The sequence below is a fragment of the Kribbella sp. NPDC058693 genome (genome assembly GCF_042715335.1).
GTDB lineage: Bacteria > Actinomycetota > Actinomycetes > Propionibacteriales > Kribbellaceae > Kribbella > Kribbella jiaozuonensis.
In genome coordinates this window covers 203,971-261,338 of record NZ_JBHXSQ010000006.1, presented here as the reverse complement: position 1 = coordinate 261,338, position 57,368 = coordinate 203,971, and the positions used below count along the sequence as shown (strand labels likewise).

48 protein-coding genes and 2 pseudogenes (1 of these 50 running past the window's edge) are annotated in these 57,368 nt (G+C 68.6%); 34 read left to right on the top strand and 16 right to left on the bottom strand.

Annotated features, from left to right (window positions below; translation table 11 throughout):
* The 8 genes from ACFWUU_RS38365 to ACFWUU_RS38330 all read left to right on the top strand — a co-directional run.
* Positions 1-1,123: the 3' portion of an ADP-ribosylglycohydrolase family protein gene (locus tag ACFWUU_RS38365; protein WP_380183295.1), read on the top strand. Its footprint begins 176 nt before the window's first position; 1,123 of the gene's 1,299 nt are visible here — the last part of the coding sequence; its start codon lies off the left edge, out of view; it ends in the stop codon at positions 1,121-1,123.
* Entirely contained in the window at positions 1,113-2,012 is a 900-nt protein-coding gene (locus ACFWUU_RS38360; RefSeq protein ID WP_380183294.1) for a ribokinase, read from the top strand. The genes ACFWUU_RS38365 and ACFWUU_RS38360 overlap by 11 nt, the downstream gene beginning before the upstream one ends.
* Entirely contained in the window at positions 2,009-3,997 is a 1,989-nt protein-coding gene (locus tag ACFWUU_RS38355; RefSeq protein ID WP_380183293.1) for an SUMF1/EgtB/PvdO family nonheme iron enzyme, read from the top strand. The genes ACFWUU_RS38360 and ACFWUU_RS38355 overlap by 4 nt, the downstream gene beginning before the upstream one ends.
* On the top strand, positions 3,994-5,181 hold the full coding sequence (locus ACFWUU_RS38350) for a CaiB/BaiF CoA transferase family protein (RefSeq protein WP_380183292.1): 1,188 nt from the start codon (positions 3,994-3,996) through the stop codon (positions 5,179-5,181). Before ACFWUU_RS38355 ends, ACFWUU_RS38350 begins: the two co-directional genes overlap by 4 nt.
* Before the next feature lie 34 nt (positions 5,182-5,215).
* Entirely contained in the window at positions 5,216-6,040 is an 825-nt protein-coding gene (locus tag ACFWUU_RS38345) for an HpcH/HpaI aldolase/citrate lyase family protein (RefSeq protein ID WP_380183291.1), read from the top strand.
* 2 nt (positions 6,041-6,042) lie between these two features.
* Entirely contained in the window at positions 6,043-7,635 is a 1,593-nt protein-coding gene (locus ACFWUU_RS38340) for a phytoene desaturase family protein (protein WP_380183290.1), read from the top strand.
* A 172-nt stretch (positions 7,636-7,807) separates the two neighbouring features.
* Positions 7,808-8,224 (top strand): TIGR03668 family PPOX class F420-dependent oxidoreductase, encoded by a 417-nt coding sequence (locus ACFWUU_RS38335; protein WP_380183289.1) that lies wholly within the window; start codon positions 7,808-7,810, stop codon positions 8,222-8,224.
* Positions 8,221-9,456 carry an RNA polymerase sigma factor gene (locus ACFWUU_RS38330; protein ID WP_137257919.1) on the top strand — a complete coding sequence of 412 codons (1,236 nt, stop codon included), beginning with the start codon at positions 8,221-8,223 and terminating at the stop codon, positions 9,454-9,456. Before ACFWUU_RS38335 ends, ACFWUU_RS38330 begins: the two co-directional genes overlap by 4 nt.
* Here the strand turns inward: ACFWUU_RS38330 and ACFWUU_RS38325 are convergent.
* The 4 genes from ACFWUU_RS38325 to ACFWUU_RS38310 all read right to left on the bottom strand — a co-directional run bounded on the left by ACFWUU_RS38325 (position 9,446) and on the right by ACFWUU_RS38310 (position 13,530).
* Positions 9,446-10,504 (bottom strand): class I SAM-dependent methyltransferase, encoded by a 1,059-nt coding sequence (locus tag ACFWUU_RS38325; protein WP_380183288.1) that lies wholly within the window; start codon positions 10,502-10,504, stop codon positions 9,446-9,448. The genes ACFWUU_RS38330 and ACFWUU_RS38325 overlap by 11 nt on opposite strands.
* A 14-nt stretch (positions 10,505-10,518) precedes the next feature.
* On the bottom strand, positions 10,519-11,481 hold the full coding sequence (locus ACFWUU_RS38320; RefSeq protein WP_380183287.1) for a Gfo/Idh/MocA family protein: 963 nt from the start codon (positions 11,479-11,481) through the stop codon (positions 10,519-10,521).
* Positions 11,478-12,485 carry an alcohol dehydrogenase catalytic domain-containing protein gene (locus tag ACFWUU_RS38315; RefSeq protein ID WP_380183286.1) on the bottom strand — a complete coding sequence of 336 codons (1,008 nt, stop codon included), beginning with the start codon at positions 12,483-12,485 and terminating at the stop codon, positions 11,478-11,480. Before ACFWUU_RS38315 ends, ACFWUU_RS38320 begins: the two co-directional genes overlap by 4 nt.
* Before the next feature lie 61 nt (positions 12,486-12,546).
* Positions 12,547-13,530, bottom strand: a complete 984-nt coding sequence (locus ACFWUU_RS38310; protein WP_380183285.1) for a LacI family DNA-binding transcriptional regulator — start codon at positions 13,528-13,530, stop codon at positions 12,547-12,549.
* A 76-nt stretch (positions 13,531-13,606) separates the two neighbouring features.
* Here ACFWUU_RS38310 and ACFWUU_RS38305 point away from each other — a divergent pair, with 76 nt between their 5' ends.
* Both ACFWUU_RS38305 and ACFWUU_RS38300 read left to right on the top strand, forming a co-directional pair.
* Complete coding sequence (locus tag ACFWUU_RS38305; protein ID WP_380183284.1) at positions 13,607-14,911, top strand: acyl-CoA dehydrogenase family protein; 1,305 nt, start codon at positions 13,607-13,609, stop codon at positions 14,909-14,911.
* Positions 14,911-16,113, top strand: coding sequence for an acyl-CoA dehydrogenase family protein (locus ACFWUU_RS38300; protein WP_380183283.1), 1,203 nt, complete (start codon positions 14,911-14,913; stop codon positions 16,111-16,113). The genes ACFWUU_RS38305 and ACFWUU_RS38300 overlap by 1 nt, the downstream gene beginning before the upstream one ends.
* Positions 16,114-16,152: 39 nt before the next feature.
* Here the strand turns inward: ACFWUU_RS38300 and ACFWUU_RS38295 are convergent, their stop codons facing one another.
* Positions 16,153-16,458, bottom strand: a complete 306-nt coding sequence (locus ACFWUU_RS38295; RefSeq protein WP_380183282.1) for a tyrosine-type recombinase/integrase — start codon at positions 16,456-16,458, stop codon at positions 16,153-16,155.
* Between the two features lie 451 nt (positions 16,459-16,909).
* Between ACFWUU_RS38295 and ACFWUU_RS38290 the strand changes: the two genes are divergently transcribed.
* On the top strand, positions 16,910-17,461 hold the full coding sequence (locus ACFWUU_RS38290) for a hypothetical protein (protein WP_380183281.1): 552 nt from the start codon (positions 16,910-16,912) through the stop codon (positions 17,459-17,461).
* 393 nt (positions 17,462-17,854) lie between these two features.
* On the opposite strand, the gene ACFWUU_RS38285 is transcribed toward ACFWUU_RS38290, so the two are convergent.
* A complete protein-coding gene (locus tag ACFWUU_RS38285) occupies positions 17,855-18,802 on the bottom strand; it encodes an NmrA/HSCARG family protein (RefSeq protein WP_380183280.1) in 948 nt (315 codons plus the stop codon).
* Positions 18,803-18,864: 62 nt separating this feature from the next.
* Here ACFWUU_RS38285 and ACFWUU_RS38280 point away from each other — a divergent pair, with 62 nt between their 5' ends.
* Positions 18,865-19,023: a hypothetical protein gene (locus ACFWUU_RS38280; protein ID WP_380183279.1), complete on the top strand. Its 159-nt coding sequence runs from the start codon at positions 18,865-18,867 to the stop codon at positions 19,021-19,023.
* Here ACFWUU_RS38280 and ACFWUU_RS38275 read toward each other — a convergent pair.
* The 3 genes from ACFWUU_RS38275 to ACFWUU_RS38265 are packed head-to-tail and all read right to left on the bottom strand — an operon-like array spanning position 19,006 to position 21,445.
* A complete protein-coding gene (locus ACFWUU_RS38275; protein ID WP_380183278.1) occupies positions 19,006-19,419 on the bottom strand; it encodes an ester cyclase in 414 nt (137 codons plus the stop codon). The two genes, ACFWUU_RS38280 and ACFWUU_RS38275, sit on opposite strands and share 18 nt — an antisense overlap.
* Entirely contained in the window at positions 19,416-20,645 is a 1,230-nt protein-coding gene (locus tag ACFWUU_RS38270) for an amidohydrolase (RefSeq protein ID WP_380183276.1), read from the bottom strand. Before ACFWUU_RS38270 ends, ACFWUU_RS38275 begins: the two co-directional genes overlap by 4 nt.
* Positions 20,642-21,445: an alpha/beta fold hydrolase gene (locus ACFWUU_RS38265; protein WP_380183274.1), complete on the bottom strand. Its 804-nt coding sequence runs from the start codon at positions 21,443-21,445 to the stop codon at positions 20,642-20,644. Before ACFWUU_RS38265 ends, ACFWUU_RS38270 begins: the two co-directional genes overlap by 4 nt.
* Before the next feature lie 394 nt (positions 21,446-21,839).
* Between ACFWUU_RS38265 and ACFWUU_RS38260 the strand changes: the two genes are divergently transcribed.
* Entirely contained in the window at positions 21,840-23,228 is a 1,389-nt protein-coding gene (locus ACFWUU_RS38260) for an FAD-binding oxidoreductase (protein ID WP_380183271.1), read from the top strand.
* Here ACFWUU_RS38260 and ACFWUU_RS38255 read toward each other — a convergent pair.
* The gene (locus tag ACFWUU_RS38255) at positions 23,149-23,439 is read right to left on the bottom strand and encodes a response regulator transcription factor (protein ID WP_380183269.1); all 291 of its coding nucleotides are present in this window, start codon (positions 23,437-23,439) and stop codon (positions 23,149-23,151) included. The two genes, ACFWUU_RS38260 and ACFWUU_RS38255, sit on opposite strands and share 80 nt — an antisense overlap.
* A gap of 44 nt (positions 23,440-23,483) precedes the next feature.
* On the bottom strand, positions 23,484-24,314 hold the full coding sequence (locus ACFWUU_RS38250; protein WP_380183267.1) for an alpha/beta fold hydrolase: 831 nt from the start codon (positions 24,312-24,314) through the stop codon (positions 23,484-23,486).
* A 195-nt stretch (positions 24,315-24,509) separates the two neighbouring features.
* Here ACFWUU_RS38250 and ACFWUU_RS38245 point away from each other — a divergent pair, with 195 nt between their 5' ends.
* From ACFWUU_RS38245 to ACFWUU_RS38225, 5 genes and pseudogenes are all read left to right on the top strand, one after another.
* On the top strand, positions 24,510-25,238 hold the full coding sequence (locus tag ACFWUU_RS38245; protein WP_380183265.1) for an alpha/beta fold hydrolase: 729 nt from the start codon (positions 24,510-24,512) through the stop codon (positions 25,236-25,238).
* Between the two features lie 91 nt (positions 25,239-25,329).
* Positions 25,330-26,691, top strand: coding sequence for an FAD-binding oxidoreductase (locus tag ACFWUU_RS38240; protein WP_380183263.1), 1,362 nt, complete (start codon positions 25,330-25,332; stop codon positions 26,689-26,691).
* 175 nt (positions 26,692-26,866) lie between these two features.
* Positions 26,867-27,103 (top strand): annotated as a pseudogene (locus tag ACFWUU_RS38235) (hypothetical protein); the annotation flags it as partial.
* Between the two features lie 10 nt (positions 27,104-27,113).
* A pseudogene (locus ACFWUU_RS38230) lies at positions 27,114-27,644 on the top strand (glutaminase); the annotation flags it as partial.
* Positions 27,645-27,693: 49 nt separating this feature from the next.
* Complete coding sequence (locus ACFWUU_RS38225; protein WP_380183261.1) at positions 27,694-28,002, top strand: hypothetical protein; 309 nt, start codon at positions 27,694-27,696, stop codon at positions 28,000-28,002.
* Here the strand turns inward: ACFWUU_RS38225 and ACFWUU_RS38220 are convergent.
* Positions 27,944-29,302, bottom strand: coding sequence for an FAD-dependent oxidoreductase (locus tag ACFWUU_RS38220; RefSeq protein WP_380183259.1), 1,359 nt, complete (start codon positions 29,300-29,302; stop codon positions 27,944-27,946). The two genes, ACFWUU_RS38225 and ACFWUU_RS38220, sit on opposite strands and share 59 nt — an antisense overlap.
* 45 nt (positions 29,303-29,347) lie before the next feature.
* The gene (locus tag ACFWUU_RS38215; protein WP_380183257.1) at positions 29,348-32,116 is read right to left on the bottom strand and encodes an ATP-binding protein; all 2,769 of its coding nucleotides are present in this window, start codon (positions 32,114-32,116) and stop codon (positions 29,348-29,350) included.
* A gap of 197 nt (positions 32,117-32,313) precedes the next feature.
* Between ACFWUU_RS38215 and ACFWUU_RS38210 the strand changes: the two genes are divergently transcribed.
* From ACFWUU_RS38210 to ACFWUU_RS38195, 4 genes are all read left to right on the top strand, one after another.
* Positions 32,314-35,079: a BTAD domain-containing putative transcriptional regulator gene (locus ACFWUU_RS38210; protein WP_380183255.1), complete on the top strand. Its 2,766-nt coding sequence runs from the start codon at positions 32,314-32,316 to the stop codon at positions 35,077-35,079.
* Entirely contained in the window at positions 35,069-37,810 is a 2,742-nt protein-coding gene (locus ACFWUU_RS38205; protein WP_380183253.1) for a BTAD domain-containing putative transcriptional regulator, read from the top strand. The genes ACFWUU_RS38210 and ACFWUU_RS38205 overlap by 11 nt, the downstream gene beginning before the upstream one ends.
* Positions 37,811-37,914: 104 nt before the next feature.
* Positions 37,915-38,928 (top strand): alcohol dehydrogenase catalytic domain-containing protein, encoded by a 1,014-nt coding sequence (locus ACFWUU_RS38200; protein WP_380183251.1) that lies wholly within the window; start codon positions 37,915-37,917, stop codon positions 38,926-38,928.
* A gap of 26 nt (positions 38,929-38,954) precedes the next feature.
* Positions 38,955-39,845: an SDR family oxidoreductase gene (locus tag ACFWUU_RS38195; RefSeq protein WP_380183249.1), complete on the top strand. Its 891-nt coding sequence runs from the start codon at positions 38,955-38,957 to the stop codon at positions 39,843-39,845.
* Positions 39,846-39,871: 26 nt separating this feature from the next.
* Here ACFWUU_RS38195 and ACFWUU_RS38190 read toward each other — a convergent pair whose 3' ends face one another.
* Positions 39,872-40,843 carry an NmrA/HSCARG family protein gene (locus tag ACFWUU_RS38190; RefSeq protein ID WP_380183247.1) on the bottom strand — a complete coding sequence of 324 codons (972 nt, stop codon included), beginning with the start codon at positions 40,841-40,843 and terminating at the stop codon, positions 39,872-39,874.
* A 140-nt stretch (positions 40,844-40,983) separates the two neighbouring features.
* On the opposite strand from ACFWUU_RS38190, the gene ACFWUU_RS38185 reads away from it, so the two are divergent.
* The 3 genes from ACFWUU_RS38185 (at position 40,984) to ACFWUU_RS38175 (ending at position 47,132) form a co-directional block, all read left to right on the top strand.
* On the top strand, positions 40,984-43,794 hold the full coding sequence (locus ACFWUU_RS38185; protein ID WP_380183245.1) for an AAA family ATPase: 2,811 nt from the start codon (positions 40,984-40,986) through the stop codon (positions 43,792-43,794).
* Positions 43,795-43,948: 154 nt separating this feature from the next.
* Positions 43,949-44,374 carry a hypothetical protein gene (locus ACFWUU_RS38180; protein WP_380183243.1) on the top strand — a complete coding sequence of 142 codons (426 nt, stop codon included), beginning with the start codon at positions 43,949-43,951 and terminating at the stop codon, positions 44,372-44,374.
* A 43-nt stretch (positions 44,375-44,417) separates the two neighbouring features.
* Positions 44,418-47,132 (top strand): ATP-binding protein, encoded by a 2,715-nt coding sequence (locus ACFWUU_RS38175; RefSeq protein ID WP_380183241.1) that lies wholly within the window; start codon positions 44,418-44,420, stop codon positions 47,130-47,132.
* On the opposite strand, the gene ACFWUU_RS38170 is transcribed toward ACFWUU_RS38175, so the two are convergent.
* A complete protein-coding gene (locus ACFWUU_RS38170) occupies positions 47,129-48,202 on the bottom strand; it encodes an ABC transporter ATP-binding protein (protein WP_380183239.1) in 1,074 nt (357 codons plus the stop codon). The two genes, ACFWUU_RS38175 and ACFWUU_RS38170, sit on opposite strands and share 4 nt — an antisense overlap.
* A gap of 177 nt (positions 48,203-48,379) precedes the next feature.
* On the opposite strand from ACFWUU_RS38170, the gene ACFWUU_RS38165 reads away from it, so the two are divergent.
* From ACFWUU_RS38165 to ACFWUU_RS38135, 7 genes are all read left to right on the top strand, one after another.
* A complete protein-coding gene (locus ACFWUU_RS38165) occupies positions 48,380-48,868 on the top strand; it encodes a molybdopterin-dependent oxidoreductase (RefSeq protein ID WP_380183237.1) in 489 nt (162 codons plus the stop codon).
* Positions 48,838-49,593: a ferredoxin reductase gene (locus ACFWUU_RS38160; RefSeq protein ID WP_380183235.1), complete on the top strand. Its 756-nt coding sequence runs from the start codon at positions 48,838-48,840 to the stop codon at positions 49,591-49,593. The genes ACFWUU_RS38165 and ACFWUU_RS38160 overlap by 31 nt, the downstream gene beginning before the upstream one ends.
* Entirely contained in the window at positions 49,590-49,853 is a 264-nt protein-coding gene (locus tag ACFWUU_RS38155) for a DUF6510 family protein (protein ID WP_380183233.1), read from the top strand. Before ACFWUU_RS38160 ends, ACFWUU_RS38155 begins: the two co-directional genes overlap by 4 nt.
* Before the next feature lie 169 nt (positions 49,854-50,022).
* Positions 50,023-50,193 (top strand): hypothetical protein, encoded by a 171-nt coding sequence (locus ACFWUU_RS38150; RefSeq protein ID WP_380183231.1) that lies wholly within the window; start codon positions 50,023-50,025, stop codon positions 50,191-50,193.
* Positions 50,194-50,227: 34 nt separating this feature from the next.
* On the top strand, positions 50,228-51,163 hold the full coding sequence (locus tag ACFWUU_RS38145) for a TIGR03619 family F420-dependent LLM class oxidoreductase (protein WP_380183228.1): 936 nt from the start codon (positions 50,228-50,230) through the stop codon (positions 51,161-51,163).
* 16 nt (positions 51,164-51,179) lie between these two features.
* The gene (locus tag ACFWUU_RS38140) at positions 51,180-51,668 is read left to right on the top strand and encodes a redoxin domain-containing protein (protein WP_380183225.1); all 489 of its coding nucleotides are present in this window, start codon (positions 51,180-51,182) and stop codon (positions 51,666-51,668) included.
* A gap of 175 nt (positions 51,669-51,843) precedes the next feature.
* Complete coding sequence (locus ACFWUU_RS38135; protein ID WP_380183223.1) at positions 51,844-52,161, top strand: hypothetical protein; 318 nt, start codon at positions 51,844-51,846, stop codon at positions 52,159-52,161.
* A gap of 24 nt (positions 52,162-52,185) precedes the next feature.
* Here ACFWUU_RS38135 and ACFWUU_RS38130 read toward each other — a convergent pair whose 3' ends face one another.
* Positions 52,186-52,620, bottom strand: coding sequence for a VOC family protein (locus ACFWUU_RS38130; RefSeq protein ID WP_380183221.1), 435 nt, complete (start codon positions 52,618-52,620; stop codon positions 52,186-52,188).
* A gap of 150 nt (positions 52,621-52,770) precedes the next feature.
* Here ACFWUU_RS38130 and ACFWUU_RS38125 point away from each other — a divergent pair, with 150 nt between their 5' ends.
* Entirely contained in the window at positions 52,771-54,009 is a 1,239-nt protein-coding gene (locus tag ACFWUU_RS38125) for an MFS transporter (RefSeq protein ID WP_380183219.1), read from the top strand.
* Between the two features lie 88 nt (positions 54,010-54,097).
* Positions 54,098-57,268, top strand: a complete 3,171-nt coding sequence (locus ACFWUU_RS38120; RefSeq protein ID WP_380183217.1) for an ATP-binding protein — start codon at positions 54,098-54,100, stop codon at positions 57,266-57,268.
* Positions 57,269-57,368: the final 100 nt, after the last annotated feature.

Below are 57,368 nucleotides of genomic sequence, written 5' to 3'. Positions count from 1 at the left end.
GGCCCGTGAGCTGCTCGACGTACTCGACGCACGTACTGCGGAGTGGCACGAGCCGGAGATTCCCGAGCTGCCGTCGCTCGGCGAGCCGGTCGAGCTCGAGGCGCGGACGTTGAACGCGTGGCTCGGCCGGTGTGCGGGCAACCTGCTCGGCAAGCCGGTCGAGAAGATCCCGCGCGAGGGCATTCGCGAGATCCTGGCTAGCTCGGGGCAGTGGCCGCTGACGCAGTACATCACTGCCGTCGGCGTGCCGGAGGATGTGCAGCTGCGGTGGCCGTGGAACCGGCGGTCGAAGGTCAACAGCCTGCGCGAGGTCATCGACGGGATGCCGGAGGACGACGACATCAACTTCGCCATCCTCGCGCTGCTGATGATGGAGCGGTACGGGCCTGGGCTGACCACCGAGGACGTCGCGCAGAGCTGGCTGAACGAGCTGCCGGCCGGACGCGTGTTCACCGCCGAACGTGTTGCCTACCGCAACCTTCTCGAAGGTGTCGACCCGGCCCGCGCGGCCGTCGTCGGGAACCCGTTCCGCGAGTGGATCGGCGCGCAGATCCGCACCGACGCCTACGGCTGGGCACACCCCGGCGACCGTACTGCGGCCGCCCGGCTGGCGCTCGTCGACGCCCGGCTGAGCCACACCGGCGCAGGCGTCGACGGGGCACTCTGGGTGGCGGCGATGTCGGCGGCCGCTCTGGTCCTCGACGACCCGATCAAGGCGGCGGTTGCCGGCCTCGAGGTGGTCAACGGGCAGGGTGCGATCGCTCGCGCCGTCCGCTTCGGTCTCACGCTCGCGGACGCCGAGCTCGACGATGCGCTGGACGCGTTGCACGCGGAGTACGGCGACCTGCATTGGGTGCACGCGGTGAACAACACCGCACTCACGGCGTACGCGCTGACCGCTCCGGATTTCAGCACCGCGATCGGTCGTGCGGTGATGGGCGGCTGGGACACCGACTCGGCCGGCGCCACGGTGGGCGCTGTGTTTGGCGCGACGCGCGGGGTTCCGGCAGAGTGGTCCACACCACTGGACAACCGGGTGACCACAAGTCTCCCGGGAATGAACCAGATCGCGATCGACGAACTGGCGGCTAGGACTGTGGAGGTGTCGCGGGGTGCAGCCTGAGGTTGTCGTAGTGGGCAGTGCGAACGTGGATCTGGTGTTACCGGTCCAGCGCATTCCGCGCCCCGGCGAGACCGTTCTCGCGGGGGTGATGAGCCGTGGTCCGGGCGGTAAGGGAGCCAATCAGGCCGTCGCCGCGGCGCGGGCCGGTGCACGGACGGCGATGGTCGTCGCGCTCGGTGCCGACGACGGCGGCGCACTGCTACGCGATGCGCTCGGCGGCTCCGGGGTAGACCTCTCGCTTGCGACGACGAGCGACGCCCCGACCGGTACGGCGATCATCACCGTCGAGGAGAGCGGCGAGAACTCGATCGTGGTCGCGCCCGGCGCGAACGGCGAGCTGGCTCTGTCCGCGGATGCGCTGGCCGCAATCGGACAAGCGAAAATCGTGCTTTCCCAATTGGAGATCCCGTTCTCCACCGTCCAGGCGGCAGCCGCGGCCTCGACGTACTTCATCCTCAACGCGGCTCCGGCCGCGGACCTCTCCGACGAACTGCTCGCCGAGGTCGACCTGCTGGTGGTGAACGAGACCGAGGCCGAGGTGGTCGGTGGTCAGGACCGGTCCGCGCTGCTGAAGAAGGTGCCGGCCGCGATCGTCACGCTCGGCGGCGACGGCGCGGTCATCCTGACCCGGGACACCGACGAAATTGCGGTTCCCGGCGTACCTGTCGAGGTTGTCGACACGACGGCAGCGGGCGATACCTTCTGCGGTGTGCTGGCCGCAGCATTAGCTGCCGTGTCAGTTAACGACTCGATCACCGGAAGCGACCTGACGAACGCGGTCCGACGCGCTAACGTTGCTGCTTCATTAAGTGTTCAAGCCGCGGGGGCGATCTCCTCGGTGCCTCACGGGGATGCAATCGACGCGCGTTATGCGGAGGTGTACCTGTGAATCCGCTCGAACCGCGGCCCATCGATCTGCCTGCAAGGGTCGACCTGGGTCTCGGGACCGATCTGTCCTTCCTGGACGACGCCAAGATCCTCGGCGCTCCGGAGGACCCGGGTGATCTGCCGCGCTGGCGCGCCAAGCTGGCCGAGTGGCGGTTCGGCGCGATCGAGCGGACGCGGTACGACGGCTCGCACTACGACCAGCCCGGTCGCGAGTGGACCCAGACGGCGTACTCGGTGGCGCTGGTCTGGCTCTGGGACGACCTGCTGTACGACGTACGGACGGGGAAGTTCACGCCGGAGAAGTTCGTCCAGCACGGGCTCGACGAGTTCGGCGGGCACGACGCGATCGTGCTCTGGCACGCGTACCCGGTGATCGGGATCGACGACCGGAACCAGTTCGACTTCTACCGGGACGTGCCGGGGCTGCGGGCGTTGATCGACGACCTGCACCGGCTCGGCCTGAAGGTGTTCTTCGACTACAACCCGTGGGACGTCGGCACCCGCCGCGCCGCGCGCTCCGACGCTGACGAGTTCGCGGCGCTGGTGACCGACTTCGCCGTCGACGGCGTCTTCCTGGACACGTTGAAGGAAGGCGATCCGGCCTTCACCCGCGCGCTCCGGCAGGCGAACCCGGCGATCGCGTTCGAGGGCGAGTCACGGCTGCCGATGGCAAGGATCGCGGACCACGCGCTGTCCTGGGCGCAGTGGTTCGCGGACACGGACGCGCCGGGTGTGCTGCGTGCGCACCTGTTCGAACGCCGGCACATGATGCACCACACCCGCCGGTGGAACCGCGACCACAGCGACGAGCTGCAGTCGGCGTGGGTCAACGGCGTCGGCATGCTGGTCTGGGAGTCGGTGTTCTCGGCGTGGGTCGGCTGGAACGCCCGCGACCGCGCGACACTGCGCCGGATGGTCGCCGCTCAGCGCGCGTTCGCGCCGGTGCTGATCGACGGCGACTGGATCCAGCTGACGCCGGAGATCCCGGAGAAGGCGCGCGACCACGGCGTCTACGGGTCCCGGTTCGACCTGGCAGACATCACCTTCTGGACGCTGATCAACCGCGACGAGGAGGACTTCGACGGCATCGTCCTGCGCTCCGAGGACCAGGTCGGCGACTGGTACGACGTGACGTCGGGCGTCCCGATCACCTCGGACGACGAGGGTGTCCACCTGGTCGTGCCGGGGCGTGGCGTGGCCGGCATCGTCCGGGTCGGCGCGACCGCCGGTGCATCCTGCCGGGCGACCGCGCGCCGGTTGGGCACGATGCCGCGGGCGCATGTGCGTGAGTCGGCATTCCCGATGCGTCCGGCCGAGCTGGTCGCGGTGCCCGCGGTTTCAGGTAGCGCAGACATCGGCGTGACGGTCGACGTACCGGCTGGGGAGCGGACGTTGATCGTTCGGCACCGGCGGCGCGAGACCGGGTTGTACGACACAGCGCCGTACGTGGAGGAGTGGAAGCCGCTGCCGCCACGGCTGCACGACATGCAGAGCGTGAAGCGCGAGGTAGAGCTGTCCGGCATCTCGGTCGCGGTGCGTGAGGTGAGCAACGCGGAGTACTCCGAGTTCCTCAAGGCGACCGGCTATCGGCCGGTGGTCGCGAACCGGTTCCTGAGGCACTGGGTCGAGGGCGCGCCCGTCCCGGGGACCGAGGACCATCCGGTCACGTACGTCGACCTGCCGGACGCGCGGGCGTACGCCGCGTGGCGTGGCGGCCGGCTGCCGACCGAGGACGAGTGGCAGGTCGCGGCAGCTGTCGAAGGCTTCGAGCGCCGCGAGCCACTGGTGTGGAACCTGACCGAGAGCGAGTACCGCGACGGCCGCAGCCGGTTCTGCATTCTCAAGGGCGGTTCGCATTATGTTGCCAAGGGCTCCGATTGGTACGCCGACGGCGGCCCGCAGCGGCCCGAGGTCAGCTTCAAGCTGGTGCTGACCGGAGGTGGTCTCGATCGCTCGGAGACCATCGGCTTCAGGTGTGCGGGATGAGGTCTGCTCCTCTTGACGGTGTGAAGGTGCTCGAGGCGGCGACGCTGTTCGCGGGACCGCTGGCAGCGACCTTCCTCGGTGACTTCGGCGCCGATGTGACGAAGATCGAGCACCCGTCGCGGCCGGACGCCGCGCGGACGCACGGTGCTTCAAAGGACGGCGTCGGGCTGTGGTTCAAGACCCTCGGGCGGAACAAGCGGCTCGCGACCCTCGACCTGTCCCGCGGCCGGGACGTGTTCCTCGACCTGGTCAGGTCCAACGATGTGCTGGTCGAGAACTTCCGGCCAGGGACGTTGGAGCGTTGGGGCCTCGGGCCGGACGTGTTGCTGGAGGCGAATCCGCGGCTGGTGATCGCGCGGGTGACGGCGTTCGGGCAGGTCGGTCCGTGGTCGCGGCGGCCCGGGTTCGGATCGTTGGCCGAGGCAATGAGTGGGTTCGCGGCGGTCACCGGTGAGCCGGACGGTCCGCCGACGCTGCCGCCGTTCGGTCTCGCGGACGGGATCACCGCACTCGCCACGGCGTACGCCGTTCTGGTCGCGTTGCGCGAGCGAGATCGCTCCGGTGCGGGGCAGGTGATCGACATGGCGATCATCGAGCCGATCCTGATGATGCTCGGCGGCGGCATCACGGCGTACCAGCAGACCGGGTACGTGCAGCCGCGGCTGGGGAACCGGTCGTCGAACAACGCGCCGCGGAACGTGTACCGGACCGCGGATGGTCGATGGGTCGCCGTGTCGACAAGTTCGCAGAGCATCGCCGAGCGGGTGGTGACGCTGGTCGGTCGTGCGGATCTTGTCGCGGAGCCGTGGTTCGCGACCGGGCGGGAGCGGGCCGAGCACGCCGACGAGCTCGACGACGCGGTGGGTTCGTGGATCGCGGCGCGGCCGTTGGAGCTCGTGATGGAGGAGTTCGAGAAGGCCGAGGCCGCGGTCGGGCCGGTGCACGACATCCGCGGGATCATGAGCGATCCGCAGTACGCCGCACTCGGGACGATCGTCAGCGTCGACGACGACGAGCTCGGCGGGCCGGTGCAGATGCAGAACGTGCTGTTCCGGTTGTCCGAGTCGCCGGGTTCGATCCGTTGGGCCGGCGGGCCGCACGGCGCGAACACCGACGAGGTGCTCGCGGAGGTCGGCGTCACCCCTGATCAGCTTGCTGCGCTGCGGGCTGCCGGGGTCGTGTAGTCCGTGTGGTAATGGCCTGGAGGGGGCGTTCAGAGTGCTGACGGCACTGTATGTTCCGGCCAACCGGCCGGACCGGTTCGCGAAAGCTGTTGCTGCGGGCCCCGATCTGGTGGTGTTCGACCTGGAGGACGCCGTACCGGTCGACGCCAAGGCGGATGCACGCGGGTGGGCGGTCGCCTGGATCGCCGCGAACGCGCACGGGCCGGTCGAGATCCGGGTGAACGCGCTCGGGACGCCGTGGATCGAGGACGACCTGGCCGCGATCTCCGCCGTGCCGGCGGTCCGGATCCGGCTGCCGAAGGTGGAGAGCGCGGCCGATGTGCGGGCCGTGCTGGAGAAGGTGCCATCGGCAAGGATCACCGCGTTGATCGAGTCGCCGCTGGGGGTCGAGCGCGCGTTCGAGATCGCCACCGCCGATCCGCGGGTGGTCGCGGTCGCACTGGGCGAAGCGGATCTGTCGAGTGCGCTCGGGGTGGACGACGCGGCCGGGCTGGCGTGGTCGCGCGGCCGGCTGGTGTCGGCGTCCCGGGCGGCCGGGCTGGGCGCACCGATGATGTCGGTGTACCCGCGGGTCGACGACTTCGACGGGCTCCGGCGTACGTCGCTGGAGGGGCGGATGCTGGGCTTCGTCGGCCGGACGGCGATCCACCCGCGACAGCTCACCACGATCGTCGAGGCGTTCACCCCTACGGATGCGCAGGTGGCCGAGGCGGAGGCCCTGCTCGCGGCCGTGGAGAAGGCGGATGTCGAGCGCGGCGGTGTGATCGTCCTGCCGGACGGGCGGATGGTCGATCCGGCAATGATCGGGCGCGCCCGGGAGGTCACGGCTCTGATCCGGGAGATCGAGCTAAGGTCGTAGGCATGCTGCCGCGCAGGGTTGATGCCGTGGTGATCGGTTCGGGGCCGAACGGGCTCGTGAGCGCGATCACGCTTGCCGACGCGGGCTGGGACGTCCTGGTGCTGGAGGCCGCCGACACGTTCGGCGGTGCGGTCCGGTCGACCGAGGAGGGCGGCTGGATCAGTGATCGTTTCAGTTCGAACTACCCGCTCGGGGTCGCGTCGCCGGTGATGCGGGCGCTGGAGCTGGAGAAGTTCGGCCTGAAATGGTCGAACGCGCCGCTGCCGCTGGTCCATCTGCTCGACGAGGACGGTGCTGCGGCAGCGATCCACCGGGATCCCGAGGACACCGCGAAGTCGCTCGGCGCCGAGCACCCTGGTGACGGTGACGCTTGGCTGCGGCTGTACCAGCAGTACGTGTCGATCCGCGAGCCGTTGCTGAACGCGTTGCTCACGACCTGGCCGCCTGTCGTGCCGGGGCTGAAGCTGGCGCGGAAGCTGGGTTCGGCGGGGGAGTTGCTGCGGTTCGCGCGGTTCATGGCGATGCCGATGCACCGGATGGGGCAGGAGCTGTTCGACGGGCGGCACGGGCCGGCCATCATCGCGGGGAACTCACTGCATGCCGACGCGCCGTTGTCGGGCAGCGTCAGCGGGACGATGGGCTGGCTGCTCGCGATGCTGGCGCAGGACGTCGGCTACCCGGTCGCGACCGGCGGATCATCGGCGTTCTCCGGCGCCTTGGTACGACGCGCCGAGCGCACCGGAGTGTTGCTCGTCCCGGGTGCGCCGGTGACGCGCGTCGAGGTGTCCGCGGGCCGCGTGACCGCCGTACACACGGCATCCGGTGAGACTGTCTCGGTCACTCGCGCGGTCATCGCGGATACGTCCGCACCGGCGTTGTACGGCGAGTTGTTGCCGGAGGCACTCATTCCGGCGGGGCTGCGACGTGATCTCGACGAGCGGTTCGAGTGGGACTACCCGACGGTCAAGCTGAACTTCCGGCTGAGCGGGCCGATCCCGTGGAAGTCGGCGGAGGCGCGGTCGGCCGGCGTCGTACACCTCGCTGGGACCGCTGACGATCTCGTGCATGTGTCCGCGGATCTCGACACCGGGCGGGTTCCGGCGCAGCCGTTCCTGCTGATCGGGCAGACGACGAAGTCCGATCCGACCCGGTCGCCCGAGGGCACCGAGGCGGTCTGGGCGTACTCTCATCTGCCGCGCGGGATCGCCGAGGACGCGGCCGCGGAGAAGCTGGCCGGCCGGATGGAGCGCGCGATCGAGCGATACGCCCCGGGCTTCGGCGACCGGGTCATCGATCGCGAGCTGCAGCGCCCGTCCGCACTCGAATCTGGCAACGCTGCGCTCGGTTTCGGTGCCCTCGGCGGCGGCACGATGCAGCTGCACCAGCAACTCGTCTTCCGCCCGACCATTGGCCTCGGCAGCGCCCGCACCTTCGTCACCGGCCTGTACCTCGGCAGCTCCGCTATCCACCCCGGCGGCGGAGTCCACGGCGCCTGCGGCCATCTGGCAGCCCGTACTGCGCTCCGCGACGCCTCGCTCCTGGGTCCTGTCACCCGCACGCTCCCGACCGCTGCTCTCCGCCGCCTGCAACGCTGACTCAGGTGTCGCGGTAGCCCGCCCAGCCGGGTTGCGATCTCTTCGTTGGTTCGGCGGGCAGGAGTTGCACGAGACCGTGGGGCTGCCGCCGATGATCCTGTCGGCGCTGTGGGCGATCCTCGGCGGAGTGCTCTGGCGCAAGGAGGCGCCGGTCAGCCGCTAGGGTCGGAGTGTGCGACTCGACGAAGCAGGCTGCAGGGCTCGGGTGGCGGCAGCGCGGGTAGGACGTCTCGCGACCGTCGGCCCGGACCTGCGGCCGCACGTCGTACCGGTGACGTACGTCGTCCATGCGGACGAGCTGTTCATCGGGATCGACCAGAAGCCGAAGTCGACGACGGACCTGAAACGGTTGCGGAACATCTCGTCGAACGAGCGGGTCGCGGTGCTGGTCGACGAGTACGACGAGGACTGGACGCATCTGTGGTGGGTACGGGTCGACGGGGTCGCGCGGGTGGTGGCCTCGGATGCGGCGGCGGTCGAGTTGCTGGCGGCGAAGTACCCGCAGTACGAGGCGGATCCGCCGCGTGGTCCGGTGATCGCGATCCGGGTTGACGGGTGGTCGGGGTGGGCGTATCGAGGGGAGGACTGACCGTGGTGGACGGGTTGTTGCGGGAGTTGGCGCCGCAGGTGCTGGGGTTCTTGGCTCGGCGCCACGGGCAGTTCGACTTGTGCGAGGACGCCGTACAGGAGGCCCTGCTGGCGGCGGCGACGCAGTGGCCGGTCGACGGCGTACCGGCGAATCCTCGGGGGTGGCTGATCACCGTTGCGACGCGACGGTTGACGGATGCGTTTCGGAGCGAGAGTGCGCGGCGGCGGCGTGAGGACAGCGTCGCGGCAATGGCAGGGCCGGAGGAGTTGGTTGCCCCGGGCGCCGACGTTGACGACGCTCCGGACGCCGATGACACGTTGACGTTGCTGTTCCTGTGCTGCCATCCGGCGGTCACGCCGGCGTCGCAGGTCGCGTTGACGTTGCGGGCGGTCGGCGGTCTGACGACGGCGGAGATCGCCCGCGCGTTTATGGTGCCGGAGGCAACGATGGCGCCGCGGATCAGCCGCGCGAAGAAGAGCATCAAGGCGGCGGGGAGCCGGTTCGCGATGCCGCCGGAGTCGGAGCGGGCCGAGCGGCTGCGCGTCGTACTGCAGGTGCTGTACCTGATCTTCAACGAGGGTTACACGGCGAGCTCGGGGGAGGAGCTGCAGCGGGTCGAGCTGACTGCCGAGGCGATCCGGCTGGCGCGGATGCTGCGTACGGCGCTGCCCGACGACGGCGAGACCGCGGGCCTGTTGGCGTTGATGTTGCTGACCGACTCGCGCCGGGCGGCCCGCACGACCGCGGACGGCGGTCTGGTGCCGATCGACGAGCAGGACCGGTCGTTGTGGGATCGCGCGCAGATCACCGAGGGTGCCGACCTGATCCTGCACACGCTGCAGCAGGGCGGGCTCGGGCCGTACCAGCTGCAGGCCGCGATCGCCGCCGTACATGCGGAGGCGCCGAGCGCGGACGAGACCGACTGGCGGCAGATCCTCTCGCTGTACCTGGTGCTGGAGAAGATCGCGCCGAACCCGATGGTCACGCTGAACCGGGCGATCGCGCTCTCGCAGGTCGAGGGTCCGCAGGCGGGGCTCGACCTGCTGGCGACGCTTGAGGACGACAAGAACATCACCGAGACCCATCGGCTTGACGCCGTCCGCGCCCATCTCTACGAGCGCGCGGGTGATCTTGGGCGGGCTCATGACCATTACCTGGCCGCGGCCCGCCGTACGACGAGCCTCCCCGAGCAGCGTTATCTGCAGGCGAAGGCTGACGCGATCACGGGATGAGCCGGTAGAAGCGGAACAGGTCGGTGTGGAAGGGGAGGACCTGCGTCTCGGTGAATCCTGCCTCGGTGGCGTAGCGGCGGAGGGTGTCCGGGCGCATCAGCGCGCCAGTTGCGGCTGAGTCCGGGTCGCCCATTGCGTCGGGCAGGCAGGACATCAGGCTCCAGCCGTAGTGGTACCGCTCGAGATCCGAGGCCGGTGCGGTGAACTGGTCCTCGACCAGCTCGTCGAGGATCAGGACCGAACCGCCGGGGGCCAGCATCTGGCGGGCTGTGCTGAGGGCATCGACCGGGTGGGACATGTCGTGCAGGGCTTCGAGGATGGTGACCAGGTCGAACTGACCTGACTGGTCGGATGCGTTCGCCGCCGAGAAACTCACCCGATCGTCCAGTCCTGTTTCGTGGGCGTGGCGTTGGGCGGCGGCAATGGCGTCCGCGTCGAGGTCAACGCCGTGGACGGTGATGTTGGGGTACGCCTGGGCCATCGCTATCGAGGACCAGCCGGTGCCGCAGGCGAAGTCGGCCACCCGGGCCGGCGGATCGGCGCGCAGGCGCTCGTCGATCTCAGGGATCGCGGGCAGCCACTCCTTGCCGAGCAGGTTCAGGTACGTCGGGCGGTTGAACTCGGCCCGCCCCTCGGGTTCCCACGGCTGGTGCGGCGGGGCGTCGCCGGTGCGGTACGCCTCGACCAGGTCCGGGAGCATCCGGGCCGCTCTCGCGAGCTCGACACCCTTGTAGCCGTGGTAGTCGAGGTCGTCCTCGTCGGCCAGCACCGAGACATGCTCGGGCGGCAGGGTGTAGCGCCGTTCGGTCGGAGCTGCTGTGACGTCGTCGACGTCGAGGAGATCGCTGGCGGCGTGGTGCTCGAGCCACTCGCGGATGTAGCGCTCGTTTGTGCCGGTGCGTTCGGCCAGCTCGACCGAGGTCGCCGGGCCTTGGTCGGCGAGCGCCCGGTACAGGCCCAGGCGCTCGCCGAGGTAGATGGAGTAGAGCTCGAGTGCGGCCCCGGCGTTCCGGAAGATCCGCTCGACGAGTGCGTTGGTCCGGTCCATGGGTTGGATCGTACTTAGGTCAGGACGCGGCGTCCCGTCTCATGGGATTCGATCGCGGCGTGCGCCAACTGCAGGGCGCGGCGGCCGGCGCTCGCGTGGACGGGTGGTTGCTCGCCCTTGCGCAGTGCGGTGAGGAGCGCGTCGACGTGGCGGTCGAAGGTGCCGGCGAAGTTGCGCGACTCGTCGTCGAAGTACGTCGAGTGCCAGCGTTGCTCGACCGGGTCGCCGGCCTTCTGGAACGTCAGCGCGCGGACGGTGTCGTGGATGACGAGTCGGCCGGCGGTGCCGTTGATCTCGATCCGCTGCGTGTCGGGATAGGCGTACGACGAGTCGTACGTGCCGAGCATCGTGCCGACCGCGCGGTTCTCGAAGTCGAGCGCGAGCGCGACCGTGCTCAAGGCGCCGTACGTCTTGTCGGTCATCTGCGCGGCTACTGAGGCTACTGGTCCGACCAGTTGCTCGAGCATGTCGAACCCGTGGCACTGGGTCTCGATCAGGTTCGCGTGCGGGGAGTTCCCGTGGTTCGCATCGCCGCCGAAACGCCAGGTCGCGAAGACGAGGTCGCCGAGCTCGCCGGCGTCGATGAGTGCCTTCGCGCGCTGCACGGGTTCGGCGTACCGGTGGTTGAAGTTGATCGCGAAGAAGTTGTCGCCGGCTTCCGCGAGCAGGCTGTCCGCCTCGGCGAGGTCGAACACGAGCGGCTTCTCGACCAGCAGCGGTACGCCGGTGCGTACCAGCTTCAGCGTGATGTCGTAGTGGTCCTCGTTCGGCAGGCAGACTGTGACGAGCTCGGGCTGCGCGTTGCGCAGCATCTCGTCGAGATCGGTGTACGGCGTGGTGCCGTACCGCTCGGCTCGCGCCCGCGTGCGATCCGGCGTACGGCCGAAGATGCCGATCAGCTCGGTGTCCTCGCGGCGGGAGAAGATGCGCGCGTGGTGCTCGCCCCAACCGCCGGCGCCGACCACCGCGACTCTCATGCGGCGCCGTCCTGCGTGACGACCACCTTGCCGGTCTCGCCGGCCATGAACAGCTCGAACGCGTCGGCGATCTCCGAGACCGGGAAGCGGTGGCTGATCACCTTTCCGATGAGCTCCTGGTGGTCCGACAACAGCGCGAGGTTGCCGGGCATCTCGTCGTACCGGAAGTACTCGCTGCCGAGGATGGCGTGCTCGGGGGCGATCAGGTCGCTGGACACGTCGATGGTGAGCGATTCGCCGTGGCCGACGCAGATCAGCGCGCCGCGCTGGCTGACGATGTCGAGCGCGGCGCGCCGGGCGGACTCCTTGCCGGACGCATCGAACGCGACGTCCGGGTTGCCCGCCGCCGAGATGTCGTCGGCGAGCAGCGGGATCGCTCCGAACGACTCCGCGAAGTCGAGCCGCCAGCGGGAGAAGTCGGAGATGTAGACCGGTACGTCGGCGCCGTACTTGAGCTTGCTCATCACCGTCAGGCCGAGACCGATCGGGCCGGCACCGGCGATGTACACGCTCTCGACGTCTGGTCTGACCAGTGCCGCCCGGCTGATCGCGTGGCTGCTCGTCCCCATCACGTCGAGCAGCATCGTCGCGTTGCCGATCTCGACGTCGTCGGTGACCGGGAAGAAGTTCGACTCGTGCACCAGCTCGTACGGGCCGTAGCCGCCGTCGTGGGTGAACCCCATGTCGGCGCGCTTGGCCAGGCACTGGTTGGTGGCGTTCAGTTGGCAGCTGCGGCACTCGCCGCAGAAGTCCATCAGGAACACGGCTCCGCGGGTGCCGACGGCCGTGCTGGTTCCTTCGCCGGCTTGCAGGACGGTGCCGGCGGCTTCGTGTCCGGGTACGACGGAGGAGCCGTCGTAGTACTGGTGTCGGTCGGTGCCGCAGAGGGCGTTCGCCTGGACGGCGAGGAGGAGTTGGCCGAGGGCGGGGTCCGGGTACTCGTGGTCCGCGAACTCGATCTTTCCGGCGCCGGTGAACCTGGGGGCGAGGGCGGTACGCGTCATGCTGCCGGAATTTACTACGTAGCAAATCCTGCCCACAAGGGGTTGTCCGGCGCGGGTTCGGTTAGCGGGTGGTGCTCTCCCGGACGCGGAGTTCGTAGCCGGCCATCCGGTGTTGCGGGACGTGATCGTCGTCCAGCTGCTCGTCGAGGAGGTCGAGCGCGGTGCTCGCGATGTCGTCGAGCAGCGGTGCGATCGTGCTGAGCGTCGGGGTCGACAGGCTGGACTCGACGATGTCGTCGAAGCCGATGACCGACACGTCGCCCGGTACGTCGATGGTGTTGCGCTGCAGCGCTCGGAGGGCGCCGAGGGCGGCGGAGTCGTTCATCGCGAAGATTCCGTCGGGGCGCAGTCGGTCGTAGGTGCGGGCGATCGCGTCGGTGGCCGCGGCGGTGGTCCAGTCGCAGTCCACGATCAGCGCCGGGTCGAGGTCGACGCCGTGTTTCTTGAGCGCGGCCTGGTATCCCTGGCGACGCAGTTGGTACGAGCGCCGCGGGCCGTGGTTCGCGCCGAGCAGGAGGATCCGCCGCCGGTCGGTGTCGAGCAGATGCGTCACGGCCGCCTGCGCTGCCTCGCGATTCTTGATACCGACGTGGTCGATCGCGCTGCCGGGCTCACGGTCGCCGACCAGGACGACCGGGTGCGTACTGCGCTGGTCCGTGCGGCTGAGCGAGACCGCGCTCATGATCACGCCGTCGGTCAGGACGTCGCCGCCACCGCGAAGCAGCTCGACCTCGAGGTCGTGGCGGCCGCCGGTGGTCTCGACGAGGATCGTCGTACCGCGGTCGCGGGCGGCGGCGATGACGGCTTCGGCGAGGTCGGCGAAGTACCGCTCGCGGAAGGTGGGGACGGCCAGGGTGACGGTGCCGGTGCGGCCGGTGCGCAGGCGGCGGGCGGCGGTGTTCGGGCGGTAGCCGAGGGCGTCGAGGCTGGCCTGGACGCGGGCGCGGGTCGCGGGGGAGACGTGGACGTAGTTGTTCACCACGTTCGACACGGTGCGCTGCGACACGCCCGCGTGGCGGGCCACGTCGGACATGCTGACCGCCACTGCTGCGCTCCTTCGGACCGGTCGGGTCAGGCTACCAGCGTGACCTGGGTTGTAACTTCGGTTTACAGTTGGCGGTATGAGCCTTCAGCAGAAGACCCGTGGGCGCCGGGACGCGATCGGGGTCGGCGTGGCCCTGCTCAACAAGCTGGCGCGGTCGCGGGCGATCGACCGGTTCGGCTTGCGGAAGCCGGCCGAGCGGGCGGTGTTCGAGGCGACCAAGACCGGATTCCGGACGGCTGGTGCGGTGTCTCGGCGGTTCTCGGCTGTCTCGAAACTGGCCGCGCCGTCGCGGCTGCCTGCGGCTCAGGGGACCGGTCGGTTCGACCTGACGCCGACCGAGGACCAGCAGATGATGGTCGACGTCGTGCGGGACTTTGCCGCCGACGTGTTGCGGCCGGCTGCTGGTGCGGCCGACACGGCGTGCGCGACGGAGGCCAAGGTGCTGGAGTCGTCGGCCGAGCTCGGGCTGAGTCTGATCGAGGTACCAGAGGAGCTCGGCGGGATCGTCACCGAGCGGTCCGCGATGACCGGCGTACTCGTCGCCGAGGCTCTCGCGCATGGCGATATGGGGCAGGCGGTCGCGTGTCTGGCGCCGTCGGCGGTGAGTACGGCGATCTCGTTGTGGGGCGATGAGACGCAGCAGGCGACGTATCTGCCGGCGTTCACTGGTCAGACCGTGCCGGCGGCGGCGATGGCGCTGCTGGAGCCGCGGCCGGTGTTCGATCCGTTCGCCTTGCGTACGCGGTACACGGGCGGGCTGCTCGACGGCGTGAAGTCGCTCGTACCGCGCGGCGCCGAGGCGGAGTTGTTCGTGATCGGGGCGCAGACGGACGCCGGGCCCGGGTTGTTCGTGGTGGAGGCGGATCATCCGGGCGTGGTGATCGAGGCGGAGCCGTCGATGGGGTTGCGGGCTGCGTCGTTGAGCCGGGTGATCCTGACGGACGTGCCTGCGGTGCCGTTGGGGTCGCTTGACGATTACGCGGAGTGCGTGCGGTTGTCGCGGCTCGGGTGGTGTGCGTTGGCCCTCGGTACGGCGCGGGCGGTGCTCGACTACGTCACGCCGTACGTGAACTCGCGGGAGGCCTTCGGCGAACCGATCAGTCATCGGCAGTCGGTGGCGTTCATGGTGGCGAACATCGGGATCGAGCTCGAGGGCATGAAGCTGGTGACGTACCGGGCCGGATCGCGTGCTACGCAAGGGCTTCCGTTCGCCCGCGAGGTGGCGCTGGCGCGGCGGTTGTGCACGGAGAAGGGCATGCAGATCGGGACGGACGGCGTACAACTGCTCGGTGGACATGGCTTCGTGAAGGAGCATCCGGTGGAGCGCTGGTACCGCGATCTGCGAGCGATCGGCGTGATGGAAGGGGCGGTGCTGGTCTGATGATCAACCTCGAGACTCCGCGCAAGTTCCGGGCCTTCGTCAACCAGGCGCACCAGGTCGCGGCGGAGATGCTGCGGCCGAACTCACGCCGGTACGACCTGGCTGAGCACGAGTACCCGGTCGAGCTGGACATGCTCGCGGCGATGGTCGACGGATTAGGTGCCTCAGGCACCGGTTCGGGCGCGGGTGCTTCCGGCGTACGACGTAGCGGGGCCGACGCGGACGGGGTCGTCAACGGGTCGAACCTGTCGTCGGTGCTGTCGATCATGGAGATGTGCTGGGGTGACGTCGGACTGCTGCTGTCGATGCCGCGGCAGGGACTCGGCAACTCTGCGATCGCGTCGGTCGCATCGGACGAGCAACTGCAGCGGTTCGACGGCGTGTGGGCCGCGATGGCGATCACCGAACCGGACTGCGGGTCCGACTCCGCGAACATCCAGACGACCGCGCGGCTGGATGGCGATGATTATGTGCTGAACGGCGAGAAGATCTTCGTCACCGCCGGCGGTCGCTGCGACGCCGTCGTGGTGTGGGCGACGCTCGACAAGACGCTCGGCCGCGCCGCGATCAAGTCGTTCGTGGTCATGAAGGACACGCCCGGCATGACGGTCGAACGGCTCGAACACAAGCTCGGCATCCGCGCGTCCGACACCGCGACCATCCGCTTCGACAACTGCCGCGTACCACGCGAGAACCTGCTCGGCACGGCCGACATCGACAAGGGTTTCGCCGGCGTCATGCAAACCTTCGACAACACCCGCCCACTGGTCGCCGCGATGGCCGTCGGCTGCGCCCGCGCCTCCCTCGAGCTCACGCGCGACCTGTTGGCCGAGGCCGGCGTAGAGGTCGACTACGACCGCCCCGTCCATCTACAGCCCGCCGCAGCCGCGACGTACCTCTCAATGGAAGCCGACTGGGAAGCCGCCTATCTCCTCACCCTCCAGGCCGCCTGGATGGCCGACAACGCCCAACCCAACTCCCTCCAAGCCTCCATAGCCAAAGCCAAAGCCGGCCGCACCGCCAACGACGTCACCCTCCGCTGCGTAGAACTAACCGGCACCCTCGGCTACTCCGAACACCACCTCCTCGAAAAATGGTCCCGAGACAGCAAAATCCTCGACATCTTCGAAGGCACCCAACAAATCCAACAACTAATCGTCGCCCGCCGCCTCCTCGGCAAAACCTCCGCCGAGCTGAAATAGCCTTGTTCTAAGGGATGACCGGTCCGCCCTGACCTTCGATCAGAGCAGACCGGGGCCTCGGTCGAGGTCCTCGAGATCTCGGCTGTGATCGGCCCTACTCCGTGACTGCTCCGTCAGCCGCCGAGCAAGTCGCTCCAGCCGTCGGTCGACAGCCTGGCGGGCGCGGTCGTACGACGACGGCAGCATATGGGTGTACATCTGAAGCGTGAACCCCGGATCGTAGTGCCCGAGATACTCGGACAGCTCCTTGATGTTGACCCCGTCAGCCAGGGTGATGCTGGCAAAGTAGTGGCGCAGGGCATGCATTCCTGCAGTGCCGTCGCTCTTGAATCGTCGACGGCCCATAGGCGCCGATGATGTCGGTCAGCCAGACAGCGAGCTCTGACGGCAGGATGCTCTTGACCATCCGCCGCCCGAACACAGGCTGCACATGAAGCCGCCACTTGGACTCGTACTGGATCTCACTGGCCGGGTCCACCGCCCACGACTTCGTCTCGAACGCTCGCGACCGCTCCTTCCCAAGCGGATCCGTCCAAACCCCCAGCCACCGCTTCCCCTTCCCCCACCGCTTCTCGTCCCGCTCCCGCTTGACCTTCCCGTCAGGCTGTTTGACCGCCTTCGTCCACTGATCCTTCGCAACGCCACCCACGGCCTCCTCAACTGGAGCAGTCGATTTGAGAGTTGCTGATCTCCAGATGCTCCAGCGCTGTGACGTGCCTCGCCTACGTCGATTCTGCGGAGGGCAGATTTCGTGGATGCCTAGGCGGCTGGAGCTGAAAGGTGGAACTATCCGGTTATGAGCGAGTCTGAGGACGTAGTGAGTGCGCGGCTGGTGGCAGTGTTCGACGAGGCTGACGCGACGCTGGATTGGGTCGAGTTGTCGGAGGGGCCGGCTGTGGTGCGACTGGCCAGGTTGCGTCAGGCACTGGTAGCCGCGGGCTTCGGCAGTTTGGCGATCGCGGCGATGACTCTCACGGTCGAGGGCGGGCCGGCAGTGCCGGTAGTTGTGAGCCGGAGCTGCCGAGAGGCTACAGACCTGCTCGACGATGCGATCGGTCCGCAGCTGGCTGCGCGGTGGCGAATCGACGCTGTCGCGGATCAGCTCAGTCCGGAAGGGCTGGGAATCGGTTCGGAGCCGGTCAGCGTTGCGGTGATGGAACAGGCCCTGGCCAGGATCGAGTCGATCATCGACCGAGCGGTCGGCGCGCTCGAGCTGATCGCTGAAGACGATTCCGTTCTGCCGGAGTTGCGTGACGCCGCCGCAGATGCCGTTGTTGTGTTCGACGATCTCGAGGATCTCGACGACGTCGCCACCACCCCTGGTCCAGTACCGTCCCAACAGGACTGAACTCGGCCCAGCTCGGGAAGCTACTTGTAGATCGTCGAGCGGCAGACCCCGAGCAGTTTGGTGATCGAGGTGATGTGGCGCGCCGTGGTCGTGACTTCAGCTGGCCGGGCTGTGACAAGGGGCTCTGGGCACACATGCTTAAGCGCCTCGTGCCAGCTGGGACCAGGAGCTAGCTGGCCGCCCCGCGTTGCGGCCGCCGCCTCTCCGGCAACTCATCCCTGCGCCTGGATCGGGGTGTATCGCCTGGACACACAATGGGGTCCGCCTCCTGACACGTCAATGAGGCGGGCAACATGGCCACGATCCTGGCGCCCCGGCTGCGCGGCCCTCATCTGCACCGTCGGTCATTCCGCAGTTGTCGGGCGTCATTCACATGCCTCGGACCTGATCGGCTCAGTGCACTGGGATCCGGTCTTTGTTGGTGGCGAGCCAAGTGCTGAAGCTCTGTAGGGCTGGGTTGAGCGTGCGGGTCTGCTCGATCGAGAAGTCGCGGGCGAACATGTCCGTCTGCTCGCTGAAGTACTGGAACATGTTGGCAAGGTCGTCGGCGCCGGGGAAGCCGAACGCCGCGAACTGTGCGTACGTCGGCGACTCGTACAGCACGGTCTCGCCGAATGCGTCCTGCATCGCCCGCGCGACCTCGTCGCCGGTGAGCTGGTCGCCCATGATGCGCACGGTCTGCCCGACCATTTCCTGGCCCTGCTCGAAGATCGCCAGGGTGCACCGGCCGATGTCCTCGGCGGCGATGAACGGCAGCTTCCCGCGGCTCAGAGGCAGACCGAGGGTGAGCACGCCGGCGCCGTTGCGCTTCGGCTCCAGCCCGAAGTAGATGAAGTTCTCGTAGTAGAAGACCGTCTGCAGGAAGGTCGTCGGTACGCGGCGCTCGCGGAAGAACTCGTCCGCCTCAGCCTTGCCGTCGAAGTGTGGGACCTTGAAGCGCCCGATGCTCGGCATCCGGTCGTCGTCGAGTGGGTACTGCGGCCTCGTGTCCGGCAATGTCGACCAGATCACGTGCTCGACGCCCGCGGCCTTGGTCGCCTCGGCGAGAATCTCGGCCTGTTCCAGTTCCTTGTCCGCGGACAGGTAGTCCCAGTAGAAGGTGACGCAGTACGCGCCGTATGCGCCCTTGAAGGCCTGGACCACGGATTCCTCGTCGTCGAAGTCGACCGCAACGACGTCCGCCCCGAGATCGGCCAGCGCCCGCGCCTTCTCCGAGTCGACGTTCCGGGTCAGCGCCCGGACGGCGAACTGGCTGTCCGGGTCGGCCAGGATTGCGCGGGCCAACCCGCCACCCTGCGCCCCGGTCGATCCAACGATGGCGATGATCTTCTTGTCCGGCATCAGAAATTCCCTTTCCTAGAGCTGATAATGGTGTGGTTGACCCGGGACAGGTTGTCCGGGTCGTGTGCTTTCTTGACGGCGAGAACCCGCTCGAAGCGCTCCCCGCTGAAGATCTCGGCGAGCCGAATACGGCGAACCACGTCGCGCCTCAGCGGTACGACGTCGTCGTACTCGAGGGCGGGAACAAGTTGAGAGTCATGGGGTCACGCCGATTCCTGTGAGAGTTGTCGCCGCACGGATTCGCGGTCGGAGAGGAACCACACTTCGGTGAACCTGCCGTCGGTGATTCGGTAGTGGGCGAACTCGGACGCAGTGACGGTTCGGTGCGTCGGGGCGAATTCGTCGTACGGGCCCTCGTGGGTGCCGGTGGTGGTGAGCCGGGCCGCGATTCGGGTGCCGTCGGTCAGCAGATCGTCGAGGCGCCAGTGCCAGTCGGGGAAGGCCGAGAGCAGGCGCTTGATGTCCAGCAGGTGGGCGTGCCGGTCGCAGTGGATCCCGTTGACCAGCAGGGATTCGGGGTAGAAGTGGACGAGGTGCTCGAACCGGCGTTCGTTGAGCGCCGCGAGGTACCTGGTGTAGCGGGCCCGGAGATATGCGGCGGTCGGCGGCGGCATCATCGGAGATCCCGTGGTGCCGCCGGTGGCGGGCCCAGCCGGTGGAACGCGGCGACGGTGAGAGCCTCGACGGCGGTGGTCAGGGTCGGCTCGATGACCGGTGCGAAACCGGGGGAGTGCGGCACGAGGCCGGCGGACTGCGGTCCGAGCGCACCGAGGAACCAGAACACTGTCGGGATTCCGAGGGCTGCCCCGAAGGCGCCGACATCCTCACTCGCAGTGCGGAGTCCGGCGGGCACTACTTGGTCCGCGTCGAAGAAGTCCGCGAAGGCGGCGGCGAGGTCCGCGGCGGCTTCGGGGTCGTTGGTCAGGACGGGAGATCCTGGGTGCCAGGTGATGGCGGGTTCCAGCTCGGCTCCGGCGGCCGCTGCTTCCGCGCGGACGATCCGCTCGACGGCGTTCTTGACGAGGGTCTGCACCTCGTCGGTGTAGGTACGGATGCTGATCCCCAGTTCCGCGCTCGTGGGGATGATGCTGTCCTTCGCGCCGGCGACGATCCGTCCGACCGTGACGACGGCGATTTCGGTCGGCGGCACTTCCCGCGCCACGATGCTCTGCAGCCGGACGACGACGTTCGCGGCCATCAATACCGGATCGATCGCGTCGTGCGGGCGAGCGCCGTGACCGCCGCGCCCGAGCAGCGTCACGGTGGCGGAGTCGGCCGCCGCCATCTGCGGACCGCCGCCGATCTGGAGCTGACCGGCCGGAGCCGACGTGACGTGCTGGCCGAGGACGATCTCCGGAACCGGGAACCGCTCGAGCAACCCGTCGGCGATCATGTCCTTCGCTCCCCGAGCCAATTCCTCGGCCGGCTGGAAGATCGCGACGACGGTCCCTGACCAGGAGTCCAGGCAGCTGCTCAGGACCGCGAGTGCACCGACCAAAGCGGTCGCGTGCAGATCGTGGCCGCAGGCATGCATCACCGGTACGTCCCGACCGGACGAGTCGACGCCACGCTCCCTACTGGCGTACGGCAGCCCCGTGTTCTCCTCGATCGGCAGTGCATCGAAGTCCGCTCGTATCATCACTACCGGGCCGGGTCCGTTACGCAGTACGGCGACGACACCCGTGCCGCCAACGCCCTTGGTGATCTCGACCTTCAGCGGTTCCAGGGCGGACGCGATCCGGTCCGCCGTACGGAACTCCTGCAGGGAGAGCTCGGGGTGTTCATGCAGCTCGCGATAGAACCCGGCGAGCTCCTCGGCCAGGCCTGGTGGCAGCAGGGTCATGGCCGGCCGGACAGGATCTTGGCGACCTCGGTCGGGTGAGCCAGGTGCGGGAAGTGGCCGCTGCCGCGCACCACGGTGACGGTCAGCTGGGGCAGCAGGCTCTCCAGCCAGGTGCGGTAGTGCGGACTGAGCTCGTCCCCGCTGATGTGGTGGTACGGCGTTCCGTTGGCACGGATCGTCTCGAGGTCACGGATCCGCCGGGCCGCGAGCTCGTCCGGGGGGAGCATCATGATCTCGTTCCAGTAGCCGAGGAGCAGGTCCTGCCGCGGTGTCGTTGCCGTCCGCAACAGTTCTTGCGCGGCCGCCGGCAGCATGTCGATCTTCAGCTGGGACAGCAGCGACTCCCACACATCCCGGTAGGCGGTGCCGCGCAGCTCCACGTCGACGCCACGCAGGAAGTCGCCGAAGCCGCCGACCAGCAGTGGCTGGTCGATGTTCACGACACCGCGGACCGGGTACTGCCCGGCGTACGTCGTGGCCAGCGCGCCGCCGAGCGAGTGCCCGACGACGATCGGCGCGGTGATCCCGGCATCCTCCACGGCCTGATGGATCGCGGTGCTGACCTCGTTCGCGCCGTACGACGCGAGCGGTCCCGAGTCGCCGTGTCCGGGCAGGTCGACGGCGAGCACGCGGCGACGGTCGTCGATCGTCCGGAGCTCCTCGAGCACCGGGTTCCATTGCTGCCGGTCGTAGGTGAGCCCGTGCAGCAGCACGAGTGGCGCCCGCTCGTCGTCGACGCCGTAGCTGTCGCCGGCAAGTCGGCCGTAGCGGGTGGGGTCCGACATCTGTCGCTCTGTCATGCCACCAGGTTCTCGACGTCGCGTATACGTCCGATGGACACGCCTGCGACAGGCTGCCCAGTGCGAGCAGTTGTATATCGGCCCGGGCGAATCTTCACGACGCAGACCCCGGGAGCCGTCACGATGAACGGCGGTGCAATCGCATCGACAGGACCGTCAGTCGTGACGAGCGGATTCGGCAACGATGACACCACCGTGGCGATTCGGGGATTGCAGAACGACCAGGGCAACAGCGTCATGTGGTACACGCGCCTACCAGAGCGGCATCTACGGCAAGTTCACCAACAACCTGAACTAGTTGCACCGAGGCTTTTGCCAAACAGGCCGCGCCCGGGCTCGGCGCATCTGATCGGCTGTCTATCAGCTGTAGATCGGCCCGCGGTCTGCTGTCCCCATGGAATCCAACAACACTCGAGAAATTGAAGCCGTCCTCCGGGCGCTGTCGCTGGACGGAACGCTGGTACTGCCCGGTGATCCGGACTGGGATGCGGCCCGGCAGGCCTGGCACGTGAACCTCGATCAGCGGCCCACCGCGGTGGTCCGCGCCGGATCGGAGTACGACGTCATCGCTGTGGTCGATGCTGCCCGTCAGCTCGGCCTCCGGGTTGCTCCGCAGACCACCGGCCACAACGCCGACCCGTTGGGGTCGCTGGCCGGCACAATCCTGCTGAAGACCTCGGCTCTGCGCGAGGTGAACATCGATCCGGAGGTGCAGGTCGCGCGGGTCGAGGCGGGCGCGCTCTGGCAGGACGTGACCGAGGCAGCTGAGCGCCACGGTCTGGCGGGTCTGTCCGGCACGGCGCGTGACGTCGGCGTAGTCGGGTACCTGCTCGGCGGCGGACTCAGCTGGTTCGTCCGCTCGCACGGTCTCGCGACGAACTACATCACGGCCGTGGAGTTGGTCACCGCCGACGGCAAGCTGCGCCGCGTGGACCACTCCCACGAGCCGGATCTGTTCTGGGCCGTGCGCGGTGGCGGCGGCAGCTTCGGAATCGTGACCGCGGTCGAGTTCCGGCTGTTCCCGATCGAGCAGGTGTACGCCGGCGTGCTGTGGTGGCCACGTGAGTCTGCCGAAGAGGTTCTGCAGGCGTGGAGGCAATGGACCGCGAGCGTGCCGCAGGAGATCACCTCGATCGCGCGGCTGCTGTCGATGCCGCCGCTGCCACAGATCCCCGAGCCGTTGCGTGGCAAGCAGTTCGTGATGGTCGAGGTGAACAGCGAGCTGTCCAAGGACGAGACCGACGAATGGCTGGCGCCGTTGCGGGAGTTGAAGCCGAACATGGACACCTTCGAGCCGATGAAGCCCAGCGACCTGTGGATGCTGCACATGGATCCTGAGCAGCCGGTGCCCGGTGCCGGTGAGGGTGCGCTGCTGAGCGAGCTGCCGGCGGCCGCGATCGACGCGATCCTGGCGAACGCCGGGCCTGCGCTCGCGACCGTCGAACTGCGCCACCTGGGCGGTGCAGCCGCCGTCCCCGCCGTCAACGGCGGCGCGGTCTCGGCCTTCGAGGCTGGGTACTCGCTTCTGACCGGCGGGGCCGCCTTCGACGAGGAGAGCACCGCGGCCACCAACAGCGCGGTCGATCTGCTGCTCGAGTCGCTCACAGCGTGGCTGTCCGAAGTCGGCTACCAGAACTTCGTCACTTCTCCGGTCCCGGGCGACGTCATGTTCGGCGCCGAGGTCTACCAGCGGTTGCAGGACATCAAGGACGAGTACGATCCGGCGAACCTGATCCGCGCCAACCACTCCATCGAGCCGGGCTCGGGTCTGCGTCCGGCGTGAAGTCGAGCAGGCCGAGGCGGGCCACCGCCATACCGGCCTGGAAGCGGCTGGTGACGCCGAGCAGGTCGTAGATCTGACTGATGCGCCGTCCGACCGTCCGGCGGCCGAGGTTCAGCCGCCGGGCGATCGACGCGTCGGACAGGCCGGTCGCGAGCAGGCCGATGACCTCCAGTTGCTCGGCGGTCAGCACCGGCGATGTGGTGGTCCCCATGCCATCCAGGTGACGTGGTCCGGATATACGGGCGATGAATGCGTTCAAGTCAGGAAGGCCAGGAGAGCGCGGTTGACCTCGTCAGCATGGGTCCAGGTGATGCTGTGCGGGCCGCCCTCGACGGTCACCAGCCGGAGGTCGTCGAGCACCGTCCCGAGCCGGTGCGCGGTGGCCTGGATCGGAAGGATGCGGTCGTCCGCACCGTGGAGTGCCAGCACGGGTACGTCGATCGTGCGCAGGTCGTTGCGGAAATCGGTGCTCCAACTGTCGACGCATCCGAGCATCGCGAGCGGTGACGCGTCGGCGGCCAGGATGAACGCGGCCTGCCAGGCCTGGTCGCTGATGCGGGTGCCGCCGAGGAGGTCGACGTTGTAGAAGTCGTTGAGGAGATCCTCGAGATACGCGTACCGGTCGTCGGTGATCGCAGTCCTGATCTCGTCGAATCTCTCCCCGTCGAAACCCTGCGCGTTCTCGTCGCTGCGCAGCAGGCACGGCGGCAGCGAACCGATCAGCACCGCTTTCGCGACCCGCGCCGAGCCGTAGGTGCCGAGGTACCGAACGATCTCGCCGGTGCCCATCGAGAACCCGACGAGAACGGCGTTCTCGAGTTCGAGCCGCTCGAGCAGCGCGTGCAGGTCGGCCGCCAGGGTGTCGTAGTCGTAGCCGATCGCCGGCCGGTCGGATCGGCCGAAGCCACGCCGGTCGTAGGTGACCACCCGGAAACCGGCCTCGAGCAGCACCAGCTCCTGTCGCTCCCACGACCTGCCGTCGAGCGGATATCCGGGCACCAGTACGACAGGCTGCCCGGCACCGTGGTCTTCGTAGTACAGCTCGATGCCGGCGTTGTTCTCGGTGCCGACGATCAGTCGTCCCATCGCTCAGGCCCTCCTCGAAGGGTGTGCTCAGGAGAACTGTTCCGCTCGCGTGCGCGACGCCGCTAGCGTCGAATGACTGACCCCGCCCGGGGCGCCGCAAGAGTCGTCATCTGACGCAAGCGCGGCCCCGCGTGGCGCTCGTACCGTCGTTCCGACAACCCGGCGCGACCGCGCGCCACAGTCCGAGGAGTCCCCATGGAGAATCAGCAACCGAAGCCGACGATCGTGCTGGTCCACGGTGCGTTCGCCGACGCGTCCGGCTGGAGTGCCGTCGCCGAACGCTTGCGCGCGGCCGACTACCCGGTCCTTGCCCCCGCCAACCCGCTGCGCAGTTTGAGCGGCGACGCCGATTACATCGCCAGCGTACTCACCTCGATCGCCGGCCCGATTATCCTGGTCGGCCACTCGTACGGCGGAGCTGTGATCACAAATGCCGCCCGCGGCATTGCGAACGTCAAGGCCCTGGTCTACATCTCGGCTTTCGCGCCGGACGAGGGCGAGGACATCTTCGCGCTCACTGGCAAGTTCCCGGGCAGCCTGCTGCCGGTGAACACACTCACCCGCCCCTACCCGAACGGTTCGACGGAACCAGGCGTGGACGTCTACCTGAGTCTGGAGCACTTCCACGAGGTCTTCGCCGCCGACGTCCCGGCCGGCATCACCGAGCTGATGGCGGTGGAGCAGCGGCCGCTTGCGCTTGCCGCCGGCAACGAAGCGTCCGGCGCGTCGCCGGCCTGGTCGACGATCCCGTCCTGGTATCTGGCCGGGCGTGACGACATGGCCATCCCGTTCGCGGCCCAGCAGTTCATGGCCAAGCGCGCGCAGTCGCATCTGACCGAGGTGGCCGCCTCGCACGTGCCGATGATCTCCCAGCCCGCCGAGGTCACCGGCGTGATCGTCGACGCTGCGCGCGCGACCGCCTGAGGGACACGTTCATCCGGCATATATCGCCGGTGGCTGAGATGAGATCTGGAGCCCACGCCACCGAGGCGCGAGGCCGGAAGAGGAGTACAGGATGAACACCAAGAGTCCCGTGGCCGCGGTCGCGGACCTGCTTGCCGCGCAACTCGGCGCCGAGCGGGTCCTGCTGCCCGGGCCTGCGTACGACGACGCGCTGCCGATCTGGAACGGCGCAGTCACGTCCCGCCCCGCACTACTGGTGCGTTGCCGTTGGGTGAGCGACGTACAGGCCGTGGTCCGGGCCGCACGCGAGCACGGACTCCCGTTGTCGGTGCGCGGCGGCGGTCACGACTGGGCCGGCCGGGCTCTGCGTGACGGCGGTGTGGTCGTCGACTTGTCGGAGATGCGCTCCGTGGAGGTCGACGCCGCTGCGCGGATCGCCACCGTCGGTGGCGGTGCCGTGGGAGCCGATGTCACCGCCGCGGTCGAACCGCACGGCCTGCTCGCCGCGACGGGGACCGTCGGTGCGGTCGGTCTGACCGGCCTCACGCTGGGCGGGGGCTACGGCCCGCTGATGGCGAACGTCGGTCTGGCGCTCGACAACCTCATCGGCGCGGACGTCGTGCTGGCCGACGGCCGGTTGGTGAGCACCGACGCGAACAACGAGCCGGATCTGTTCTGGGCGTTGCGCGGCGGCGGCGGGAACTTCGGTGTGGTCACCTCGCTGCGGATCAAACTGCACCCGATCAGCCAGGTGATCGCCGGTCTGATCTTCTTCCCGTGGTCGCAGACCGAGGACATCTGGGACGGGTACGTCGACCTCATCGCCGAGGCGCCGGACGACCTCACGGTGCAGACCGGTGTACTCACGGGGCCCGACGGGAACCCGACCCTGTACATGGCGCCGGTCTGGAGCGGGCAGGACCTGGCCTACGGACAGAAATGGATCGACCGGTTCCAGCAGCTCGGTACACCGCTGATGGCGCAGGTTGCCCCGATGCCGTACAGCGCGTTGCTCGGCCTGTTCGACGCACAGATCGCGAACGGTCGCCACTACGAGATCAAGACTCGGCCGCTCGGCCACCTCACCACCGGAGCCGTTGCCGCTCTGATCAAGGCCGGTGAGGCGAAGACCTCTCCGACATCGGGAATCGTGCTGCATCACTTCCGTGGTGCGGGGACCCGCGTGCCGCTGGGCGAGACTGCCTTCGGTCTGCGGCGGGAGCACTTCACGGTCGAGATCGTCGCGGCGTGGGAGCCCGACGAGGACGCCGAGCTGCACCGCGGCTGGGCTGCCGAGACCTCGGCGGACCTCGAGCCGTTCGCGTTGCCGGGTGGCTACCCGAACCTGCTCGGGCCGGACGAGACCGCGCAGATCGCGGAGGCGTACGGCGAGAATGCCGAGCGTCTGCTGGCCGTCAAGAAGCAGTTCGACTCCGATGGAGTCTTCACCGCGACACCGTTGCCGCCCCAGTGAAAACCCACTGACCGCCGCGCGCGGTTTGGTTCTCAGATCCTCTCGGAGCCGCGCGCGGCGACTCGCGTGGGCACAGTTCCCGGTGCCCACGCGAGGCCCACCCACTGTCACGACCATCTGGACCATCAGGAGAAAGGCCGACTCATGAGCGCCGCCGGCCTCACCGGGACCGATCGTGTCTACCGGAAACCTGTACGACTCGTTCGACCGGGACGACCACGACCGGGTGTCTCACTGGGCGATCCTCGCCCGGCTGCAACAGGCGGGGTTGTGTGCCGACGACGTACGCATCCAGGAAGCGCTGACCGGTCTGGACCTGGCCGACCCGACGGCGAAGAAGGTCGACTTCGCACAGTTCGTGGAGCTGGCCCGGCACAACAGCAGCCTGATTCAGCGCGCCGTCGAAGGCGACCTCGCGGTCCCGGACTTCTCCGAGCTGTGCCGTGTACCTGTCCGAGCGGCAGACCGCCGACCGGAACTTCGCTCTCGGCTATTCGATGCGCGAGAGCGGCGCGTTCCCGGCCGGCACCGATCTGCAGGAGACACTCGAGTTCTACTTCCAGTCGTGCTCCGCCGGCACGGTTCAGCACTGTCTGTCGTTGATGTCGTCCTGCGGCATGTACGACTTCTCCGGCGAGTTCGCCTTCACCATCGGGCTGCCGGCCAAGAGCGGCGTCTCCGGCGCGTTGATGGTGGTCATCCCGGGGCTGATGGGGATCTGCATCTGGTCTCCGCGGCTCGACCAGCACGGCAACTCGGTCCGCGGGATCGAGTTCTGCCGCAAACTCGTCGCGGAGTACAACGTGCACGTGTTCGACTCGTTGGCCGGCAACGGTACGACGGCCAAGCGCGACCCGCGCCGGAAGAAGAACCAGAGCCGCATCGAAGGTGTGGTTGGGCTGACCTGGGCAGCGAACCCCGCTCCATCTCGCTGCGGCCGCACACCGAGGTAGTCGAGTTGCTCAGCTCGGCTCCCGAGACGATCGAAACGTTGGTGGCGGGATGAACAACATCCAGCGCCTGCCGGTCGACGCGCGCCGGGTGATCGCCGTACTGCTGCCGGACGGCTGGCACCACGTCGTTCCGGGGTCGTTCACGGTCGGACCGCTGGGCTTCGGGGTCGACGACGATCGGCTCGGTTTCCGCTTCGACGAGGACAATTCGGCCGCGGACGAGCCGACGTCTCTGACCGGTTCATTGGACACGCTGCTGGCGGTCCGGCAGTCGCGAGCACGGAGCAGCTTGTCGAGTATCAGCCGGAGCGCTTGCGCAGTCGTGCCAGCAGAACCCGCGCGATCAGCGCGGGCATGAGCAGGCTGGCCGGCTCTGCTATCAGGTTCGTGACCCGCAAGAACGCCCCGGAGAGCACGGGATCGATTGCTGCCGCGGCCTTGTACCGGTTGAGGTACCAGCCGAGCAGGGTGGCGCGCGCCGTACGACGGCCGGCCACGGTGCCGAATCGGAGATCGTTCGACGCAGCGATACCCCACGGTGTGTCCAGCATCGTCGCCGCCTCGCGGAAGAAGCGAGCAGCCAAGGGCGTTGCGCCGTCGTCCAGCATCTGGGCCAGGATCCGCGCCTCCAGCGCGGCAACCGTCATCCCTTGCCCGTAGAACGGGTTGAAGCTGCACAATGCGTCCCCGAACACCAGATACCCGGCAGGGAAACGCTCCAGCGATTCGTACCGGCGCCTGATACTCCCCGGATACTTCATCTTCGCGGGCGGCCCGAGGGGCGCCTTCGTGCGGATCAGCTCGGCGATGTCCGGCGCGCGCAGTTTGTCGGCGAACGCGGCCATACCGTACTGATCCATCGGCGGCAGACTGCCGAACCAGCCACTGAGCCCGACCAGGAAGCGGTCACCCTCCTGTGCGAGCACGAAGCCGCCGAGTGGATGCCCGGGATAAGCGCCGTACGCCGATCCGAGCCGACCGTCGAGATCGCCAGGGGATCGCTCGTATTCACAGGAGACGTAGGTCAGGTCGACCTTCAGCACCTCTTCCTCGGCAGGCTGATAGGCAAGACGCTCCAGCCAGACGGGACTCCGGGTACCGCGGCCCCCGGCGTCGACGACGAGGTCCGCCTCGAGCGTGAACTCGACTCCGTCGGCCTGCGCGGTCACGCCGGTCACCCGGCTCCGATCGTCGGTGGTCAGCGGACCCATGACGGCGCATCTGCCGAAGACGGCCACGCCCCCGAGCGCGCCGACCCGCTGCCGCAGGACGTATTCGAGGAGAGCTCGACTGACGCCGAAGCCGATCAGCCCGGACCGGCCCGGACGCAGCAGCCGTCCATCGATGTGCCAGTGCATCTCCGCCTGCAGGTCGGCGGACGGCACACCGGCTGCCTCCAACTCGTCGGACAGGCCCGGGAACAGCTCCGTCATGATTTCCATGCCTTTGGCAAGCAACCCGTGCACCTGACGTCCCTGGGGCACGCCACGCCGGACTGCCGGTCCGGCCGGCAACTCGTCCCGATCGAGCACGGTGACGAACCGGTAGCGGTCACTGAGCACCCGGGCGGCGAGCAGACCGCCGATGCCGGCGCCGATGACGATCGCATGGTCAGCCGGGTCGATCTCCCGGCGCTCTGGATATCGCGGACTTTGCATAGTGCCCACGACGTTCGCAGCGGGCGCTACACGATCCATATACGGCTAGGTGTCGTCCGAGCCGAGCAGTGCATCGCGCAGGGCGCCGCGGGTGGCGATACCCAACTTCGGGAAGATCCGGTAGAGATGCGTCGAGACCGTCCGGTGGGACAGGAACAGCCGCTCGCCGATCTGCTTGTTGGTCAAGCCCTCGGCGGCCAGTGCGGCGATCTCCTGCTCCTGCGGCGTGAGGGCCTCAGCCCCGCAGGCGGACCTGGCGCGACCGGTGGCTCTCAACTCGTTCGCGGCCCGGTCGATCCAGGGCAGCGCCCGCAGCTTCTCGAAGGTTGCGAGCGCCGTGGCCAGCTGACCTCGGGCCCGCTCCGCCGCGTGGACCCGCCGCAGTCGTTCACCGAACGCAAGCTGGACGCGGGCGAGCTCGAACGGCCACCGGTCAGCGCCCGGCAGCCCGACCGCCTGCTCGAAGAGACAGATAGCGCTGGCGTCCTCCTCGGCGGCCAGCGCGGCCGCGCCGTGAGCGAGCAGGCTCAACCGGTTCGACAAGCCGGCGATGTCGGCAGCGAAGATCGCGGACACGTGGGCCTCGGCCTCCGCTCGCCGCCCGGTTCGGACAGCTGCCTCCACCAGGTCAAGGCAGAGACCAGGTGCCTCGTGGCAGTACGGCGGGAGCGTTCCGGGCGGGCTCACCGCGATCGCGTGCCGATAGGCGTCCTCGAAGTCGAGGCGCCCGATCGCGCAGAGCGCGAGGGCGTGATGGGCGTAGTCCAGAATGACCTCCGCCCGGCGAGGCACCGCCCATCTGGTCATCACCTGGGCAAGCTCCTTGACCGCGTTCTCGTCGCCGCGGGCGGCCGCTAGCATGGCCCTGCGATGCTGGAAGACCGGTACGTACAGCCCGAGCCCTCTCGTCTCGCAGAGCAGGAGGCACTCGTTGGTGAGTTCGTCCAGTTCGTCCCAGCGTCCGCTGTGGATGTCGTCCAGGCAGATGTGCAGCAGCAGCGCCACGACGACGGTGACGGCCCCGCGGCTGCGGGCCTCCTCGACGAACCGCCAGAACAGCGGGCGGTGCTCGCTGAGTCGATCGGTGAAAGCCGCTGCCATAGCGAGCTTGCGGAAGCGCCACGACGGCGCCTCGTCGGTCAGCTCCGCGAGGGCGGCCTCGAGTTGCGGGAGCACGGCCGCCGCCGTGCGCACCGGGTCGGGCACGATGCGCGACAACAGGTAGAGATCGTCCGGGGCCTCGGGAACCATCCGGTCGAGTACGCGGAACAGGCCGTCGTACAACTCCGCCCGCCGGCCGAATCCGCACATGAGCGAGAGGAGGTAGATCGCCGCGACGAGGCTGTCGTCGGTCGCGTCGAGGCTGGTGCCGCAGCTGTCGATCGCGGTCTGCAACAGGCGGACCGCGGTGTCGACGTCGCCGTCGGTCATCAGCAGCAGAAAGGCGGCGGTGGTCGCAGCCTGGAGCATCTGCTGCCGCCCGGCCCCGGCCTGCGTGGCCTCGACCAACAGGCGGGATACGTCATCGAGACCGCCGGCCAGGTTCGCGCTCACGAAGGCGGCCTCGGTCAGCCGACGGCTGCGGTCGGCAGGTCCGGGACTGAGCTCGGCAGCCCGGCTCAGGCGCTGTACGGCCAGGACGGGATCGCCGCGGCCGAGGATGCGCCGGGCGCTCTGCTCGAGCAGGGCCGCGACCTCCTCATCAGGGCCGGTGGCCGCCTCCGCGAGATGCCACGCCCGGCGTTCCGGATGGTCCGACAGTACTTCGGCCAGCCGTTGGTGGGCCCGGCGTCGCTGGCCCCGGGTCGAGACTCCGACGATCGCCGATCGGGCGAGTGGATGACGGAACACAAGCTGCTGAGGATTCTCGCCGATCCGCACCAGACCGGCAGACTCGGCGCAATCCAGGCCACCGAGATCAGAATCGCCTGTGGCGTGCTGCAGTACGTCGAGTGTGCGCGCACCCTCCAGTACGGCCAGCAGCAGCAACTCGCGGGCTGCATCGGTCAATCCGCTGACTCGGGTCTCGAACACCGCCTGCAATCGTTCGCCGAGCGCGAGGACCGGCGGCAGGGACTGGGTGGCGATCCGCTGCCGTCCACTGAGGGCCGCCGGCAGCTCGAGGAGCGCCAGCGGATTGCCCTGCGCCTCGTCCAGCATCCGCCGCCGTGCGCCGGCGGCCAGCATCGGGAACCGCATCCGCAACAGGTCGTTCGCCGCATCCGGCGACAGCGGGTCCAGGTGCAACAACGGGAGCCCGTCGAAGATGTTCCCGGGTCCCGGTCGTGATGCCGCGAGCAGCCCGACCCGGCCGCCGGTGAGCCGTCGGGCGACGAAGCCGAGGATGTCCGCGCTCGACCGGTCCAACCACGGCACGTCGTCGATCACCACCAGGACCGGGCGGTCCTCGGCGGCGTGCTGGAGCAGGCTGAGTACGGCGTTCGACACCACCAGCCGGTCCGGTACCGGGCCGGAGGCAAGCCCTAGAACGGACGACAAGGCGTCCCGGTGAAGCCGATCGAGCCGGCTGAAGTCCTTCAGCAGGGGCAGCAGGGCCTGGTTGAGCCCCGAGAAGCTGACGTCTGCCTCGAACTCCACGCCTTCGGCGCGAAGGATCAAGGCGCCGCTCGATGCCGCGGCGTCCGCGGCTGTGTTCAGCAGGGCAGTCTTGCCGACGCCTGCCTCGGCGAGGACGAGGAGCGCGCGCTCGGTCACGGAGTTGGCGTTGGAGGTGGTCCAGCCGTCGAACACCGACGCGACGATCTGCAGCTCCGCGTCGCGACCCACCAGCCGCTCAGGTGCCCGATAGCTCACATGTCCATCCGCCTCGCCTCACACTGCACCATAGGCATCGCCGCCGTCAGTACGTCGCGGCGATGTCCGATCTGACCACTAGTTGCCATCCGTGACAGGAGCCGCGGTGCAGAGGCCGTTGACGGTCGGCCGGACTGCGGATCGCGAGTACGATCGCCGTACCAGGAAGCACGGCTGGTGCGGGAGTGCGATCGAGGATGGACGAAGAGCTGCGGTTCACCGTGCTCGGGCCGGTTCGGGCCTGGCGGGGCGAGCGGGAGGTCGAGCTCGGCTCGCGGCAACCGCGTGCCGTCTTGGCCGCGCTGCTCCTGCACGAAGGCACCGACACCTCGATCGCCGAGCTCGTCGACGTGGTCTGGGGCGGTGGCGACATCCCGCCCACCGGCACCCAGGTGATTCGAACCTACGTCCACAGACTGCGCCGCGCCCTCGAGCCGGGCCAGTCGGCGGCCGACTCGATCATCACCTCGACCACAATCGGTTACCGGTTGCGCACCGACCCCGCCAGTGTGGATCTCGGTTGCTTCCAGCAACTTCTTGCCGTCGCTGAGGCTGCGGCGCCGGTGGACGCCCTCGACCAATTGCGCCGCGCGATCGCGCTGTGGACCGGGCCCGTGCTGGCCGGCATCCCCGGCGACTACGCCGAATCGCAGCGGGTGCGGCTGAATCAGCTCCGGCTGACCGCGCTCGAGCGACAGGCAAGGCTTCAGCTCGAGCTGGGCGCCGTACCCGAAGCGCTGGCCGGACTGACGGGACTGGTCGACGATCATCCGTTCGACGAACGGTTCGCGGAGCTGCTGATGCTTGCCCTCTACGCATCCGGGCGGCAGGCGGAGGCGCTGGCCGTCTACCGGCGGCTGCGGTCGCGGCTCGCCGAGGAGCTCGGCACGAATCCTGGCCAAGAGCTGCGGACCTTGCAGGACCGGATCATCCGCGCCGATCCAGACTTGTTGCCCTCGGCAAGTACGACTCTTGTTGCGGGGCCGGCACAACTGCCTGCTGACCACTACGGGTTCGCCGGCCGGCAGCCCGAGCTTGCTGCCGCGACGGCGATCCTGGAGCGACCCGACCGGGAGCCTACCGTCCTGGTCACCGGGATGGCCGGCGTCGGCAAGACGACGTTCGCGGTGCACTGGGCGCACGCGATCGCCGACCGCTTCCCCGACGGACAGCTCTATCTCAACCTCCGCGGCTTCGACCCGGCGCGCCCGGCGATGCCGACCGAGGAAGCCTTCTTCCTGGTGCTCGAGGCACTCGGGGTGCCACCGCAGGAGATGCCGAAAGATCTCGACGGCCGGGCAGCGACGTACGAAAGGCTGCTCGCCAACCGCCGGATCCTCGTCCTGCTCGACAACGCGCGCGACGCCGAACAGGTGGCTCCGTTGCTCGTCGGCACAACTGGTGGGCTGTTCGTCGTCACCAGTAGGCACCAGTTCGGCGGATCTGTGCGCGGGGCGGTGATCGCTCTGGACGTTCTGCCTCCGGTCGAGGCGATCGAGTTCCTGGGCGGTCGGTTGGGTGACCAGCGGGTGCGCCAGGAACAGAGCGCCGCAGCAGCCATCGCCGAGCGGTGTGGCCGGCTGCCGTTGGCCCTGGCTGTGGTCGCTGCCCGCGCGGCGCTGAACCCGGCCTTCCGTCTCACGGACATCCTGGCCGAGCTCGACGAGAGCCTGGGTCGTCTCGACGCCTTCGCGGACGCCGACGTCGCGGTGGATGTTCGAGCCGTCTTCTCGTGGTCGTACCGGGCTCTGCCCCCGCCCGCAGCGGCTGTCTTCCGGTTGATGTCGGAGCTGCCCTGGACGACCAGCAACCTGGTGACCATCTCCAGTCTGGCCGGCGGCGCGATCCCGGTCACCGAGGTTCTCGTTGCCGAACTCACCGCGGCGCATTTGCTGCTGGAGCCAGTACCAGGGCGCTTCGGGTACCACGACCTCGTCCGCGCCTACGCCATGGAGCAGTTGGAGGCGGTGGATTCCGTCGATGTACGGCGAGCGGCCTTGGTGCACGTGCTCGACCATTTCGTCCAGACCGCGAAGGTCGCCGAGGCCCTGGTCAATCCGCACCGTCCCGCCGTGGACATCATGCCGCGACGACCGGAGACCCTGGTGGACGACATCGCGGACCGCCCGTCCGCCTGGGCGTGGTTCATCGCGGAGTACACCGCGCTGGTGAGCGCAGTACGGGACGCGGCGCGCAACGGGTACGACGAGCACGCGTGGCAGCTGGCCTGGGCGCTGGACACGTTCCAGTATCGCGGCGGGCACTGGCGCGAGGCTGTCGACGTACAGCGGACCGGGCTTGCTGCCGCGGAGCGGATGGGGGACATGCACCTCAAGGCGGTGGCGCAGTACACGCTGGGGAAGACGTACATCGATGTCGGTGAGAGGGATGCGGCGCGCGATCTGCTGGAGAAGGCCGTCGCGGGCTTCCGGCAGGCCGGTTCGGAGGAGGCGGAGTCCAGCGCGTACGTTGCTCTCGGCAACATGTACAGCGACGAGGGTCGATCGGCCGAGGCGGTGCAGAACTACCAGGAGGCGCTGCGGCACGGATCCGAACCGATCGCCCGCGCAACGGCAATGAACAACCTGGCCAACGAATACTCCACGCTCGGCGACCACGAGCTGGCCGTCACGATGCTGCTGCAGGCCATCGAACTGTGGCAGGCCGCCGGCGACCGTCATGGCGAGGCCAACAGCTGGGACAGCCTGGGGCACGCGCAGCAGATGCTCGGGGATCTGCCCGCTGCCGCCACGTGGTACCTGCGGGCCATTGACGCTTTCCGGGAGCTCGGGGACCGGTACAACGAGGCGATGTCACTCGCGAATTACGGCGACAACCGCGTCTCACTCCATGACCTGGCTGCCGCCCGCGAAGCCTGGCAGCGGGCGCTGGAGCTGTTCGCCGAGCTGCGCCACCCGATGGCCGGCAAGCTCGAGCAGAAGTTGAGCAGCCTTGCCGGGTAACGACTTGTGGGTCTCGGTCCTCGGTCCGGTCCGCGCCTGGCGGGGAACGGCGGAGGTTCGCCTGGGCGGACCTCAGCAGCGGAAGACCCTGGCGGCCCTGCTGCTCAGCGACAGCGAACTGGTGTCGGTCGACGAGTTGATCGACGCCCTGTGGCCGATCGATCCGCCACCGGCCGCGGTCCAGGTGATCCGGACATACGTGTACCGGCTGCGCCGCGAGCTCGGCGCCGACGAGTCGCTGATATCGCCGCGGGACAGCGGCTACGCGATCCGCAGTACGCCGGAGACCCTTGACCTGGCCGCGTTCCGGGATGAGGTGCGTCAGGCCGACATTGCCCGCCGGGCAGGGAACCTCCGCAATGTAGCGACGTACCTGGACGCCGCACTCGCGCGGTGGACCGGTCAGCCACTGACCGGGTTGTCGGGGGAGTACGTCGACCGGGAGCGCGCGGGCCTGGAGCGCGAGCGGCTGGCCGCCGTCGAAGCTCAGCTGACCAACGAGATCGAGCTCGGCGCATACGACGACGCGGCGGCCCGGCTCGCCCGACTGGTTGCCCAGCATCCACTGGACGAGCGCTTCCGCGAGTTGCTGATGGCAGCCTTCCACCGGTCCGGCCGGACCGCGGAGGCGCTGGCGGTTTTCGCCGACGCGGAACAGGTGCTGTCCGATGAGCTTGCGCTCGACCCGGGGCCGGGCCTGCAGGCGCTCCGTGAGGAGATCGTGCGCGACAGTTCGAGACCGGCCCAGCTGCCGGCCGATCTCCCCGGCTTCGTAGGCCGCGCCAACGAACTCCGGGCTGCGAGCGGACTGCTGCCGCCTGCCGGCGCACCTCCCACGACCGTCGTGATCGTCGGTACGGCGGGCATCGGCAAGTCCAGTCTGGCCATCCACTGGGCGCACGAGATCGCCCACCGGTACCCGGACGGTCAGCTCTACCTGAACCTGCGCGGGTTCGATCCGGGCGAGACCGTGATGGACGCGACGGAGGCGATCCACGGTCTGCTGCTCGGACTTGGTGTACCGGGTGCCAAGATCCCGGCGGATGTGGACGCGCAGGCGGCCTTCTACCGCAGCAGGCTGGCCAACCGGCGTGTCCTGATCCTGCTCGACAACGCCCGCGACGCCGAGCAGGTCCGGCCACTGCTGCCAGGGACGTCGGGCTGCTTGGTGATTGTGACGAGCCGCGACGGACTGTCCAGCCTGGTCGTGCGCGACGGCGCCCGTCCGCTGCCACTCGACCTGCTCTCGCCGGAGGAGTCACGGCAGTTCCTGGCCGCGCAACTCAGCCCGGTCCGGCTCGCCGCCGAGCCGGACGCCGTACAGCGGCTGATCGACTGCAGCGCCGGCCTCCCGTTGGCGCTCGGCATCGTCGCAGCTCGTGCCGCCGCCAACTCCGATCTGCCGCTGTCCACGATCGCCGCCGAGTTGTTCGACGGCAGCAGCAGACTGGATGCGCTCTCGGCCGCAGAGCTCGACAGCCGCAGCGTGTTCTCCTGGTCGTACCGCGCGTTGACGCTCGAGGCGGCTCGCCTGTTCCGATTGCTCACGCTGCATCCCACCGGTGACATCGCACTTGACGCTGCGGCGAGCCTCGCCGGTCAGGACGTCCGCCGTACGCGATCGTTGCTCGCGGAGCTCACCCGGGCACACTTGCTGGTCGAGCGCGCGCCTGGCCGCTTCTGGACTCACGACCTGCTCCACACGTACGCCGATGAGCTCTCGCGCGCCATCGATGCGGACGCTGACCGGCGTACGGCATTCCTCCGGCTGATGGACTACTACCTGCATGCGACGTACGCCGCGAACCACATGCTGTACCCGCGCGACTCCACGGTCACTCTGCCTCCGCCGACTGACGGGACGGTCGGCACCGAGTTCGCCGATCGCGATGCGGCGCTGACCTGGCTTATGGCGGAGTACCGCACTGTGATCGCCGTGGCAGCGGAGGGCGCCGCTGTGACTCCGGCTCAGGTATGGCGGCTTGCGTGGGCGGTCTCCGACTTCTTGCAACGCCGGGGTCATTGGCAGGACCAAGTAACTGTGCAGCGGTTGGCCCTTGCGGCAGCGTCCGGCCTGGGCGATGTCGAAGGGCAGGCTCATGCGCATCGAGGTCTGGGTGCGGCCATGGGCCGACTCGGTGACCTGGCGTCGGCGGCCGACGAGCTGGAGCGGGCCCGGTTGCTGTTCCAGCAGCTCGGGGACGAGTCCAACGAGGCCAGGAGCCGCCGGGCGCTGGCCTTCGTCCGCGGTGCCCAGGACGACTACGCAGCTGCTCTGGCCGACAGTGAGGCGGCGCTTGTGCTGTACCGGCGAGCCGCAGACCTGCCCGGTCAGGCCAGCGCTCTGAACGACGTCGGCTGGTGTCTGGCTCGTCTCGGCCGCTACTCCGAGGCGCTCGACCACTGCCGACGGGCCTACGCCATCTTCGAGGAACTCGAGATCCGTGACGGCCAGGCGTCCACCTGGGACAGTCTGGGCTACATCCACCTGCAGCGCCGCGACTTCGGGCAGGCCGTCGACAGCTATCAGCGGGCCGTCCGGATGTTCCGGCTGCTCGGCAACCGCTACGACGAGTCAGCCTCGCTGCTGCACCTCGCCGAGAGCCAGGAGGGGAGCGGAGACCTTGCTGCAGCCCGGGTCACCTGGGACCAGGCGCTCGGTCTGCTGGACGATCTCGGTCGGTCGGAAGCGGCCGACGTACGACGTCATCTCGCCACCTTGGGGCCGTGACGTACGGCGAATCCCGTGCCGGGAGATCGTCGTTTGACTGATGCTGCGGCGGCGCGGAGGCGGCAAGACTGCGAGGTGTCAACCCACTGCCGGAGGAGCCTCCCATGCGTGCTGCCGTCGCTGAGGGCGTGAACGCGCCACTGTCCCTGATCGAACGTGATGTGCCCGACCCCGGAGCCGGAGAGGTTCTGGTCAAGGTCACCGCCTGCGGTGTCTGCTACTCCGACCTCAACCTGCTGCAAGGCAAGTACGCCTTCGCCAGGTTCCCGGTGATTCCCGGCCACGAGGTGACCGGTGTAGTCACTGCCGTGGGTGACGGCGTCACCTTCCCGGAGGTCGGCACCACGGTCGGCGCGCAGTTCCTCTACGACTCATGTGGGCACTGCAATTACTGCGTCCGCGGCGAGCAGATCCTGTGCCCCCGCAAGCGGATCACCGGCGTGGTGACCGATGGCGGCTATGCGGAGTATGCCGTGTTCAAGGCGGGCTTCGTGACCCCGCTTCCGTCGGGGCTGGATCCGGTCCAGGCTGCACCGTTGATGTGCGCCGGAATCACGGCGTACAACGGTTTGCGTCATGCCGGGGCCACGCCCAACTCCCGCGTGGCCGTCATCGGTGCCGGCGGTATCGGCACTCTCGCCATCAGGTACGCCGTGGCGATGGGTGCCCGTGTTGCGGTGGTCGGACGCTCCCGGCGCGGTGAGGACGCCGCCAAGGCGATGGGCGCGGAACTGTACGTCTCGACCGACGAATCGCCCGCGGCCGAGACCTTGAAAACCTGGGACGGCGGGGCGGACGTGATCCTCAACGCCGCGCCGTCGAGCACTGCTGCTGCGGAGACGCTCGGTGGTCTGGCGCCGGACGGCACCTTGATCCTGTGCGGCTACAGCGCCTACCCGCTGAGTCTTCCGGTCCAGCCGATGGTGCTGAACCGGCTTCGGGTGATGGCGTCGCCGTCCGGATCGCCCCACGACCTGCGGGACACGCTGGCGTTCTCGGCCCAGCACCAGATCCTGCCCGCCATTACCGCGATCACCCTCGACGAAGCACCCGAGACGCTCGACGCGATGGCCGCCGGCAGAGCCCGCGGCGGCCGCGGCGTGATCACCTTCGCCTGAATCCCTGCTGTCACAAGGAGAACGTCATGCCGAAAACCATCATCATCACCGGCGCTTCCAGCGGTTTCGGCGCACTCACGGCCCGCGCGCTGGCCGACGCCGGCCATGTCGTGTACGCCGGGGTGCGGGACACGATCGGTCACAATGCGGAAGCGGTAGCGGACGCGGCGGCGTACGCCAAGGAGCATTCGGTTGACCTGCGCAGCGTGGAGCTCGACGTCACCGACCAGGCCTCGGTCGACCTCGCGATCGACTCGGTGACGGCTGCGACCGGCGCGATCGACGTGGTGATCCACAACGCCGGCCATCTCTCGAACGGTCCGACCGAGTCGTTCACCGTGGAGCAGCTGCAGCAGCTCTATGACACCAATGTCCTGTCCACGCAGCGGGTCAATCGTGCCGTGCTGCCGCAGATGCGTCAGCGCCGCGACGGTCTGCTGCTGTGGATCGGCTCGTCCAGTACGTTCGGCGGCACTCCGCCGTACCTGTCCGCCTACTTCGCGACCAAGTCCGCCGAGGACCAGCTGGCCAAGGGGTACGCGGTCGAGCTCGCCCGCTTCGGCATCGACAGTGCGATCGTCGTGCCCGGATCGTTCACGTCCGGCACCAATCACTTCGCGCATGCCATGCACCCCACGGACACGAAGACCGCCGCGGCATACGAGCAGCTGTACGCGGGTCTCACGGAGCAGGTCGGCCGGCGACTCGCGAAGCTCTCGCCGCCGGATGCAGACGTCGCCGAGGTGGCGCGAGAGATCGTGCGGGTGGTCGACCTGCCGAAGGGCGGTCGCCCGTTCCGGACCACGATCGACCCGGCCGACGACGGTTCGGAGCGGGTCAGCGATCTGGCCGAGGCGAACCAGGCGGAGTTCTACGAACGCCTCGGACTCAGCGATCTGCTCGAGGTCTCGCCCTGACGACATCGAGCGCGTCCCGGGTCGGCTCAGCTGACCGTGACCTGACCTGGGTGGGCGGCCAGCCAGTCGTCGAACGACTGCAGGTCCGGGTTGATCCGGCGGATCGCGTCGGGAGAGCGCTCACCGGTGTATTGCTCGTGGTTGCGGGCGTAGTACTCGAACATGTTGCCCGCCTCGACCGCGACCACCCACGGCTGGGCGCGGTACTCGTCCCACGTCGGCGGTCGGTAGCTGACCTCTTCGCCCATCGCCACGGACAGCGCCCGCGCGTACTGCTCACCGGTCAGGTGGTCGCCGGCCAGGCCGACCGTCTTGCCGATGAAGGCGGCGCTGTCACGGAAGATCGCGTAGGCGGTCTTGCCGATGTCCTCCGCCGCCACGCCGGCCAGCGGCGCGTCGGCCATCGGCAGGATGACGATTGCCTTGCCGTCCTTGTCCCGGCTCAGGGCCAGACCGGACATGAACCCCTCGAAGTAGAAGGTCGTGTTCAGCAAGGTGGTCGGTACGCCGTACTTCACGAACAGTTCGTTGGCGTCGGCCTTGGCATCGAAGTGCGGGACCTTGTACTTGCCGAGCGACGGCACCGACGTGTCGTCGCCGAAGAACTTTCGGGTGTCGTCCAGGGTCGACCAGACGACGTGCTTCAGGCCGGCCTCGGCCGCAGCCCGTGCCGCTGTGTCGGCCTGTGCGAACTCCTTGTCGCCACGTGCTTCCGGAGTGTCCTCCTCGCCGATGGCGCGCTCTTCCCAGAAGTTCGTCACCACGAACGCGCCGTAGGCGCCGGTGAACGCGGAGACAACGCTCTCGGCGTCGTCCAGGTCCGCCTGCACGACCTCGGCGCCGGCCGCGGCCAGCGCTCGCGCCTTGTCCGATCCGGGGTTCCTGGTCAGTGCGCGCACCGCGAACGGGCTGTCGGCGTCGGCCAGGATCGCGCGGACCAGGCCGCCACCCTGGGCGCCGGTTGCACCGACCACGGCGATGATCTTCTTGTCAGTCACAGCGATACTCCAAACTTGAATTATTGGGTTTGAGCCCAGGGTGATGACCGCGGATATACGGCCCATAGCTCGATGCGGCGGTGCTAGCTTGAGCAGGTACGGCGGAACTGTGCGGCGACGTACGCCGGCCGGGAGGGGACGTGAATCGCGAGAGCCCAGAGACGCTGATCGGTCGGGAGACCGAGCTGGTTCTCGTCGGGGCGCTGCTCGACGACGACCCCGGTGCCGATCGCGCTTTGCTGGTGTCCGCCGAGGCCGGGCTCGGGAAGACTGCGTTGCTGAATACGGCCGCGGCGGATGCGGCCGCGAGCGGTGCCCGGATCCTGCGGGCCGAGGGCGTCGAGTTCGAGGCAGAGGTCAGCTTCGCCGGCCTCAATCAGGCGCTGATTCCGCTGATCGAAGAGTTCGGGCAACTGGGGGAACTTCATCGGGCGGCGCTACAGGCAGCCCTTGGTCTGGCCGAAGGTCCACCGCCGGACCGGCTGGTCGTCTCGAATGCGACGCTCGCGCTGCTGCGCCAGGCCGCTGAGCACGATCCGCTGCTCCTGGTAGTCGACGACCTTCCGTGGCTGGACCGCTCGAGCGCCGCCGTGCTGGGGTTCGTCGCGCGGCGGTTGACCGGCAGTCGGGTTGGACTGCTGGCGGCCGCCAGATCGGATGCGAAGACGTTCTTCGACGGAACGGCATTGCCGGTGCTCCGGATGCATCCGCTCACCCCGGATGCAGCGAGTGCCCTGCTGCGGCGCCGATACCCGATGCTGGCGCCCGGAGTGCGCAAACGGTTGCTGGACGTTGCCCGAGGCAACCCGTTGGCCCTGCTGGAGCTGCCCGCTGCCCTGACCGGGAGGCAGCGGGAGGCACTGCAGTCGTTGCCCACAGTGCTGCCGCTGAGCGGACGGCTGCGAGCCCTGTTCGAGGCACGGGTCGAGGGCCTGACCGACGCGGCCAGGAACCTGCTGCTGCTGGCCGCGCTCGACGGCACCGGCGAGCTGGCGATCCTGCAGCGAGCGTCGGACGACGTGGAGCTATCAGGCCTGGGGCCGGCAGAGCGTGCCGGCCTCGTTCAGATCGAGGAGGACACCCACCGGCTCACGTTCCGCCATCCGCTGGTGCGGTCGGCCATCGTCGAGGTGTCGACACGCAACGAGCGATACCGGGCGCATCGGCTGCTCGCCGGTGTGCTCGACGCGCAGCCGGACCGACGGGCCTGGCATCTCGCGGAATCGACGACCGGAACCGACGAGACGGTGGCCGGTCTGCTGGAGCAGACAGCGCGGCGGGTGCTCGGGCGCGGCGATCCGAACGGCGCCGTCGTCCGGCTGACCCGTGCGGCCGAGCTCAGCCCGTCGGCGATGGACCACCGTCGCAGGCTGGTCGAGGCCGCCTACATCGCCGCGAACATGGGCAGCGGCCTGGAGGATGTCGCGCGTTGGCTCGGCGAACCGACCCAGGGCGAGCTCGATCCGCTCCAGTCGTTGCAGGAGGCAACGACTGGCGTACTCCTGCTGCTCAACCACGAAGGCCATGTCGCCGCCGCGCATCGGCTGATGACGGCGGCCATCGACGGCTGCGGGACGACCCTCGACGCCGAGGACGACAGGGTGCTGGCGGCGGTCTTCGTCCTGCTACTGATCTGCGGGTACAGCGGACGGGCCGATCATGCGGAGCAGTTGTACCGCGTCCTCGACCGGCTGGGTCCGGCACCGCCGGAAGATCTGGACCTGGTGGCACGGGTCTTTCTCGACCCGGTCCGGACCGCACCCGCGATCCTGGACCGGTTCGACGCCGCCCTGCGCAGCCTCGACCACGAACCTGATCCGTGGCGTATCCGCAGGCTCGCGCTGGCCGCCGGTGTCCTCGACCGGCTGACCCCTTACAGGACCGCGTTGCTTCGCGTCGTCGACCAAAGTCGCGAGGCCGGCGCCGTGACGAACTTCGTGGCGCTGCTGATGCACATCTGCGGGGACGATGTGCAAACCGGACGATGGGACGAGCTGGACAAACTGCTCGACGAGTGCCTGCAACTCTGCGACGCGCGGGGGCTCGGGTTGTATGTGCCGATCTTCCAGTTCCGCAAGGGACTCCTCACGGCCGCGCGCGGTGAGGAGCCTGCCGTCCACCTCGCGAACGAGATGATGCGCTGGGCTGTGGCTCGGGGAGCAGACCGGATCGCCGCCTACGCTCATCACGTGCTGGCGCTCAGCGCCATCGGACGTGGCGATTTCGAGACCGCGTTCTACCATGCCGCCGCGATCAGTCCGCCTGGCACGATGGCGCCGTACGTCCACGAAGCACCCAACGTCTGCCTGGATCTGGTGGAGTCGGCGGTCCGGACCCACCGTCACACGGAGGCCGCGTCGCACGTGGCCGTCCTCCTTGATCTCGAAGTGGATCGCCTGTCGCCGCGCATCGCGATGCTCGTGCACGCGTCGGCGGGACTCGCCGCCGACAGCGACGAGGTCGCACTCGAGCAGTTCCGCCAGGCGCTGGACGTCGCAGATTCGGCCCGCTGGCCGTTCGACCGGGCTCGCGTGCGACTCGTCTACGGCGAGCGGCTGCGCCGGGCCCATGCGACCGGCGAGGCGCGCGCGGAACTGACCGCGGCGCTCGACACCTTCAGCCGGCTACGGGCCGAACCCTGGGTCACCCGGGCCACCAACGAGATCCGAGCGACAGGCCGGACCGTCCCGGCCGGACCGGCGACCGATCGCCCCGTGCTGACCGCGCAAGAGCACGAGATCGCCGTACTGGCAGCGGCCGGCCTGACGAACAAGCAAATCGGAGAGCAGCTGTTCCTGTCCCATCGAACGGTGTCCACCCACCTCTACCGCATCTTCCCCAAGCTCGGCGTCGCCACCCGCGGCGCCCTGCGGGATGCGCTGGCTGAGGCCGACCCGTCGCCCGATCCTTCGGGGCAGCCACCACCAGCCGCGCCAAAGCAGCAGCCCTGACCTGCTTCGGGAAGGTGTTTTGGGCCTACGGTTGCTTGTACGCCACGACGTTGTGCCCAGAAAGTCCCGGGATCGAGGCTCAGGCGATCGAGTGGCGCACCAGGATCCCGATGCGGTCGGCAACGTCGTACACTCCCGCGAATTCGATGTGATCGTGATTGGTTCCGGACCGGTCAATCACCGGGCGTTGCTGACGCACCAGGGCAAGTACCAGGCTCGCATCGCCGCCCAGGTGATCCTCGACCAGGCAGCGGGGGAGTCGGTGGACGAAGCCACACCATGGAGTGCGCACCTGGAGAGCGCGGATCGATCAGCCGTCCCGCACGTTCACCTCGCTAGGGGCGGCGGCGCGAATCTCTACGCGGACGGCTATCGCGGCCGGGCCCGGATGGTCGTGGACGAGGACACCCGGTGCCTGCTCGGGGTGACGTTCGTCGGCCCCGGTGTCACCGAGCTGCCGCACTCGGCGACGATCGCGATCGTCGGTCAGGTCCCGATCGAGCGGCTGTGGCACGCCGTGCCGTCGTTCCCGACGATCAGCGAGACCTGGCTCCGCCTGTTCCAGGGGTACCAGAACTGACGATCCTGTCCTCCCTCGTGAGCTCCGGGGGTAGCGTGATGGCGTGGGTCCCGTGGAGCTGACCGGTCGGCGGGCCGAATGCGGTGTGCTCGACCAGTTGATCGGCGCTGTCCGCGCCGGCGAGAGCCGTGCGCTGGTCCTGCACGGCGAGGCCGGCGTCGGCAAGACCGCGCTGCTCGAGTACGTCGCTGCCCGCGCGGACGGGTGCCGGCTGGCCCGGGCGTCCGGGGTCCAGTCGGAGATGGAGCTGCCGTTCGCGGGGTTGCATCAGCTGTGTGCTCCGGTCCTGGACGGCGTCGACAGGCTGCCACCACCCCAACAGGACGCGCTCCGGGTCGTCTTCGGCCTGAGCCAGGGCTCGCCACCCGACCTGTTCCTGATCGGATTGGCGGTCCTGAGCCTGCTGTCCGAGGCGGCGGCCCGCCGGCCGCTCGTGTGTCTGATCGACGACCAGCAGTGGCTCGACCGCAGTTCGGCGCAGATCCTCGCATTCGTCGCGCGCCGGATCGGGGCCGAATCCGTGGCCGTGATCTTCGCCACGCGGAAGATCGGTGATCTGCTCGACGGCGTACCGGAGTTCGCGATCGGTGGTTTGAACGACGCCGACGCGCGGACCTTGCTGAACGCCGTGCTCTCCGGGCCGATCGATCAGCAGGTGCGCGACCAGATCGTGGCCGACGCCCACGGGAACCCGCTGGCCCTGCTCGAACTGCCGCGCGGCCTGACTCCGGCGCAGCTGGCCGGCGGGTTCGGGTTGCCGGGCGCCGGCACCGTCGAGGAGACATTCGTCCGCCGGATCGCCGCCGTACCACCGGAGACGCGACGGTTGTTGCTGCTCGCCGCTGCTGATCCGTCCGGCGACGAGATCCTGGTACGACGTGCCGCGGCTCAGCTCGGGATCAATCTGGATGCGGTCGTGGCGGCGCGCGAGGCGGGGCTGACCGAGGGCGTGCCGAGACGACGGTTCCGGCATCCGCTCGTCCGGTCCGCGGTGTACCGGTCGGCCTCCGAGGAAGACCGCCGGCAGGTCCACGCGGCGCTTGCGGACGCCACGGACCCGCGGACCGATCCCGATCGGCGGGCCTGGCATCGCGCGCAGGCGGCGGCCGGGCCGGATCCGGAGATCGCCGACGAGCTCGAACGGTCGGCTGGCCGGGCCCGGGCGCGTGGTGGACTGTCGGCTGCGGCGGCGTTCCTGCATCGGGCCGTGACCTTGACGGTAGACCCGGCGCAACGGGCGGAGCGTGCGCTGGCCGCCGCGCAGATCGAACTGCAGTCGGGCGGGTTCCCCGCGACCGCCGAGCTGCTGGAGCTCGCGGACCGGCAGCCGCTCACGGAGCGTCAGCGCGCCCGGGCGGATCTGATTCGCGCCCAGCTCGCGTTCGCCACCAGCCGTGGCAGTGACGCTCCTCAGCTGATGCTGCAGGCCGCGAAACGGCTCGAGCCGATCGACGTCGACCTGGCGCGGGCGACGTATCTGGATGCCATCTCCGCGGCGACCTTCGCGACTCGACTCGCAACGCCCGCCGGCGATCTGGCCGCGGTCGCCCGCGCCGCCGCGGCCGCGCCCCGGCCGAGCGGACCACGGCCCGGTGATCTGTTGCTGGACGGTACGGCGGCCGCGTTCACCGACGGCTACGCCGCGGGCGTGCCGACGCTGCGCAAGGCGCTCGCGGAGTTCGGCGCCGGCATGTCGATGGAGCAGGAGCTGCAACTGTTGTGGATGGCAACTACCACGGCGATGCGGCTCTGGGACGTCGAGCGCTGGCAGTGGTTGTCGGACCGGCACATCCAGTTGGCCCGCGAGGTCGGTGTCGTCAACGATCTCGCGCTCGCGCTGGCCGGTCGCGCCTACGTGGCCCTCTTCACCGGTGACCTGGTCACGGCAGCGGCGCTGACGGCGGAGGCGGAGTCGGTCAACGAGGTGACTGGCGGCACCGTGACGCCGTACGGACTGCTCGGTGTCGCGGCGTTCAGCGGCAACCGGTTCGAGACCGAACGGCTGGTCGCGGCGACGGCACGGGATGCGATCGAGCGCGGTGAAGGCATCGGGCTGACCATCGCCGGCTGGGCCGCCGCGGTGCTCGACAACAGCCTCGGGCGCTACCAGGAGGCGGCCGTGACGGCGGCCCGCGGCTTCGAGCACCCGGGCGACCACGCCGTCTATGTCTGGACACCGGCCGAGCTCGCTGAAGGCGGTGCCCGCAGCGGACAGATCGAGGCCGCCGAGCAGGCCTGCCGCAGGCTGGACGAGATGGCCGACGCGGGCGGCACGGACTGGATCCTCAGCGTCCGGGCCAGGAGCCGCGCGTTGCTGACCGGAGCCGGCGAGGCGGAAGCGTTGTACCGCGAAGCAATCCGCCGCCTCGACGGTACGGCGCTCCGCGTCGATCTCGCGCGGGCACAACTGGTCTACGGCGAATGGCTCCGTCGCGAACGCCGTCGCCTCGAGGCACGCGAACAGCTGCGGGCCGCGCACACGAGCTTCGAGTCGATGGGCATGACCGCCTTCGCCGAGCGCGCCCGGCGTGAGCTGAAAGCAGCCGGTGGGACCGCTCGCAAACGGGTCGTCCCGGCGCAGAGCGAACTCACCGCGCAGGAGGCCCAGATCGCCCGGATGGCTCGCGACGGGCTGTCCAATCCCGAGATCGCCACCCGCCTGTTCATCAGCGCGCGGACTGTCCAGTACCACCTTCGCAAGGTCTTCACGAAGCTGGGCATCACTTCGCGAAGCCAACTGACCCAGGTTCTTCCCTAGCCGAGCCTCTTCTCCGTGGAGGTGGAGAAGAGGTGCAGCTTCTCGGGGTCCGGTGCGAGGTAGACCTCAGTGCCCTTGTCGTTGTGCAGGCGGGTGCCGATGCGGGCGATGATCTGCTGGTTCTCGGCGTGGTCCGCGGTCCCGTACAGGAACGCGTCCGAGCCGAGCTCCTCGATCACGGCGACCTTCACCGGCAGACCGGCGTCGGCGATGTGCAGCGCCTCCGGGCGGATGCCGAGTGTCAGGGTCTTGTCGTCGCCGGCCTTGGCCAGCAGGTCACGGGCGACGGGTACGACGTAGTCGCCGATTTTCGCGCCGCCGTCGACGATCTCGGCGGTGATCAGGTTCATCGCGGGGGATCCGATGAAGCCGGCTACGAACTTGTTCTTCGGCCGGTCGTACAGGTTCAGTGGGGTGTCGACCTGCTGCAGGACGCCGTCCTTCAGTACGGCGACGCGGTCGCCCATGGTCATGGCCTCGACCTGGTCGTGGGTGACGTAGACGGTGGTGACGCCGAGGCGGTGCTGGAGTTCGGCGATCTGGGTGCGGGTCTGGACTCGGAGCTTGGCGTCGAGGTTCGACAGCGGCTCGTCCATCAGGAAGACCTTCGGGCTGCGCACGATCGCGCGCCCCATCGCCACCCGCTGACGCTGGCCGCCGGACAGTGCCTTCGGCTTGCGTTCGAGGTACTCCTCGAGGCCGAGCAGCTTGGCGGCCTCCATGACGCGCTTGGCGCGCTCTTCCTTGTGGATGCCCTGCATCTTCAGGGCGAAGCCCATGTTGTCGGCGACCGACATGTGCGGGTAGAGCGCGTAGTTCTGGAACACCATCGCGATGTCGCGTTCCTTCGGCGGTGCGTTGGTGACGTCGCGGTCGCCGATGAAGATCGACCCCTCGTTCACCTCTTCGAGCCCCGCCAGCATCCGCAGCGCCGTCGACTTACCCGAGCCCGACGGTCCGACGAGCACCATGAACTCACGATCCTCGATCTCCAGGTCGAGACTGTCGACCGCCGGAACGTCGGTGCCGGGATAGACCCGGGTGGCTCCCTTGAACGAGACAGTTGCCATGTCGCACTTTCCTCCGTTGGGCGCGAGCGTCCTGACGTTGCGAGCCTCCTCCGGAACCGGCCGCGCTCGCATCTGTGAGTGTCCCGGGGGTGCCCCGGGGTACTCACAGATGCGCCGCAATGCCCGTCCGTAGCACGCTCGGAGTACCCGAGACCGATGATGTGGAGGACGAGCCCGATGGCGGTGACCCGAGGATTTCAGGGGCGGCGTGCCACGGCGGATTCGTCGCGGCCGGTCACGTGGTCGTGGGAGGAGTTCCGGTCGCTGCCGGCCGAGACCTTCACCGTCGACATCCACTGCGTGACCAAGTGGTCGAAGCTCGACATCAACTGGCGCGGTGTTTCGGTCGACACGTTGCTGGATGCGACCTCGCTCCGGGCGGAGTACGTCACCGCGTACTGCGACGGCGGGTACACCACGAATCTCCCGGTCGCGGATCTGCGCGGCGGACAGGCCTGGGTGGTCTTCGAGTACGACGGGAGCCCGCTGCCGCCCGTGCACGGAGGACCGGCGCGGCTGCTGGTTCCGCATCTGTACTTCTGGAAGAGCGCGAAGTGGATCCGCGGACTCGAGATCCGCGAGCACGACGAACCCGGCTTCTGGGAGATGTACGGCTACCACAACTACGGAGATCCATGGCGAGAACAGCGATACCAGGGCGACTGAGCTGGCAGCAGGCCACCGTGGTGGAGACGATGTCCGAGACCCCGCAAGTGAAGAACATCGCCTTGACGGTGCCCGGGTGGCCCGGACATATGGCCGGCCAGCACGTCGACGTACGGCTGACGGCACCGGACGGATATCAGGCGGAGCGGAGCTACTCGATCGCGTCGGCGCCGGAGGACGGGCACGTCGTACTCAGCGTCGAGCGACTCGACGACGGCGAGGTCTCGCCGTTCCTCGTGGACGAGCTCCGGGCCGGGGACGTACTCGAGCTCCGCGGTCCGGTCGGTGGGTACTTCGTCTGGGACGAGCCGCTCGGCGGACCGCTCTTCCTGGTCGCCGGTGGCTCCGGCCTGGCGCCGCTGCGAGCGATGATGAGGCACCATCGGGCGACCCGCAGCGAGGTTCCGGTCCGGGCGCTGTGCTCGGCCCGCTCGCTCGAAGCGCTGCTCTATCGGGAGGAACTGATGGACCTTGCGGCGTGCGACCCGTTCGACATCTCGATCACGCTGACCCGGGAACAACCGAGCGCCTGGCGGGGGTATCGCCGCCGGATCGACAGCGAACTGCTGGCCGAGGTCGCCTGGTCGCCGGCGGATCGCTCATTGGCCTTCATCTGCGGGCCGACCGCATTCGTCGAGACCGCGGCAGCCGGGCTCGTCGACCTGGGCCACGACCCGGCCCGGATCAGAACGGAACGCTTCGGCGGAACGGGAGTGCTGCCATGACGAGGTACGACGGGAACGCGATCGCCGGCACGCTGGAGGCCATCTTCGGCGCCGACATGACGACCGCGGGCTGCACGTGCGGCGGCTGCGGGCGGTCGGGTGTCGTTGCGGAGGTGGCGGTCTACCTCGATGGCCCGGGGTTGGTCGCCCGGTGCCCGTCCTGCGACCACGTCCTGCTGGTCGTCACCCAGCGCCGAGGCATGTACTGCGTCGACCGGGCAGGCTTTGCCCAGTTGTCCACTCCGTCGGCTCTTGCGTAGGTCTGGCGCTGGGCAGTCGACAAGCAACCGGCGAGCGCAGTCCCAGGTGCGACGGAACATCTCCTGAACCCGTTCGCTGCTGCGGCCGAGCAGCCGTACCGCGACACCACACGAGTTCGGGAGTTCGGTAGCGCCCAGAACGGTGTCAGGCTCTTCGACGAGGGCAGTCGTGGCCGGGGCTGCCGTCCCCCGGGGGACGGCTAGGGATGGTTACCGAGGCGAAGCCGTCGTCCGCTCGTCCAGGCTGGAGCCGACCGAGAACGATCCCGAGTCCGAGGAGTCGCTGAAGGACATGGCGATGAAGCCCGATGAAGAGGTCATGGGCGGCGGTTCGGAGTAGTACCGGTAAACCTGATCACAGTGAGGACGATCTGATGGCATTGAAGCTCGGCACGTTGCTGCCGCAGAACTGGCAGTACGTCCCAGGCACGGATCTGATCTCGGCAGCGAAGGCGGCCGAAGAGATCGGGTACGACAGCGTGTGGGTGTTCGAGCGGGTGCTGTACGCCCAGGATCAGACCGGGATCCACAAGCTCACGGAGTACGGCGACGGGACCTGGCCGGAGCTGTACCGCCAGGTGATGGATCCACTGGTCGCTCTCTCCATGGCAGCTGCCGTCACCAGCCGAGTCGAGGTCGGTACTGCGATCGTGGTCCCGCCGCTGCACATGCCGTTCCGGCTGGCTCGGTCGTTCGCCTCGATCGCGGCGTCCAGCGGCGGCCGTGTCGTCGCCGGTCTGGGTAGCGGCTGGTCCGTCGACGAGTTCAGCGCGACGGCCCCGCGGCCGATCGCGGAACGCGGCGCAGCATTGGACGAGTTCCTGGACGTGGCGGCCGCGATGTGGGCCCCTGACCCGGTCTCGTTCAAGAACGAGCGGTACACGGTGTATCCGGCCGAGGTCGGGCCGAAGCCTGCCGAGCAGATCCCGGTGTTCCTGGGCGGCCCGAGCCGGCGGGCGCGAAGCCGAGTGGCTCGACGGGCGTCCGGCTGGATGCCGAGCCTCTTGCCTCCGGCCGACGTGACGTCGAAGTATCGCGAGCTCTTGAAGATGGCCGACGAGTACGGCCGGGATCCCGGCGAGCTCAGCTGCCGGTCCCTGGTCGGACTCAGTCCGTTCGGCGAGGTGCCTGCGGCCGGAAGAGCGCCGTACACAGGCAGCGTCGACCAGGTCCTGGACGACCTCGCCGAACTCGCCGCCGGAGGGGTCGACGAGGTCATTCTCACCCTCCCGTTCATTGCCAACGGCATCAATGAGCTGAACGACCTGGCGGCCGAGTTCCACGCCAAGTTCCGGCTCGCCGGGATCTGACCAAGGAGTTCGGCCTGTGTCTTTGCTGCAACCTGGCGACGCTTTTCCAGAGCTTTCGCTGACCGTGCCCGGCGGGGGAGTAGTCAATGTCCCTGAGGCGTTCGACGGCGAGTACGGCGTGATGCTGTTCTACCGGGGATCGTGGTGTAACTACTGCAACCACCAACTGCGTGCATTCCAGCGTGCCCGCGCCAGCCTGGCCGACGTCGGGATCAGAGTCGCAGCGTTGTCCGTCGACGACGAAGCAACAACCGCCGGCCTGATGGAGAGACACCGCGTGACCTTCCCGGTCGGGTACGGCGCCGACGCCTGCGCAATCTCCGACCTCACCGGCGCTTTCGTCCACCACGACCCGCTGTACCTGGAGTCCACCGGCTTCGTCCTGAACCCCGACGGCAAGGTCATGGTCAGCGTCTACTCCAGCGGAGCCATCGGCCGCCTCATCCCCGAGGACGTCGCGGGCTACATCCGCCATGTCCAGGAGCACACACCCTCACCGGTCTGATGGCCAGCAGTCGTAGCACGCGGTGAGTTCGTGGAGCGAGGCGCTAAAGCGCGACTACGCGAGATGGCATAGTCACAATTCGTGCAGAGCAGTCGTTAGTTGCTTGCCATTCGCCGGAACGGTCTGATGATGTTGCCGCCTCGCAGTTGAGCATGCCGAGGGGCGGAGGCGGCGGATGTCACACAGCGTTGAGGACGCGCTGCAGCAGGCGGGTGAGGCGTTGCGGCGGGCGGTCGACGTACTGCGTCGTCGTCCGGCCGATGAAGTCGCGGCGAAGTCGCTGGTGGGGGAGTTCCACGAACTACGCAGCTTGATGTCGACCGCGGCGCTCCTGATGAAATCCTTCGAACTAACGCGTTTCGCGGCAGTCTCGGAGAGCGGGCGTGATGCGTTGGATGGCGCCGACGCCAACCTGACCGCGGCCCTCGCCTACCTGAACCAGGCAGCAGGCGAACTCACGGCCGCCAGGCAGTCACTCGACTCCCTGCTCTGACGCTGATCCGCCTCTGCGGGCTGTTCAGGCGTCGACGGCAACGAACTCGAGTTGGATGTTGTCGATGTCGCGGAAGACGATCGTGGAGTAGACGAACGGCTTGGTCTGGCTCTGGATGCCCGAGTGCGCGACGCCCAGCTCGTCGAGCCACGCCGCCCAGGCCTCGAGGCCGTCGCGGCCCTCGACCTGCAGCGAGATGTGGTCGAGACCGGTCCGGACCTCGTCGAACTCTTCGCCTTGGTTGGCCTCGTTGTGGTGCAGCCCGACGGCTACCCCGGTCCGGGGCTCGAGGACAAGGTTTGCGTATCCGGTCCACTCACGCCCGTAGTGCGGTAGGTCGCCGTTCACGACGGTTGCCTGGAAGACCCTCTGGTACCAGGCGATGCTCGCCTCGAGATCGCGGACGGTGAAGGCGAAGTGGTGCATCCGGCTGATCGCAGGCGTGGTCGGTTCACTCATCGTAGTGACCCCTCTCGGGTGGTTCGGCGACCTGAACGCTAGAACGGAGCCGTTGACGACGAGTGGACACCGCGTTCAGTCGGGATCCACTGGGTGTCAACTGCGTCTTCGTACGGTGGCGCAGGACGCCGCTATGAAAGGACCGGTCTGTTGCTGACCCACGCGTACCGACCGCAGTGCGCGGCCGAGGAGCGGCGGCACACGCCCGAGTGCGACACCAGGAGCACGAAGCTGACGCTGTTCGCGTTGGCCCTCGGCACGTTCGCCATCGGCACGGGCGAGTTCGGGAGCAACGGCATCATCCAGTTGTTCTCGTCGGATCTCGGCGTCACGATCCCGCAGGCGACGTACGCCGTCACCGCGTACGCCGTGGGCGTGATGATCGGCTCCCCGACCATCACGATCCTGGCGGCCCGGCAGAACCGCAAACAGCTCCTGCTCGGACTCGCACTGCTGTTCCTCGTCGGCAATCTCCTCTCGGCGATCGCACAGAACCTCGGCATGCTGATCGCCGCTCGCTTCATCACCGGCACCGTCCAGGGCGCGTACTTCGGCGCCGGGGCGGTAGTCGCGGCCTATGTCTACGGTCCGGGCAAGGGCGGCAAGGCGTTCGCGACCGTGATGGGTGGCCTGACGGTCGCGACAATCATCGGGTCGCCGCTGGGCACCTTCCTCGGACAGCACGTCGGCTGGCAGGCGCTGTACGTCGTGGTCGCGGCCATCGGCCTCTGTGCCGGCGCGGCTGTCCTCGCCTGGGTCCCGACCACACGGGACCTCGACGGCGGCTCTGTCTCGCAGGAGCTCGGGGCGTTGCGCCGGCCAATGGTCTGGGTGGTGATGACGGTCGCGGCGCTCGGCATCGCCAGCATCTTCGCCGTCTACACCTTCATCGGCCCGTTCGTGACCGACGCGGCACTGGCGGGGGAGTCGCTGATCCCTATCGCGCTCGCCGTGTTCGGCGTCGGCATGGCGGTCGGCAACCAGATCGGCGGTCGGCTGGCGGATCGGTACGAATACCGTGGCCTCGTCATCGGGTACGGCGGCGTACTGCTGTTCCTGATCACCATCGGGGCGGCCGGCGGAACGACCTGGGTGCTGCTGCTCGCCCTGTTCGGAGTGGGCGCGACCATGATGCTCGCCATCCCGACAATCCAGGTGCTGCTCACCCGATACGCGCCTGAGGCTCCCACCCTGATGGGCGCACTGAATCTCGCCTCGCTGAACCTCGCGAACGCACTGGGAGCCATCGGCGGGTCGATCACCCTGAGCGCCGGACTCGGCACGCTGTCGACCGTCTGGGCCGGACTTGTTCTCACGGTCACCGGTCTCCTGCTCTTTGCCGCGACGGTTCCGCGCGTCGCACCGCCGGTCCGCGCAGCGGTTGCCTGAGCCAACCTTTTTCGTACTACCTTCCGGCGCGGCGATGGGCTTCAATGGTCAGGCAGGAAGCAGTCTCATCGACCCAGGTGGAGCCTGCGTGGCCGGGCCAATCCGTTCCGTCGACGACGGTCGCGAGTCCGTCGACGCTGGATTGCGCCTCCAGATCCTCGGGCCGCTGCGGCTGTGGCGGAACGGCGCCGAGCTCGCAACCGGTCCGCGTCAACAGGCCTACTTGCTGGCTCTCCTCCTGGCGATGGTGGGTCAGCCGACCAGCACCCAGGAACTGATCGACCTGATCTGGGGAGACGATCCGCCGCGGAGCGCCCTCAACGTGCTGCACAAGTACGTCGGTTCGCTGCGCCGCCTGCTCGAGCCCGATCTCGCGGCGCGAGGAAGCGGGTCCTACTTGCAGCGTCACGGCAGCGGCTATCTGTTCGCGAGCAGTCCGGGCATGCTCGACCTGGCCGACTTCCGTGAGTACTGCGCGCTCGCAGGGGCCGAGTCGCATCCGGAAACCGCGCTGGACTGGTATTCACGCGGGGTGCGCCTGTGGCGCGGGCCGGCAGCCGAGGGCATGGACCACGGGCCGGGCGCGGAGTCGATCTTCGCCGGATTGGCGGCCGAGTACTTCGATGCCTGCGTCGCCGCCACGGAGATCGCCATCTCGTTGGGACACCCGACGCAGGTGCTGCCGTCCCTGCGCCGTGCCGCCACGATGGCGCCATTGCACGAACCCGTCCAGGCCAGTCTCGTGCGTGCGCTGGGCGCGGCCGGTCGGCAAGCGGAGGCGCTGGAGGTCTATCGGACGGTTCAAGGCCGGCTTGCGGAGGACCTCGGCATCGACCCCGGTGAGGCTTTGCAGGCTGCGCAGCAGCGCGTACTCCGCCGTACGACAACCCAGTCGGTGGGGCAGCTCGTGGACGGCGAGTCATTGGGAGGTGGTCTGGTCGGCCGTGCGGAGGAGCTTGTCCAGGTGCGGCAGCTGGTTGGTTCGGCCCTCGGCGGCGGCTCCGGCGTACTACTCGTGGAGGGTGAGCCAGGGGTCGGGAAGACCCGGCTGCTGGAGCAGGCCGCCGCCGAGGCGGGCGCCCGCGGAGCGTTGGTTGTCTGGGGCAACTGCCTTCCCGGTGACGGTACTCCGTCGATGTGGCCGTGGGTGCAAGTCGTCAGAGCGATCGCGGATCGCCTGTCTGCAGGCGAACGCGAGACGGTGCTGAACGACGAGTTGGCGCGTCTGCTGGAGCCGAGCGACGCTGCACTCGACGGTCAGCTGCCTCCGGGAAGCAGTGCGCAGTTCCGGCTCGCCGAGAGTGTGGTTGCGATGACCGGCAAGGTCTCGGCGCGGCAACCCGTGCTGATCGTCATCGACGATCTGCAGTGGGCCGACGTCGCTTCTTTGGACTTGTTCACGCACCTGGTGGACAGGCTGCCCGGCGGCGCGGTCGTGATCGGCGCGCTGCGGGATCGAGGACCCGCTCCACACCCCGAGGTGGCGCGGACGCTCGCATCGGCGAGTCGGCTGCCCGGCCATCGCCGTACCAGACTCGGACCGCTTGACGTCGCCGAGGTCGGCGAGCTCGTTCGCCGCGAGACGGGCTCGGTTCCCGATGCTGGTGTGACTCGGCGAATCTTCGAGCGTACGGCGGGGAACCCGTTCTTCGTCCGTGAACTCTCGCGCTATCTAACCGGCCGGGGCGGGCTCACGGAGGACGCGGCGATGGTGCCAGAGCCGCCGTCGACCGTGCGGGACGTGGTCAGGGACCGGATTGCCGATCTGGACGACGACGTACTGCGCCTGCTTCAGCTCTCCGCTCTGATCGGCCGGGAGGTCGAGCTGGACCTGCTCGCTCGGGCGGCCGGTCTGACCGTCGAGATCTGCCTTGCGCGACTCGAGCCACTGCAGGCTCTCGGTCTGATTGACGCGGTGGCCGGTGATCCGTTCTCGTGTTCGTTCGCGCATGACCTGGTGCGTGAGGCAGTCGTTGGCATCATGCCGACGCGGCAGGCGACCGAGCTGCATCTGCGGATTGCAACCGCTCTCGAGTCGGTCGGCGGCGAGGAGGTCGCCGAGCGACTGGCCTACCACCTGTGGGCCGCGGGTCCGCTCGTCGAACCGGCGCGGATCGCGAACGCTCTCGTCGCCGCGGGCCGCTGTGCCGCGAACAAGTCCGCATTCGAGGCGGCGGAGCGGCACCTGGAGCGGGCGGTCCGGATCGCCCGCTCAGCTGACCTGCCGGAGCTCGAGCTGTCCGCACTCTCGCAGCTCACCTCTGTCGTCGGCATGCGAGTCGGGTACGTCGGTTCCGCGCCGGACTTGCTGGAACGCGCGGAAGCCGTCGCGCGCAGACTCGGCCGGGAGCCGACCGCCGCCGACTTCCTCTTCACTCGCTGGATCGCCAGTACGCAAGGGATGCAGATCAACCGCGGAGGGCGCCTGGCTCGACGGTTGCTCGATCATGGCGAGGCGTCGTCCGACCCGGTCGTGCGTGCGTACGGGCTCAGCGCCTGGGGCGTTCACCAGTGGGACATCGGCAATGTCGGCGAGGCCTACCGGTGCCTGAACCGCATCGACCGCGACACCTTGGACAAGCTCGCGCGCCGCGAGACCGATCCACTCCGACGCGATCTGCACCTGAACTGGCCACCGATGCACGGCATGCTGACCGCCGTACACCTCGATGACCTGGACGGATCGCGGAAGCTGCTCGACACGTTGGAGGCAGCCACCGACGATCCGTTCGCGCTCTCGATCTGGGCCTACTTCGCCTCGATGGCCGGCGTAATGGCAGGCGATCCAGTCTGGGCTTTGCACGCAGCGGATCGCGCCGCAGCCGCCGACCCCGAACATGTCTACGCCTACTTCGGCTCGCGCGTCCGGATCGAACGCTGCTGGGCAATGGCCCTGCTCGGCAACGATCCGGCCGGGGCAGCCGAGGAGGCCGAAGCCATCATCGCCAAAACCCTCGTCAACCCGCCGCGCACCGGCCTGGCCTACTTCTACGCCCTCCACGCCGAAATGCTCCTCGCGGCCGGAACCCCGTCCAAGGCCGGAGTCGTACTAGACCAGGCCGACCTCAGCCTCGACACCCACGGCCAGCGCTACGCCGAGAGCCTCCTACACCTCATCCGAGCCCACCAACTCCAAGCCACCAACGCCCCACTCGCCACAATCCGAGCCGCCGCCACCGCCGCCCACACCACCTCCACCACCTCCGAAGCCCGCCTCTTCACCCGCCGCACTGCACAGTTCCTCGCCACTCTGGAGTAGCCAGCGTCGGCGGGAGTTGACCGTACTGCGGGCCAGCCGGGAGACACCGTCACGGGCGGCCATCTGCTTATCGTCGACAAGCACACCGGCGCAGCTGGCG

What these genes read in the sequence shown, in the direction of transcription:
- ACFWUU_RS38350 (WP_380183292.1), top strand. Translation starts at nt 3,994, where the DNA reads ATGAGGTCTGCTCCTCTTGACGGTGTGAAGGTGCTCGAGGCGGCGACG.
- ACFWUU_RS38340 (WP_380183290.1), top strand. Translation starts at nt 6,043, where the DNA reads ATGCTGCCGCGCAGGGTTGATGCCGTGGTGATCGGTTCGGGGCCGAAC.
- ACFWUU_RS38325 (WP_380183288.1), bottom strand. Translation starts at nt 10,504, where the DNA reads ATGGACCGGACCAACGCACTCGTCGAGCGGATCTTCCGGAACGCCGGG.
- ACFWUU_RS38320 (WP_380183287.1), bottom strand. Translation starts at nt 11,481, where the DNA reads ATGAGAGTCGCGGTGGTCGGCGCCGGCGGTTGGGGCGAGCACCACGCG.
- ACFWUU_RS38315 (WP_380183286.1), bottom strand. Translation starts at nt 12,485, where the DNA reads ATGACGCGTACCGCCCTCGCCCCCAGGTTCACCGGCGCCGGAAAGATC.
- ACFWUU_RS38305 (WP_380183284.1), top strand. Translation starts at nt 13,607, where the DNA reads ATGAGCCTTCAGCAGAAGACCCGTGGGCGCCGGGACGCGATCGGGGTC.
- ACFWUU_RS38300 (WP_380183283.1), top strand. Translation starts at nt 14,911, where the DNA reads ATGATCAACCTCGAGACTCCGCGCAAGTTCCGGGCCTTCGTCAACCAG.
- ACFWUU_RS38295 (WP_380183282.1), bottom strand. Translation starts at nt 16,458, where the DNA reads ATGGGCCGTCGACGATTCAAGAGCGACGGCACTGCAGGAATGCATGCC.
- ACFWUU_RS38290 (WP_380183281.1), top strand. Translation starts at nt 16,910, where the DNA reads ATGAGCGAGTCTGAGGACGTAGTGAGTGCGCGGCTGGTGGCAGTGTTC.
- ACFWUU_RS38285 (WP_380183280.1), bottom strand. Translation starts at nt 18,802, where the DNA reads ATGCCGGACAAGAAGATCATCGCCATCGTTGGATCGACCGGGGCGCAG.
- ACFWUU_RS38275 (WP_380183278.1), bottom strand. Translation starts at nt 19,419, where the DNA reads ATGATGCCGCCGCCGACCGCCGCATATCTCCGGGCCCGCTACACCAGG.
- ACFWUU_RS38270 (WP_380183276.1), bottom strand. Translation starts at nt 20,645, where the DNA reads ATGACCCTGCTGCCACCAGGCCTGGCCGAGGAGCTCGCCGGGTTCTAT.
- ACFWUU_RS38265 (WP_380183274.1), bottom strand. Translation starts at nt 21,445, where the DNA reads ATGACAGAGCGACAGATGTCGGACCCCACCCGCTACGGCCGACTTGCC.
- ACFWUU_RS38260 (WP_380183271.1), top strand. Translation starts at nt 21,840, where the DNA reads ATGGAATCCAACAACACTCGAGAAATTGAAGCCGTCCTCCGGGCGCTG.
- ACFWUU_RS38255 (WP_380183269.1), bottom strand. Translation starts at nt 23,439, where the DNA reads ATGGGGACCACCACATCGCCGGTGCTGACCGCCGAGCAACTGGAGGTC.
- ACFWUU_RS38250 (WP_380183267.1), bottom strand. Translation starts at nt 24,314, where the DNA reads ATGGGACGACTGATCGTCGGCACCGAGAACAACGCCGGCATCGAGCTG.
- ACFWUU_RS38245 (WP_380183265.1), top strand. Translation starts at nt 24,510, where the DNA reads ATGGAGAATCAGCAACCGAAGCCGACGATCGTGCTGGTCCACGGTGCG.
- ACFWUU_RS38240 (WP_380183263.1), top strand. Translation starts at nt 25,330, where the DNA reads ATGAACACCAAGAGTCCCGTGGCCGCGGTCGCGGACCTGCTTGCCGCG.
- ACFWUU_RS38225 (WP_380183261.1), top strand. Translation starts at nt 27,694, where the DNA reads ATGAACAACATCCAGCGCCTGCCGGTCGACGCGCGCCGGGTGATCGCC.
- ACFWUU_RS38220 (WP_380183259.1), bottom strand. Translation starts at nt 29,302, where the DNA reads ATGCAAAGTCCGCGATATCCAGAGCGCCGGGAGATCGACCCGGCTGAC.
- ACFWUU_RS38210 (WP_380183255.1), top strand. Translation starts at nt 32,314, where the DNA reads ATGGACGAAGAGCTGCGGTTCACCGTGCTCGGGCCGGTTCGGGCCTGG.
- ACFWUU_RS38200 (WP_380183251.1), top strand. Translation starts at nt 37,915, where the DNA reads ATGCGTGCTGCCGTCGCTGAGGGCGTGAACGCGCCACTGTCCCTGATC.
- ACFWUU_RS38195 (WP_380183249.1), top strand. Translation starts at nt 38,955, where the DNA reads ATGCCGAAAACCATCATCATCACCGGCGCTTCCAGCGGTTTCGGCGCA.
- ACFWUU_RS38170 (WP_380183239.1), bottom strand. Translation starts at nt 48,202, where the DNA reads ATGGCAACTGTCTCGTTCAAGGGAGCCACCCGGGTCTATCCCGGCACC.
- ACFWUU_RS38165 (WP_380183237.1), top strand. Translation starts at nt 48,380, where the DNA reads ATGGCGGTGACCCGAGGATTTCAGGGGCGGCGTGCCACGGCGGATTCG.
- ACFWUU_RS38160 (WP_380183235.1), top strand. Translation starts at nt 48,838, where the DNA reads ATGGCGAGAACAGCGATACCAGGGCGACTGAGCTGGCAGCAGGCCACC.
- ACFWUU_RS38155 (WP_380183233.1), top strand. Translation starts at nt 49,590, where the DNA reads ATGACGAGGTACGACGGGAACGCGATCGCCGGCACGCTGGAGGCCATC.
- ACFWUU_RS38145 (WP_380183228.1), top strand. Translation starts at nt 50,228, where the DNA reads ATGGCATTGAAGCTCGGCACGTTGCTGCCGCAGAACTGGCAGTACGTC.
- ACFWUU_RS38135 (WP_380183223.1), top strand. Translation starts at nt 51,844, where the DNA reads ATGTCACACAGCGTTGAGGACGCGCTGCAGCAGGCGGGTGAGGCGTTG.
- ACFWUU_RS38130 (WP_380183221.1), bottom strand. Translation starts at nt 52,620, where the DNA reads ATGAGTGAACCGACCACGCCTGCGATCAGCCGGATGCACCACTTCGCC.